The organism is Lacicoccus kunmingensis DSM 17847 (genome assembly GCF_059568765.1).
The window spans coordinates 1-57,671 of sequence record NZ_JCANUC010000013.1 but is presented as its reverse complement, the minus strand read 5'-3'; the positions used below and the strand labels follow the sequence as shown (position 1 = coordinate 57,671).

Genomic DNA, 57,671 nt, shown 5'->3' with positions numbered 1-57,671 from the left:
ATTCTATCAGGCAGTCGAAAAATCATGGGATGCCCACCTTACCGGTGGATCTCTTGATGACAAGGACATGGAGATAATCTCCACCCGGAGCAAAATCGTCGCTGACGCTGCAGTGAGCGGAGTCCAGAAACTTTACCGTTACCTAGGAATGGATATTGTCACAGAAAGTCATCCTCTGAACCGCATCTACCGTGACCTTATGACCGCATCACAGCACGGTCTGCTTGTGGATTCGGAAGGTGAATTAAGATCCGATAGAAGTTGACCGCCACAAAAAGTGCTCTGAAACATTAATGTTTCAGAGCACTTTCCTTTGCATCTCCCCCATCATTTCGTACTTTCCGCTTCTTCCACTCTCTCTTCATGTCTGCAGCAGCGGTACTATGAGAAATGTAATCAGTGACAATACAACGCCGAACCATTGGCTGAGTCGGATCATCTGGCGGTCTGCGAGACTTTTCGTTCCGAGCATCCTCTGAATGGCATACTAGTTGGTGCCCCCAGTAGAAGAGCTTCGAAAATATCATACCGATGAATCATTGAAGAACCGATGAATTTTGAAGATATTTCACTTCATATTTATCAGCAAGTTCTGCAATGAATTTCAGCAGCGCTTCAGATTCAACCTCCTGTGCCTTGAATTTTTCTTCCAGGTCCATGGCTGTTGTACGTTCTTTTTCTGTACACACTTTTTTAAAATATCCCCACATATGGTTGTATGTATTAATGATCGAACCTTTCGTGGGAGTGGTTTCCATTGCCTCGTCAATCAAGACAACCAACACCTCAATATCAGGGTTTCCTTTTAACTCTTTACGTATGCGCTCATAGTGTTTCTGGCTGTGCATCATCACTTTATACTTTTCCTGAGCCCATTTCTTTTCAATTTCATGTCTCTTACTCATATTATCACCTGCCATTGCTTCATGATTCCTGATTTGCTTAATCTTTTCAGGTGTAAGATGACCTCTCACACTGTTGATAAGACGGATTTCCTCTTCGAGATGATTGTGTGTTATATTTTTCCTGATTACCGGTTTTCAAACATTGGAATAGTGTTCCATCTGCTTGCAGAAATAAATTGAAAGCTTAATAAAATGTCTTATTAAAAAGCGGAAACAAAGCCTTATGCGTCACTTTGTTTCCGTAATTGATATTTTGTGTTTATTCAATTCGCACATTTTCTATTTCTTCATAGCCAATGATGTAGTTTCTCCCCTCTGAGGCCATCACGTTATACAGTACATAATTTTCATAAATACCATTCGTGTTCTCATGAGAGTAGGTACGGTATATATAAACGTTGGAGCTGCCGTCTGGATTTTGCTCTTCATAATCGATATGCACCGAGTAAGTCGTATGATTGGCGTATCGGCCGGATGCTTTGTTTGCAGTTAATAAGTTTTGGCCCGCTGAGCCTTCCCGGTAGAATTCAAGCGCCTCGTTGTTCTGATCGTTATAGTATCCAGGCAGGGCAAAAAGGTACTGCCGTACAAACTGCAGATGACTGTTTATTTCTTCCGGTGCTTCTTCAGAACGGGGGAGTACTGATATATCTATCGGTTTCGATTCTCCATATTCAGCTTCAAAAGAATACTTTACGGCACATGGCAGACAGTCGCTGACCGGTGACTGTGGCAGTGTGCCATCTTCGATAAGGTTTTGATAGGCCGTAAATTGATCTTCTGTTGAAACACCTTCACACTCTGTGAGTTCGGACATGATGCACTGTTCAGCAGCATTATAATTTTCGTTATTGCCGGCAGAATCCTCAGAGGTATCATTTTTTTGCTCATCTGTCGTTTCTTCAGAAGATGCTTCCTGTTCATTTCCTGCGTTTGAATCTTCTTCTGTAGGATTATCCTGTTCGCCTTCTTCACTCAGATTGTTTTCCTGGTCTTCGTCTGTTTCGTCGGTACCTTCTTCTTCGACCGATCCTGCCGGTTCATCGACTTCTTCTGTCGAAGCAGTTTCTTCGTTAATGGCATCTGTATTATCATCTGAACCGGATGATACGATAAAAAATACGGCACCTGAAATAAGCAGCAGTACAATAGGAATAACCACATATAATGCTTTCATGGGCAGTCCTCCTGAGAAATTCAATGTCACTTAATTATATAACATAATGGAGTAATTTTACATCGGTACATTGAATGAAAAACCTCGAAAACAATTAAGTTTTCGGGGTTTTAAGAGATTTTCATCATGACTGAATTTGATCTCGTTAATTTATGACGATAATGCTGAAGCACCGCCGTCAATTCTCTGGTAAGTTCCTGTGATGAAGGAAGCTTTGTCAGAGTTCAGGAAGATGACGAGGTCGGCAATTTCTTCAGGCTTTGCATATCTTGATAATGGAATGCCGTCAATGACCGCCTGTTTGGAAGCTGCTGCTTCTTCTTCAAACTAATTGCTCATATCAAATAAATACCCGGTTACATATGGTAAGAGGAAGTTTATTTTAATCTTTCTATGGAGTGTTTGGCAAGGTTTATGATGACCATATCGTCCATCGGTGGGTTATGGAGGCCGGCACGGACGTTTCTATAGTGTCTCTGCAGCTCATTGTCTGCATTTAAACTTTGCGCACCGACGACTCTCATGGACAGGTCGACAATTTCAACCGCCTTGTTCACGATGGATGTTTTAACTGCCCCTAGCTTTGCGCCCATTTTATTTCTTTCCCCGGGTGTGGAATCATCCCATTCCTTCGCTGCTGTATATAAAAAGGCGTCTGCTTCCATCACTGCCATTTCGATCCGCCCGAGTTTCTCCTGGACGTTCGGCAGTTCTGAAATCGTGCCTTTAATACTGTTTGGTGAATAAGTGCTGGCGAATTCCACTGCTGCCTCTTGAGCCGCTTTGGCAATGCCGAGGTAGCATGCAGGGATATGGAGCAGCCATCCGGATGGATCTTTTTTGCCCGGCGTTCTGAATGACACAAGGTCTTCCTCTTTTACACGGACATCTTCCATTATGAAGTCGTGGCTGCCGCTCGCTCTCATTGCGACAGAATTCCATGTCTCATCAACGCCCGCACCATCAAGATCAGTATCGACAATAAAATCCCCGACCTCGCCGGTTTCTTCAATCGTTGCGCTGACCGAGGCGTATTTTAAAATGGGGGAAAGTGTGGCAAATGTTTTTCTGCCGTTCAAAATCCATGAGGCTCCGTCTTTTACCGCAGTCGTTTCCGGCTTGCCGCCGCGTGTCGGGCTGCCTGTTGCCGGTTCTGTCGCAAGGTTATTGATTAATGATCCATTTTCAATCACATCAGCCGCCACTTTTTTATATTTTGCCGCGTCCCACGTGTGCTTTTCTCCGAGATCCATAATGATGCCCATATGCCAGCCGATTGACAGTGCAGTGGCACCATCATACTTCGCTATGGTTTCCTGGTGTTTCATAAGTTCAGAGAGACTGATGCCTGCGCCGCCGTATTCCTTCGGTATGGACAGGGCAGGATAGCCGATCTCTTTCAGCTTTTCAAAATTCTCAAATGGGAACGTGACATTTTCATCATGTTCCTGTGCTGTTTCCTTAAACTGTTTTGCGGTTTTTTTCATTAATGTGATGCGACCGCTGTAGTCCAGATTCTGTAATGTTTCCAATATAATATCCCTCTCTAAAATCTTATGCTGATCAGTTTTAATTTAATTATTCCACAGCGGCAGTGAATATTCAAAAGTAAGGGAAAACCCTATAATTGTGATTTTATTCACTAAATAGGTTCAAATCCCGCAGTATTATTGTATAATTTTGTTGAAAGGAAGTGTCTTATGCTTAAACATTTACTGCTCGTCCACGGTATGAGGCGGGGCAACTTAAACGAAAAACTGTCAGCTTTCATAGACGATTTGATGTCACCGCATGAAACAGGATTATCAACTGCATTTCTGGAAAGTGAGCAGCAGAATCCTTATATCGTGATTGAACGGCTGATCTCAGAAGGTGCGACGCATATTGTTATCACGCCGCTGCTGATATTATCGGCATCTCATATGAAAGAGGATGCAGCAGAAATCGTAGAGCATTTCAAATGGTCACATCCCCGGGTGCAGATCGAGGTGCGGCCGACACTCGCACATCATCCCCTCACTAAAGAGATTGTAAAAGCGCGCATCACTGCAGCAGGAAACCCGGACGAACCGGACACGGGCATCGTCGTCATCGCGCATGGGAATGCACGGTTCCCGGAAACCGATGAAGAACTGGAATCATTCACAAGGGCGATGGGTATGGATCGGGGCATCCATCCGATGATGCTTTACGGGAATTTGAGTTTTGAAGCGCTTCTGCCTGAAATTTCAAAAGGATATCGGCATCTGATTGTGGTCCCTTTATTTTTATATGACGGTTACCTTGTAAACAAGATGAAAGAGAGACTTCATGGAATGAATCTTGATTCTTCATATAAAGTGACACCGAGTCTTAATTTCGATCCGCTGTTGAAGCGGGTGGTCATGGATCATATGGCTGGAAGGGGCTGAGTGGTATGTATCCGGTCAATCTCAACTTGGAAAATAAAAAGGCCGTCATCATCGGCGGCGGTAAAATTGCACACAGGAAATTTCAAAAGCTGAAAGAGGAACCATGCCATATCACTGTCGTCAGTCCGGAATTCAAGTATGAATTTGAACGCGAAGGCAAAGCACTTTCCCTCATCAAAGATGTTTACAGGAAAAAGTATATTGAAAATGCGGACTTGATATTTTTAGCCACAGAAGATGCTCGTGTGAATGATCAGGCATGCAGAGATGCAGGTGACAATCAATGGGTGAACCATACAGGTGATAAAGCCCGTTCCGATTTCCACAATATGAAGAGTGTGTCATATGGTGATATCAATATCCACGTCTCAAGTGAAGGCAGGGACATAGAAAAAGTGAAGTATATAGCAACACAATTGAAGAAGTGTTTGAAGAATATGGAGGAGGAGACCAATGAGTAAAAAAAGACTTGTTTTGATCGGTAACGGCATGGCGGGCATACGCACCATCGAGGAGATTCTGGAACGTGAACCTGACATGTTCGATATCACGATCATCGGAAAGGAGCCGTATCCCAACTATAACCGGATCATGCTGTCGAATATACTGCAGAATAAAATGACCATGGATGAGACGATCATGAACCCGTATTCCTGGTATGAGGAAAACGGCATTACATTAATCACCGGGGAAAGGGTGGTGGCGGTCAACCGGTCGCAGAAGAACCTCACGACCGAGGCCGGCCGTGTCATCGAATATGACAAATGCATCATTGCGACCGGTTCGAATGCATTCCTGCTGCCAGTCGACGGCTCAAGGCTCGACGGAGTGATAGGCTGGCGGACGATTGAAGATACTGAACGCATGATCGAGATGGCGAAAACAAGGAAGAAAGCGGTCGTCATCGGCGGCGGCCTGCTGGGCCTGGAATGTGCAAGAGGACTGATGGACCAGGGAATGGAAGTGACGGTCCTCCATCTTGCAGAATGGCTGATGGAAATGCAGCTCGACCGAAAAGCCGGAGACCTGCTGCGGGAGGACCTGGAAGCACAGGGTATGCATTTTGAAATGCAGGCGAACACCCAGGAAATTCTCGGAGAGGCACATGTGGAAGGTGTCCGCCTGTCGGACGGACGCGTGCTGGAGGCGGAAATGGTCGTCATGGCAGTAGGTATCCGCCCGGTCACAAAAGGAGCGCGGGCGGCCGGGCTTGAAATCGGGCGCGGCATCATTGTGGATGATTATATGCAGACAAGCGATCCGGATATATACGCAGTCGGCGAGTGCTGTGAACATAACTCGAAAGTTTACGGCCTTGTCGCCCCGCTTTATGACCAGGGCATCGTGCTGGCTGATCATATCACAGGCCGGCCGACTGAGGGGTACAGCGGATCGACGACGTTCACTTCCTTGAAAGTCTCCGGGTGCGACCTGTTCAGTGCAGGCAAGATTTATGAAAGTGAAAATGTTAAAGGCATTGAAGTCTACAACAGTGTGGACCGTATATACAAGAAGGTGTTTGTGCAGGATGAGCATATCGTCGGCGCGGTCCTTTACGGCGATACCGAAGAAGGGAACCGTTTCTATAACATGATGAAGAAGGGCGATTCGATCGAGGAGTTCACCCTCGTGTCTCTCATGCATAAAGCGGGGGAAGTTGACGCGATCAGTGTGGAGACGATGGATGACGATGAAATCATCTGCGGATGTAACGGAATCTCCAAAGGCACCATCGTCGAAGCAGTCCACCGTGACGGTCTGACGAGTGTCGAAGAAGTATCCAAAGTCACGAAGGCCGGGAACTCATGCGGAAAATGTAAAGGACAGATCGGAGATCTGCTGGAGTACACACTGGGTGATAATTTCGTTGCCAATGCACCGACCGGCATCTGCGGCTGTACAGATCTTTCAAGAGATCAGATTGTGACGCAGATCCGCGCCAAAGGGCTGAAGACATCGAAAGAAGTGCGTCACGTATTGGACTTCAACGATAAAGGTGGCTGTCCGAAGTGCCGCCCGGCCATCAACTACTATTTGAATATGGTCTATCCGCATGACCATGAAGATGAGAAGGAATCACGATATGCGAATGAACGTTACCATGCAAATATCCAGAAGGACGGGACGTTTTCCGTCATTCCACAAATGCAGGGCGGGGTCACCAATGCAGAACAGCTGATGAAGCTTGGCGAAGTGGCGATCAAGTATGATGTGCCGCTCGTGAAGATCACAGGGGCGCAGCGGATCGGCTTATACGGTCTGAAAAAAGAGGAGCTGACCCAGGTCTGGAAAGATCTCGGCATGCGTTCGGCGTCCGCATACGGTAAGAAGACGAGATCCGTAAAAAGCTGTGTCGGCAAGGAATTCTGCCGCTTCGGCACACAGTACACCACGCAGCTCGGCATCCGTCTGGAGCAGACTTTCGAATATATCGATACACCGCATAAATTCAAGATGGGCGTCTCGGGTTGTCCGCGGAGCTGTGTGGAATCCGGAATCAAAGATTTCGGGGTCATCGGTGTTGAAAACGGCTTCGAGATTTTCATCGGCGGGAACGGTGGTACGGAAATCGTCGCGGCAGAGCTGCTGACGACTGTCGAAACAGAAGATGAAGTGATCAAATTATGCGGTGCGCTGATGCAGTATTACCGTGAAACCGGAATTTACACCGAGCGTACTGCGCCGTGGCTGAAACGTATGGGCTTTGAGAACGTAAAGGAAGTACTGCTTGATCCTGTAAGACAGCAGGCGCTGTTTGATAAAGTGATGGATGCAAAAAAAGCGGTTGAAAAAGATCCTTGGCAGGAAATCATTGAAAATGAAGAGAAGCAGAAAATATTTGAAGTGGAGAGGGTGTAGAATATGCCGGCAGCAGAAAAGATCAAAGTTGCAAATGTCAGTGACCTGGTGGCTTTGGTGGGTAAGAAAGTCATCGTCAAAGGTGAGGAGATCGGTTTATTTTTAACTGAAAATAATGAGATAAAAGCAGTGAACAATGTTTGTCCTCATAAAGGCGGACCACTTTCAGAGGGCACTGTCAGTGGGGATTTCATCTTCTGCCCGCTCCATGACACGAAAGTCGACTTGTGCACAGGTGAAACACCTGAAGAGGACTATGAATGTGTGCGGACTTACGAAGTCGAAGTGGTGGATGGAGAGGTGCACATATGCCTGTAGAATCCCGGGTATATCTTATTGGTGCCGGTCCCGGGCACCCGGGTCTTTTGACCAAAAGAGCTGAATATCTGATTCGGAAAGCAGATATAATATTGTATGACCATCTGGTGAATCCTTTCATATTGCAATACTCGAAGCCGGGTATTGAAATCATCGATGTAGGCAAGATTCCTTACACTAGACATATCAGACAGGAAGAGATCAATCGTCTGCTTGTTGAAAAAGCTGACGAACATCGGACGGTGGTAAGAATCAAAGGCGGGGACCCGGCCGTCTTCGGCCGTGTCCAGGAAGAAGTGGCAGTGCTGGAAGCAGCGGGCATCCACTGTGAAATCATCCCCGGCATCACATCGGCAAGCGCTGCCGCTGCCATGCTGGGCCTTGGGCTGACAAGCCGTGACGTCTCCATCAATGTCACTTTCACGACAGGTCATTTCAAAGAATCCGTGGACAGGGAGATCTGCCTGTCGGCACTGCTGGATGGCGGCACACTGGCCATCTACATGGGTGTGAAGCGTATGGGACATCTGATGGCACAGATCAGCAGCACGACGGATGTGGATTATCCGGTGGCGGTCCTATTCAATGCAACCCGTCATGACACTAAGCTCGTGTGCGGGAAGGTCTCGACCATCGTCGGTGAAGTCGGCGGGGAAAGAGGCGGCAGTCCGGCAATCATCATCGTCGGCGATATCGTAAATCTGATCAGCGTACAGGCGGTGTCGCGCCTGTCGCAACCGGGTAAACGTGTACTGATCAGAGGCGCCCGCGATGAGGCGTTGGGTGAGGCATATGACATCTATGAAGCGGGCGGCTGGTGCCTGATTGATGACCGTGACAGCGCCCATATGCATGAGAGCCAGCGTCTGTGGCTGGAGCAGTTGATTTCTGAGAATGAATTTGATGAAATATTGGAGTGTAGTAATACTTCCGTATATTGAAGGGTTCGATAATGAACCCTTCAATATTTTTCATTACAGGAGAGGTTCCGTATTCAAGGCCATTCATTGTTTCAATTTCCAAAACGTACTCGAAGCAATCGATTACTTCGTGGAATGTTTTGACGCAGAAGTGTATGCAGTGACGGAAGCAAGCCATGAAATGTTCGAAGATGCACCGGATGATCAGTGCGAATTGATTTCGTACTCTGCCTCTATGCCATATAATGAGCAGTAACATGATCTTAGGGGGCATTTGTGTGCAGAATGAATATTATTATGAAGTGAAGACACCGCAGGATTACGATGAAAATAAAAAATACCCGCTGTTGATTGCATTCCACGGCATCGGCCATCATGAAGAGTTTGCATGGATCAACTTTGACGGAGTGACGGATGAATTCATCGTGGTCGGTGTCCGCGGCAACCTGGAATTTAAAAATGGTTATGCTTATTACTTGCTTGAGGGATTCGGCAAGCCGGACATGGCGTCATTTGATGAATGCATTAAAAAAATGCCGGCGTTCGTGAAAGGAATCATCGAGAAGTATCCGGTGGACAAGGATCATGTATATCTCGGAGGATTCAGCCAGGGTGCAATTCTGTCCAATACACTTGCACTGCTGATGGGAGAGACCATCAGCGGCATCGTTTCCATGAACGGCTATGTACCTGAGTTTCTGGAAGAGAGATATGGTGTGAAAAGCGTGGAACATCTGGATGTGTTCCTGTCGGACGGTAAGGAAGATGAGATCTTCCCGCCGGAAATCGGACAGAAAAATGAAGCGTACTTTAGGGAAAAAGGTGCGGAAGTCTCTTATACCACATATGATACAGCGCATCAGATCGGCGAAGAGAACAAGAAAGAAGTCGCCCGCTGGCTGCTGGATCAAGTTTAGAACAAAACAAGCGATGAGGGTTGGTAAACTGCCTCATCGCTTGTTTTATATTCATTAATCCGCCTGCACGCCGCCATCTACATTATAGAGTGAGCCTGTAACGAATTTGGCATCATCGGAAGCCAGGAAAGCGACGATTTTTGCCACTTCCTCCGGTGTGCAGAAACGCCCGAAGGGAAGGCCTTGCTTGATGGGTTCACCCGATTTTTCCGGCTCGTCGGGCGACAGGTTGTTTTGGATATCCGACAGCATATCCGTATCGATCGCGGCAGGTGCGACTGCATTCACCCTGATATCGTCACCCGTCACTTCCGCGGCGGCTGTTTTGGTCAAGCCTGCGACCGCATGCTTCGATGCAATATAACCTGCCATTTCCGCTGAGCCGATATATGCGGCATTGGAGGCTGTATTGACGATGGAACCGTAGCCCTGCTGCACCCTCTGTCTGATGATGTATTTCATTCCTAAAAATACGCCGGTGGTCTTGATATTCATGATCATATCGAACTCTTTCTTATCCAGGTCTTTAATGTTCTTGAACGGTCCGTTGATGCCCGCATTGTTGAAGAATACATCGATGTTATCGAATTTCTCCACGGTTTCCTCTACATAATTTTTTACGCTTTCTTCATCAGTGACGTCCCCTTTGATGGTATGGAATTTATATGAGCCCAGATTTTCTGCAACCTGTTTCAACGCGTCTTCATTCAAGTCGACCAATACGACTGAAGCTCCATTGTCAAAAAATTCCTTGGCGCCTGCCTGACCGATGCCGCCGACATCGCCTGTAATCAACACTACTTTGTCTTCAAATGATTTACCTAAGATGTTGCCCCGTCTGTTTTATTGGTCTATAGTCCAACGATACAACTTGTCGAAATCGTTTTTAAATATTGTGTTTGAAGCGGTCATCGACTTGGGGACTGGCGGGCTCTTCATTCAAAGATCGTCTTGTAAAGGGTTTTAGTGATGCTCTCCACTTCCTCTATGTCAAGGTTAGCAAAGCCGAGCACATACTCCTTCCATGCATCATCGTCCGCCACGTAACCCGTCGAAAAGCGCCTGATGTCGTACAGTTCAAGAGAGGCTGCTTCGGCACGGGCCTTGATGTCGTCATATGACCGGTCCGTCTTGAATTTCGCGATGAAATGAAGCCCTGCCGGCACATCCACGATGTCGATCTTTTCCTTGAAATGCGCCCTCAATGCCTCGACCAGTATCATCCTGTTGTGCTCATAATGGCTGTTCATCCTTTTGACGTAACGGCTGTACTCACCGGATTCAATGAAGTATTTTAAAGTGTACAACTGGAGGCTGTCATTTCCCTGAAGCCAGTACTTGTACCGCTGCTTATACTTTTCTAGCAGCTTGATGGGGAGGATCATATAACTGATGCGGAAGCTCGGCAGAAGGGTTTTGGAGAATGTCCCCATGTAGATCACCTTCTGATTTTTGTCCAGGCTCTGCAGTGAAGGGATGCTGTCCGTGCAGTATTTGAATTCACTGTCGTAGTCATCTTCTATGATGTAACGCTCATCTTTTTCCGACACCCAGTTCAAAAGGTCAATCCTTTTGGAAATCGGCATGATGATGCCGAGCGGGAATTGATGGGAGGGTGTGAGGAACTGGATGGTCGTATTTGCCTCTTCCATCTCCCGTATATCCACCCCTTCGACATCGAGCGGGATATCGACTACATTGATGCCTTTGTCGTTCAACATGTCCCGGACCCTGGAGTAACCCGGGTTTTCAATGCCGACTTTGACGTCGGATTCGAAGAGATCGATGAGCTGGCTGATCAGCGGCTGGGTGCCGGTGCCGATGACGATCTGTTCAGCGAAGCAGTTGATGCCCCGGGTCACCGAAATCAGATTTTTGATGGCTTCACGGACTTCGAGCGGCCCCTGGGGATGGTTCAGCTGGGAAATGTCGAACTGATGATTTTGAATCACGTCCCTTTGAAAGCTCATCCATTTCTTATAGGGGAAGAAGCTGCTGTTCACGGTCATATGGGAGAGGGAATACTTATACCGTTCCAGGACTTTGCTCTCCTTTAATTCCCCGGGCAGTTCTTCCGGTAAGTGTGTCTCGGTATTATACTCATTGATCGCCTCTGTATAATAACCTTTCTTTTCAACGGCGTAGACATAACCTTCCGCAATCAGCTGGTCATATGCGGTGGCCACCGAATTTACACTGACGTTCAAATCTTTTGCGAATTCCCGCTTCGAAGGAAGTTTATATCCTTTGGGGATCTTGCCGGATATGATTATATCTTTCAGATTTTCATATATTTGACGGTATTTGAACCTCGAATTGCTTAAAGACAAGTTGATCTCCAACATACTGGGTGCTCCTTTCAATCTGGTGCCTATATTTTTATGAAATTGGTACTTTCAATTATATCAATTTTTGAAATAATGACTATACTCATATAATGAAAGGGGTTTCCATATCATGACAAGAACTGAGGTACTACAGAAGAAAAGAGAGAAATATGTATCAAGAAGCGTGAGCAACGGTAACTTGAGCATTGCGGATCACGCATACGGCGCGACGGTCACCGATCCGGAAGGGAAAGAGCTCATCGATTTCGCCGGTGCGATCGGCGTCCAGAATGTCGGCCATACACACCCGAAAGTGACGCAGGCGGTCAAGAATCAGGTCGACAGGTACCTGCACCCGGGCTTCAACTGCATCATGTATGACGGTTATATCGAGCTTGCCGAAAAGCTATGCCATCTCACCCCGGGCAGCTTTGATAAAAAAGCGATCTTCCTCAATTCCGGTGCGGAAGCGGTGGAAAATGCGGTCAAGATGTCCCGTAAATATACGGGCAGGAATGCGGTCGTCTCCTTCAAGCGCGGGTATCACGGGCGGACCAACCTGACGATGAGCATGACCAGCAAGGTGAAACCTTATAAGAACGGCTTCGGACCGTTTGCTTCGGATATTTATCCGGCACCGTTCCCATACCTGTACCGCAAGCACCCTGCGCTGACTGATGAAGAATACATCAATCAGTCCATCAAGGAGTTCAAGGACTTCTTCATAGAGACCGTGGCCCCTGAAAATGTGGCCTGCGTTGTCATGGAGCTGGTACAGGGTGAGGGCGGATTCATCATTCCCCCGAAACGCTTCGTTCAGGAAGTCGTTGAATTCTGCAGAACACACGGCATCATTTTCGTGGCGGATGAAATCCAGACAGGGTTCGGCCGTACAGGAAAATGGTTCGCGTCGGAGCACTTCGACATCGAGCCTGACCTGATGCTCGTATCGAAATCATTGGCGGCAGGCCTCCCGCTCAGCGGTGTGGTGGGCAGATCCGAAATACTGGATGCGGCAGAACCTGGAGAACTCGGCGGTACATTTGCCGGCAACCCGGTCGCCTGTGCTGCAGCGCTTGCAGTCATTGATGTGATCGAGGAAGAGGACCTCTGCAACAAAGCGGAGCGAATCGGACAGAAACTCGAGGATGTATTCAATATTTATAAAGATAAAAATGCATTCATCGGTGAATTCAGACGCCTCGGAGCGATGGTAGCGGTGGAAATCGTGAACGATGATGAAGAGAAATCGCCGGACAAAGCATTGACCGGTCAAATCACAAAATATGCCAACGATAATGGTCTGATCTTACTTTCCGCCGGCATTTACGGCAACGTCATCAGATTCCTCATACCGCTCGTCGTCACAGAGGAAGAGCTCAATAATGGGCTCGACATCTTGGATGCGGCCCTTGAAAAGGCTGGTGAGTAGAGATGACGCAGACTTTTGATGTGAGAAACCCGGCAACGGGGGAAGTCGTAGACACTCTGCCTGTCAACACGAAGGAAGAAGTGCAGGCGGCGATCGAAGCATGCCATGAAGGATTCAGGGAATGGCGTCAGACCGATGCTCATTACCGCTCCGGCATCATCAAGGAATGGTTCCGCCTGATCGAAGAAAATAAGGACGAGCTGGCCGAAATCATCACGAAGGAAAGCGGTAAGCCGCTCTTCGAGGCGCTCGGTGAAGTCGCCTACGCGAATGCCTACATCGAGTGGTATGCAGAAGAGGCCAAACGCATCTACGGCAGGACCGTCCCTGCAAATTCGCCGAATAAAAACATCATCATCAAAAAGCAGCCGGTCGGATTGGTTGCAGGCATCACGCCGTGGAATTTCCCAGCTGCGATGCTGACGAGGAAGGTGGCACCTGCACTTGCGGCGGGATGTTCCTTTATAATAAAACCTGCAGCGGAAACGCCGCTCACGACGATGAAGCTGGTGGAGCTCGCGTACGAAGCGGGTGTGCCGGAGTACGTCTTTAAAGCAGTGAACGGTTCCGGCAGTGAGATCGGGTCTTTATTCACGGACAGCCCGCTCGTCAGGAAAATCACATTCACAGGGTCGACACCGATCGGTAAATCACTGATCAAAAACAGTGCAGATACGGTGAAGCATGTCTCAATGGAGCTTGGCGGCCATGCGCCGATCATCGTCTGCGGTGATGCGGACATCGATATCGCTGTCGACCAGACAATCGCATCGAAGTTCAGGAATGCGGGGCAGACATGCATATGCGCGAACAGGTTGTTCGTTCATGAGTCAATCGTGGATGAATTCTCGCAGAAGCTGAGTGAGAAAGTTTCGGGACTGAAAGTGGGCAACGGTCTGGAGGCAGGGACCCAGGTCGGTCCGCTGATCAATAAGCAGGCGTATGAAAAGGTGAGCGGGCAGGCTGAGAATGCAGAAAGCCTTGGGGCTGAGATACTCTGCGGCGGCGAGGGTGCTGCGGATGATGAGAAGGGTACCTACTTCTTTAAGCCGACGGTCATCAAGAATGCAACCCAGGACATGGAGATCATGAGCGAGGAGACATTCGGCCCGCTGATTCCGATCCAGTCATTTAAAGAAGTTGATGAAGCGATTGAACTCGCGAACAGCCTGCCGTTTGGCCTGGCTGCATATTACTTCACAAATGATTACAAAGTGGGCTTATACTTGTCCGATCAGCTGGAATTCGGCGTCATCGGCTGGAACGACGGCGCACCGTCAGCTGCCCACGCACCGTTCGGCGGCCTGAAAGAGAGCGGCCTTGGCAAAGAAGGCGGCCCGGAAGGTTTAGAAGCCTATTTGGACACGAAATATTTATCGATTGGGAATTTGATTAATTAAATTTGCTATAGATGAAGGGAGATTAAAATTTGGAAACGCGTACATTATGGGAAGCAACCTCATCAAATAAAATTGATTATCCTCCATTACAAGGAGAGGTTCATACTGATGTTGCTATAATTGGTGCAGGTTTTACTGGAATCTCTACAAGTTATCATTTACAAGAAAAAGGTGTTAATACTGTAGTAGTAGAGGAAAAAACAGTTGGATTTGGAGCTAGTGGAAAAAACGGTGGGATGATGAATACTGGCTATAAATTATCTCCAAAAGATTTAATTAAAAAATTTGGTGTTGAAGAAGCCAAAAAATTAGATGATTATGCTTTGTTAGCTAACGAAACTGTTTTTGATATTGCAAAAAAACATAATATTGACTGTGACGTAAAGCAATGTGGCCACATAGGACTTTCAAGAAAAGCTAAGAAAATCTCTGATTTCAAAGAAACACAAGAAATTGTGAGTAAATATTTTCAACGTGATATACATGTACTACAAGGAGCGGAGATAGAGGAGGAATTAGCCTCAGAATTTTTCAAAGCAGCATATTTTGACCCACTGAGTTATCAATTCCATCCTCTTAACTATTTGAGAGGTTTAGCTCGAGTGTCAAATGGTATGGGGACAAAAATTTATGAGAATACTAAAGCCTTAAAAATTACTAAAACTAACGGGAAATTTAAACTAACTACATCTGAAGGCACGGTATATGCTGAAAATCTTATATACGGTACAGATGGTTATTCAAAAAATATTACGAAAGATCTGCACAAGGGGATTTTTCCTTTAGGAAGCTTTATCATCGCTACTGAGCAATTAAACGATGACGTTATTAATCAGTTAATACCTAATAATCGTAACCTATATGACACAATTAATTTAACAAATTACTTTAGAAGAACTTCTGATAATAGAATAATATTAGGTGGTTCTGGGATAAAGTATCCAGCTAAACTAAAATATAAACAAGAGTTGAAAATTCTGTTAAAAAGTATTTTCCCACAGTTAAAAGAAACAAGAATTGATTATTTTTGGGGAGGTTTAATAGGAGCAACAATAGATAAATTTCCAATTATCGGAAAAACATCTGAAGGTGCATATTATTCTGTAGGATATACAGGACACGGCGCTTCACAAAGTACACTGCATGGGAAATTGTTAGCACAAATAATAACTAAACAAGAAAGATTGAATCTGACTTTTGAAAATGTAAATCTAAAAACTATTCCATTTTATCAAAAAAAGGAATCTTTAGTATCTGCAGCAAATATGTATTTTAGAATTCAAGATAAGTTATAGGAGTAAATTAGGAGGGAATAAAATGGCTATAGGAGAATTGTTATTCTCAATTTCTTTTGGAGGAGCACTTATTGTAGTTGGTATCATATCAAAACTCATCTTAGACCGTATTTATACAAAATAAACACAAGGGGGAATTAAATGATTTATGCAATAGGTGCGCTCGTAGCATTCACGTTATTTATCATTGTGGGGTTGGTTGTTTCTACGAGAGTCAAAAATTTAGAAGATTACTATGTTTCAGGAAGAAATGCACCAACAATATTAATAGTAGGCTCTTTAGTTGCATCATATTTGAGTACAGTGGCGTTTATGGGTGATGTTGCATTCTCATATGAAGGATACGGCATTCCGATGCTTATCATGTCAACGTTCGTATTACCTGGTTATGTAATTGGTGTACTTTTTTTCGGAAGATTTTTACGAAGAAGCAGAGCACTGACTTTGCCAGAATACTTCGGTTCAAGGTTTAATTCCCGTGCGGTGAGGTTGATTGCTGCAGTTACTTTGATTATAGGGATTACTGCTTACTTGGTTGCCGTCACTCAAGGGGCTGGATTATTACTTGCAGAAATTACGGGTTTCAATTATATAGTATCTTTAATTATTGTTATATCGGTATTTACTATACTGACTTTTGCGGCTGGCGCAAAAGGTGTGCTGATTACTGAAACATTGATGTTCTTATTATTCACAGTGGCAACTTTTTTATCGATTCCGTATATTTTTAATACAGCTGGCGGTTATCCGGATGCAATCGTGGATTCTACCAATATAGAAAGTAAACCGGGTTTAATGTCCTGGCATGGCATCACAGGACCAGATGCCTATATGGGATCTCCCACTGAAGTATTATTGTGGTGTGTCATTATAGGCATAGTCTGGGGGTTGGTTATCTCAGTGAGCCCGTGGCAGAGCAGCCGTTATATGATGGTTAGGAATGAACACGTGGCCATCCGTTCAGGATTTATCTCTACAATAATACTTGCTTTAATATATCTGGTACTTCACTTTACAATAATGACTGTCAATGTCATAAATTCTGGGATTGACCCGACTGAAAGAGTATTTATATGGTCGGTGATAAATCTTGTTCCGACATGGATAGGTGTCCTGGCCATCAGTGGTATCTTGACAGCTGCCTTATCATCTGCATCCACATTTTTGCAGTTGATTGGCAACAGTTTTACGAAAGATATCTTCCGTACTGATAATATTTCAGAGAAGAAGTTGCTTCGTATCAGCCGATTGATGATATTGTTCGCAGCAGCAATTACACTGTTGTTTACTTTATGGCAGCCCCCAGCAATTTTTTGGATCTCAGTGTTTGCATCAACATTGTTTGCGGCAGCTTGGGGGCCGGTCGCATTTGCAAGTATATTATCGAAGAAAGTCACCAAAGCTGCGGCTTTCTATAGTATTTTATTTGGTACTTTAGGTGTTGTAATAACCGAATTAATAATACAATCCGGCATTGTTGAGCTGCCATCCTACTTAAATTCAGCCGTATTCGGTTTCATAGGGTCATTAGCTGCATTAATCATAGCTTCATTTCTGACTAGACCGACAAAAGAAGAAATCACATACAGAGAAAAACTGCTTGTTATGCCTGAAGAGGAGTACGATAAGAAAGAGGTTAAACTGACTAAAAAGTTTCCTGCGATATTAATTATTTCAGGTGTAGTTATCGTTATTGCCACATTTGTCATTTATTATATACCACTCTATGCATAAGATTTACTATGTTAAATTTCATGCAATAATTATGTCCTTCTCGATCTCTTAAAAAATACAGCTTTCCTCTCGGGGCTGTATTTTTTAAGTCTATAGGCTCCGCTAAAGATTTGAATATCCATATCATTGAGATTAATATTCAGAACGTCAGAACCAACCATACCGTTGGTCAAGCTGGTTAGATAGTTGAACGGTGATGCCCTCTGACTAATCCGTATAACTTTTGAAATAAACAGTCACCTTAAAAATTTCTTCGTTTTAGCTTGTCCAGCGATCTTATGAATTATAGAATTGCCATAAATATTATTTTATTAAATAATTGGGTGTTGTATTGATATTTTAAAGGGAGTTGGTCTTTAAGGCCTCAATCTTTCAAGGATTTAGAGTTAATATTAAAAAGGGATGATTCCATGAATTTCAGAATGGCAGCAATCGAAGATCTCAAAGACATCGTCGCACTGCTCGCTGATGATGAACTCGGGCATATGCGTGAATTGGTATCGGAGGCAGTGGGTGAAGAGTATATCCGGTCTTTCAAAGATATCGAAGCCCAGGCAGGCAACCAAATTTTGCTTGCGGTTGAAGATGAGAAGGTCACCGGATGCCTGCAGCTGACATTCATACCGACGCTTGCGCGCGGAGGTCAGAAGCATGCTCAGATTGAAGGCGTCAGGGTGCACAAATCACATCAAAGTAAAGGTGTAGGCCGTGCTCTATTTGAGGAGGCAATCCGGCTGTCAAAAGAAAATCAATGTGGCATCGTCCAGCTGACGACGGACAAAAGACGCACGGGAGCGCAGTCTTTCTATGAAAAACTGGGGTTCCAGGTTACCCACGAAGGTATGAAATTATTTTTATAAAAGATTATACGATATGATGCATTTTTCCAGCTCTTCCAAGTACAGTTTCGCCATTCGGCTGAGCTGTGCTTTTTTATTGACCAGCGTGCCGACCGTAATCTGATCTTCAACATCCAGTTTGACCGGAATGATATCCGTGCCGTTCAAATCCGCATTTAACACACCGGAGGAAATCGTATAGCCGTTCAGTCCGATCAGACAGTTGAACAGCGTCGCACGGTCACTTACCAGAATGTCTTTTGGACTGTCCAGCGTCCTCAAAATCTCTTCGGTAAAATAAAAGGAGTTGTTATGCCCCTGCTCATAGGCGAGTCTAGGGTAGGGCGTGAGATCTTCAAGTGTCACAAGATCCTTCTCTGCAAGGGGATTGTCCTTACTGATGAACACGTGTGGACTTGCTGTAAACAGCGGTTCAAAGATCAGTTGATTTTCCTTGATCAATTGGGAGAGCACTTTCGAATTGAAATTACTCATAAAAAGGACGCCGACTTCACTCGTCATATTTTTCACATCCTCTATAATTTCAAACGTCCGTGTTTCTCTTAAAGTAAACTGGTATTTATCCCCGCCGTATTTATCGATCATCTTCACCATCGCATCGACCGAAAAAGAATAGTGCTGTGTGGATACGGACAGTAATTGCTCCTGATAAGGTGAGTCAAGATATCGGCGCTCCATCAGATTGACCTGTTCGACGACCTGTCTCGCGTAACTTAAAAATTCCGCCCCGTCCGAGGATAGGATGATTCCCTTTGAAGATCTCGTGAAGATGACGATGCCCATCTCAGTTTCAAGCAGCTTGATCGACTTTGACAATGTCGGCTGTGAAATAAACAGATTTCTCGCAGCTTCATTGATGGACCCTGTATTCACGACTTCAATCAGGTATTTTAATTGTTGGATTGTCATAATGATTCACCCCGGTTTTTATTTTGTTCATTCTACCATATAGCTAAAAGTTATAACAAGCCATGAATATTAGCAGTTATGCTATTGCATTGTTCCTATGATAAGATGAATTTACATTAAAACATATAGGAGTGGTCGGATATGGCATTGAACCAACAAGTAAAAGTAAAAAGAGTCGCACCTTTCAAATTTGACAACGTAGGCAGTTTCCTGCGTCCGGCAAAATTAAAAGCAGCACGTGAGGCATTTGAAGAAGGCAGCATCACACAATCAGAACTTAAGAATGTTGAAGATATTACAATTGAAGACTTGATTGAAAAACAAAAAGAAATCGGCTTGGAAGCAATTACAGATGGAGAGTTCCGCCGCTCATGGTGGCATCTGGATTTTTTCTGGGGACTGGGCGGAGTAGAGAAAGAAGATGTGGATCAGGGCTATCAATTCGAACATGTTGAAACAAGAGCAGAAACTGCGAGGCTGACAGGGAAACTTTCCGGTGAGAACCACCCGTTCATTGAGCATTTCAAATATGTCCAGCAGTTTGCGGATGACGAGATTATCGCGAGACAGACAATCCCTGCACCTGCCCAATTTTTGGCAGAATTGACCCGCCCTGAAAATAAAGAAGCGACTGATTACCATTATCCAGATGAAACGGAGCTACTTAAAGATATCGCAGCAGCTTATCAGGCATTCATCAAAGAATTATACGAGGCAGGCTGCCGCAATCTTCAGCTGGATGACTGCACATGGGGTATGATCGTCGATGAAGATTTCTGGAAGACTTTGAATGAAGACTTCACTGTGGAAGATTTAAGCCGCAAATATGTGGAGCTGAATAATGAAGCAATTAAAGATCTTCCTGAGGATCTGGTGATTACAACGCATGTGTGCCGCGGGAATTATCGTTCAACATGGGCATCTTCAGGTGCATATGATACTGTTGCGGATGTTTTATTCGGAGAAGAAAATGTGGAAGCATACTACTTGGAGTTTGATACAGAACGTGCAGGCGGTTTTGAATCATTGTCGAAAGTGAGTGGAGACAAGCAGGTCGTACTTGGATTATTCTCATCCAAATTGCCTGAACTTGAAGACAAAGAACAAATCAAGGCACGAATAGAAGAAGCTGCGAAGTATATCAACAAAGACAGACTGTGTGTGAGTCCTCAATGTGGATTTGCTTCAACAGAAGAAGGCAACAATTTAACTGAAAAAGAACAGTGGAGGAAGCTGCGTCTAGTAAAAGAAGTTGCAGATGAAGTTTGGGGCTCGTAATGAAATTTATCCTCTGGAGTATATGAACTCCAGAGGATTTTTTAGTGGAATTATCTAATAAATTGAAATATTTATTGACTTTATTTTAAATCCTAGTAAAATTATATGATATAAAGCATACTAAGGAGGTAGGTATTTAAGATGAAGTATTTTTCAGCTATAGGGCCATTACTTTTATTAACATTAATACTCAGTGCCTGCGCAGATGACAGTGAAGTGGAAGAAGACGCAGAAGCAAGTGGTGAAACGGTGGAGAATGAGAAAAGATCCATCACTTTATCTCTGCCGTCAGATGCTGTGTCAGTCGACCCTCACGGCAGTAATGACACGCCATCGGAGAAGGTGAGATCACATATTTTCGAAGGATTGGTCAAGCAGGATGACAATCTTGAAATCATTCCATCACTTGCCACAGAATGGGAGCAAGTCGATGATTTGACCTGGCACTTCACTTTACGGGAGGACGTGACTTTCCATGATGGTGCTGAATTCAACGCCGACGTGGCCAAAGCGAATTTCGAACGTCTGCTCGACCCGGGACGTGCAGCCTCCCGCTCACACGTACTGGAGGCGATTGAAGAAGTGAATGTCATTGAAGATTACATAGTGGAAATAAAAACCGAGTATCCATTCCAGCCGCTCCTCAGTCATTTAAGTCATGGTGCCGGTGATATGATTTCACCCGAACAGATCAATGAAGATTATCAATTTGCTTTGGACGAAGCGGGAGCTGACATCACTTTGGAGGAGTACTATGAGATACGGTCGGCAGGCGGGGAAGAACATGAAGAAATTGCTGGAGAAATTTCTGAGTTTGCCGGTTCAATTGTTGAACAAAACCCGATAGGAACGGGATATCTTGAGTTTGATTCGCGCACGCCGGGTGAGAGTACATCTTTAACAGGCAATGAAGACTACTGGGGTGGCGATACGAATATTGATGAATTGACTTTAAGAGTTGTACCGGAAACCGGTTCGCGTATTGCTGAAATTGAAACGGGCGATACGGATGTTATCGGTGATGTGCCGCCGAGTGACACAGAGCGTCTCAAGTCGAATGGAGAGGTTGAACTTGTTGAAACGGAGACAGTGGCCCTTGAATACATTGGTATGAATACTGAAAGTGAGATTCTTCAGGACAAGAAAGTGCGTCAGGCGATCAGCCATGCATTCAATAAGGAAGAAGTTATCGAAGGTGTTTATGACGATGCAGGAATTGAAGCGGTGTCGCCGCTTGCACCAAATATATTTGGATTCAATGACTCACTGGAGCCGCTGGAATATGATCTTGAAAAAGCAGAACGTTTACTGGAAGAAGCGGGCTATGCAGATGGTTTCAGTCTGACCATGTATGTGAATGATGATAACCCGCAGCGTGTGGACACAGCAATATGGCTGCAGGAATCACTTCAGGACATCGGTGTTGATTTGGAAATTGTCCAGCTCGAATGGGGTTCCTTTCTAGATGCACTCGGAAATCAGGAGCATGATTTATATATCATGAGCTGGGGGAACTCTACCGGCGACCCGGATAACGGGATTAAACCAATCTTCCATTCCGACAGCAGCAACCCGGGAGCAAACTTCATGTACTTCAGCAACACAGAAGCCGATAGATTAATAGATGAAGGAAGGCAGGAAGCTGATGAAGAAAAGCGTCATGAATTATATGCCGGAGTCCAGGAAATCTTAGTTGAAGAAGCACCGGCAATCTTTATCCTTCACCCGACAGACTATAATGCACATTCAACAGGCGTAGCTGATATCGATATCAGCTCGTATGGAGAATTCGATTTTAAAAATGTGGAATAATTAATAAAACCCGGTTGCAGCAATGTCTGTAAACGGGTTTTATTATAAGTGACTGAGCAGTGTCGTTGCGATTGTAAAATATATTAAGAGCCCCATGATGTCATTGATCGTAGTGATGAACGGCCCGGAAGCGACAGCTGGGTCGATATTCAATTTCTTGATGACGACAGGTATGATTGCGCCGATCACCGCTGATAAGCTGAGTGTAATAATCAGGGTTGAACCGACGATGACAGCGAGCATGAGGTTCCCCGAAGGATACAGCAGTGGAATGATGATGAGCAGCATGACGGAACATGCCAGGCCGAGTAAAAAGCCGGTGCCCAGTTCTCTCCACAGCGTTTTAAGTATGGAACCAGGCCCGATGTTTCCAAGGGCGAGGTTGCGGACGGCGACAGTCAGGGCCTGCGTGCCTGTATTCCCGGCAGAATCCATGATCAGCGGGATGAAGGCGGACAGCAGGACGACCGCTTCCAGCGTGTTTTCGAAAGCGCCGATGATATTGGCTGTGATCATGCCGAAAAGCATCAATAGAATAATCCAGGGACCACGCTTTTTCGCAGATTGAAAGATGGTCAGGTTATGATTCATTGCGCCTCTTGTTGTACCCAGTTCACCGAAATCCTCCTCTGTTTCAATCTGGACGACATCGAGGACATCATCCACTGTGACGATACCGGCAAGGAGGCCGTGTTCAGTGATGACGGGTAATGCAATAAGGTCATATTTTTTAATTATTTCTGCGACTTCTTCCTGGTCTTCATCCACACTGGTCGTAATGAAATTCGTCTGCATGATGGATTCGACCGTTTCGCTGTCACGTGCAACAATCAAATCCCTCAATGATAAAACACCCTGCAGGCGGTGCTGATCGTCCACGACATATAAATAATATATCGTCTCTGCAGCCGGCGCTTCTTTTTGCAGGCGTTTCAAAATATCTTCAGCCTTATCCATACGGCTGACAGCGATATATTCTTTGGTCATGATCGTGCCGGCGCTGTCTTCTGCGTAGTTCAGCAGTTCTTCAACTTCCGCATTTTCTTCATCCGTCATCAATGATAAAATTCTGAGCCGGTAGGAATCATCCTGGATTTCCAGAAAATCTGCCACGTTATCCGCAAACATATAATCAAACATCTCTGCTATATAATGATCATCCAGCTCCTCAGACACTGCATTCTGGTGTTCTAAATCCAAAGCCTGGAAGACGCTTGAAAATTCTTTTGCAGATAAATATCCTTTGATCTGTTCGTGCTGCTGATGATCCAGGGCAGCAAAGATGGCGGCACGGTCCATTGGATGGATATTCAGAAAGATTTCCCTGAATGCCGTCTGATCATCCTTTGATAATGCCGCTCTGATTTCCTCGTGAAAACTCACTATACGCTCCATTAAAAGTCACCTTTCTCTAATCTTCCCATAGTCTGCTGCGGCCACTTACAGATGTTAAATAGACTCCCATAAATTATACCATTGTATCTTTTTCTGTCTCAATTTTGCTGTGTTCGTTTTCCAGTATAACTTTAAAGACGTCCAACGATCCGTTCGGGGATGCGGGAAGGAGCGTCATAAGGCGGATAACATAAATTTGGAATTTGCATAGAAAGCCCTTGGCGAAACACAGTTTCGTTAATATAGAATTATATTAAAACTTTAAACAAAAATAAGAAGAAACTCCAAATTACTAGAATTTTATGTAATAATTGCATCTATATAATTGTTCAAATTTTTAAAATATTGATGGGAGGTTTTATTTTGGGCAAAGACACAGCTAAAAGTAAGTTTGAAATGCCGCATATTTACGTCATTTTGTTCATTTTGATTACACTTGCCGCAATCGCGTCTTACATAGTACCGGCAGGGGAGTTCGCCCGGGAGGAAGTTGACGGCCGTTCTGTAATCATTCCTGGCACGTTCGAATTTATCGCACAGTCACCTGTGGGGATCTTGGAATTTATGACGGCGATTCCGCGTGGGGTTGAGCAGACGATCGCGATTATCTTCGGTATTATGGCGATCGGTGCGATGTTCAGGGTCATCGAGAAAACGGGTGTTATCGATTTAATCATCAACGTTTTAATTAAAGGGTTCGGCAACAAAGGTTTACTGATCATTCCGACGATTGTTGTACCTTTGGCAATTTTCGTTGCCTTGACAGGTAATATTGAATCATCGCTGATTTTCTTACCGGCGTTACTGCCTTTATTCTTAAGGCTCGGTTTTGACAGAATGGCTGCGACAGCCACAGTATTGATTGCGACCGTGGTCGGGTTCAGTGTTGCTTTGACTGCGCCTGCCAACTTAGGTACGGCACAGGCAATCGCGGAACTGCCGATGTTCTCAGGTATCGGCTACCGTGCAATCGTACTGACTGTAATGACGATTGTCGGTATAATCTTTGTATCGATGTATATTAAACGCGTACAAAAGGATCCATCCAAAACATTGATCACTGATGATGTGGATGATTCGGAGTTTACCGACAAAGGTGACGAAGAAATAAAAGTGACGACAAGAACGGTTGTTGCTACATGGGTATTTATTGCAGCACTGGGATTTATGTTATTCGGTATTTTCCAATATCAGTGGTACTTCATCGAGCTCGCAGGGTTCTATATACTGGCTGGTTTGATTACCGGTTTAATCGGTGGTCTCGGGCCTTCTAAAATTGCGGAAGCGATGAACGAAGGGGTCAAAAATATTCTTTTGGGTTCTCTTATCGTTGGTATTGCGCGTGCAATTTCCGTCATGCTTGAAGATGGTCTGATCATGGATACGGTAGTTAACGGGCTGAGCCTTGCGATTACTGCTATTCCGGAATCGATTGTTCCTGTCGCAATGATGATCATGCAGGGGCTGCTTAACTTCCTGATTCCTTCGGGAAGCGGACAGGCAGCAGCAACGATGCCTATCATGGTCGGTATTGTCGACCTGACAGAAATGACAAGACAGACTGCCGTACTTGCCTTCCAGTTTGGTGACGGGTTCTCCAACATTTTCTACCCGACATCCGGTTACTTCATGGCGGCACTTGCGATTGCCAAAATCAAGTATACAGACTGGCTCAAGTTCATCTGGCCGCTGCTTCTGTTATGGTATGGATTAGGTGCAGTATTCTTACTTATTGCATTCTTCATCGATTGGGGTCCATTCTAAAGTGTAAAATATGAAAGGGTGTATGCATATGAGATGTGGTACGAAATGCTTTATGGTGACGGTGGAAAAAGATAATGGTAAAAAGACTTATGAAGTTCCGGCTCGCAGCGCCATCGATGCCAGAAAAATAAGCCGCCGCCGTTATGGTGAAGATCTTATCATTCACTCTGTTCATAAAAAATAACTGATACAGGCAGTTCCTTATCTTAATGATGAGGCACTGTTTTTTATTGTTTAAATTTGTGTAATAGTAAACAAATATTTATAATTGAAATAGTAAGCGGTTTGATGTGTTTATTAAAAGGGGGAGTAAATATGATTGATGGTTTGCAAAGTGTCATGCTTTACGTTGACAATCAGGAACAATCCGTAGCTTTTTGGACAAAAGACTTGGGGTTTGTAATTAAATCAGAAGACATTATTTACGATGACTATAAATCAGTGGAAGTGGCGCCCAGTCTGGATTCACAGACGAGTATCGTGATTTTTGACAAGGCCTTCATAAGGGAGGCGAGTCCTGAAGTGAATCTCGGAACGCCGTCACTCATGTTCCAGGTGAAAAATCTGGATGAACTGTATGCTGATTTTAATAATAAAGGCATCAGGGTCGGAGATATCGTGGAGACGCCCGACGGCCGCGTGTTTAATTTTTCGGATGATGAAGATAATTATTTTGCTGTGAATGAAGTCAAATAGTATATGAATCTGAATTATTTTGAAAGGAGGGATACCGGTGGCGGATAATATGAAGACCGTCAATCCATTCATCATTACGGATAATGCGAAAAACCTGATGGATTTTATTGAAAAAGTTTTTGATGGCACGACAGATGAAAATGCATTGACGATGGACAAAGACGGTTTGATATTACATGCTGAAATGGAAATTGGTGATTCACTCATCATGCTGGTGGACCGGAAGCCGGACTGGCCGTTCACCCCTGCATTCATCCAGGTATATGTGGACAGTGTCGAAGAGACGCTTGCGAAGGCGAAGGACAACGGTGCGACAGTCATTACAGAGCCGACTGAATATATCGGAGTGAAGTTTTCGCGGATTTCGGACATGCATAAAAATATCTGGTGGGTTTATGAAATGATGGACGATTATGACTGGTCTCAGGATTTCAATATGGAAACCGGGGAAGTTCAGGAAAATGACAGAGCGGATTATATCAGAAATACCATTGTGGAAGCGATGAACAGGCTCTGACAACGTAAAAACAGCTGTGATTGGAATTTTTCTAATCACAGCTGTTTTTATTTACTTCAATTTATCCTTGTTCAATGACGTGCCGATTTCTCCGGTTTCCATTGCCTCGACGACTTTATCGCATGCTTTGACTCTGAGGTTTTTCAGCGCTTCATCGGAATAATAGGCGGAGTGCGGGGTAATCAGCACCTGATCTTTATTCAGCAGTGCATCACTGAAGTCAGGTGGTTCCTGTTCAAGCACATCGAGCGCAGCACCGCCGACTTTGCCGGATTCGACCGCCTGGACGAGATCGTCCTCTTTAATGATGCCGCCGCGGCATGTGTTGATGATGAATGTGCCGTCCTGCATGAGTTTCAGACTGTCTGCGTTAATGATATGCTTTGTCTCATCAGTCAACGGTACATGAAGACTCAAGTGGTCGGAACGCTGCATCAACGCTTCAAAGGACACGGATTCGACTCCGTACTCCTCAAATATTTCCCGGGGAATAAAGGCATCGTGGGCAATGATTTCTGCGCCGAACGGTTTCAGTTTTTCAGCAACTTTTTTGGCGATTCTGCCGAATCCGAGCAGGCCGACTGTCAGGCTGCTTATCGGTTTTATTCCTGTAACAGCAAATGAATCCCAGCTGCCATTTTTGACGACGGCACTGTAATCCGACAGTCTTCTCATACCATGGAGCATCATGGCGACTGTATGATCCGACACTTCCTCGATACAGTAATCCGGAATGTTTGAGACATGGATCCCTTTATTACTGGCGGCTTCCATATCGACATTTTGATACCCCATGCCCATGGCGATGATCGCCTTACAGTGATCGAGTGTGTCGATGAGCGCTTTATCGACGATGAAGCCGACCTGGAACATGACGACCGATGCAGAACCCGAATATTTTTTCGAGTCCGCATCAAAGTCTTTCAGCCTGGTGACGGCCACTTCATAACCTTCTTTGTTCAAACGTTCAATTTCATAATCATGCGTTTCCCAGACATCATTTAAAATCCAGATGAGTGGTTTAGTCATAACGGTCAACCTCCATTAATTGGTTACTCAAACAAACCGGGCAGGAACATCGAGATCGCAGGAATGAATGCGATGATCAACAGACATACGATCATGATCAGCACAAACGGCATGACGCCGGTTGCGACTTGTTCGAATTTGACTTTACCGACACTGGAGGCGACGAATAAGTTGACGCCGAGCGGCGGTGTAACAAAACCGATGGCAAGTGCCACGACGAGAATGACCCCGAAGTGAACCGGATCGATACCGACAGACGTGACGACCGGCAGCAGAATCGGTGTCAAAATGATCAATGCTGAAATGGTATCGATGAACATGCCGACGATCAGCAGCAGGATAATGATGATGATGAGTATGAATATCGGGTTCGATGTCAGCTGCATCAATCCATCGGCAATCGTATTCGGTATTTGCTCAAGCGTCATGAAGAACGCGAATGACACAGAGAAGCTGATGATGATCATCGTTGTTGCGTTGATGAGAATGGTCTCCATAAAGGCGTCGTACATTCCCTTCCAGTCGAGTTCTTTATGTATGAAGACACCGACTATGATCGCATATACGACGGCTGTCACTGCAGCCTCTGTCGGGGAGAAGACCCCGCCGTAAATTCCGCCGAGAATGATGACCGGGACGAATAAGGCCCATTTGGCATCCCATGACGCTTTTAAAACATCTTTGAAAACGAGTTTTTCTGCGCCTTCCTGAGGCTTATATCCACGCTTTTTAGAAATCAGGTAAGCGGTGATCAGTAACGCTGCACCGATTAAAATACCAGGCAGAATACCTGCCATGAACATTGCGCCGACGGACACACTGCCGACTGCACCATACACGACGAACGGAATGGACGGCGGAATGATGACCCCGATGGAACCGGCTGCGGCAGGAACACCTGCTGAGAATCCTTTATGGTATTTGTTGTCGATCATCGCCGGAATCATGAAGCTTCCGATGGCAGCAACTGTTGCCGGGCCGGAACCCGCGATGGCGGCAAAGAACATACAGGCAACAATCGTTACAAGAGACAGACCGCCCCTGATCCAGCCGACAAGTGCCGTCGCCATGGCGAGCAGACGTTTTGAAATCCCGCCTCTGCCCATAAGAATTCCGGCAAGTATGAAGAACGGAATCGCAAGCAGTGAGAATGAGTCAAGCGACGTAAATGCTTTTTGTGCAATCAGATTTATTGGAAGATCGGTTCCAAACCAGATGGCAACGATGGCCGCTGCTCCGAGAGAAATCGCAATCGGTACGCCGATCAGGAAGCACACTAACAGGACAGCAAATAATATGATGATTATATTCATAGCGGTGCCTCCTCTTTCTCTTTTTCTTCTTCTTTAATGTTCGAGTAATCTTTGCGGATGATTTCGAGCAGCTGCTGGATGAGGCGGATGGCCATGCTGAGCGCGCCCAGTGGCACCGCAATATAGACGACCCACATCGGAATCTGCGTTGCCGGTGATACCTGGCCGTACTGGAGCGTTGCGATGACCAGGTGGGTACCAAAAATCGCAACCAGTATAATGAGCAGAAACCATATTAACGTAGATGTGATATCCATGATTTTTCTTGTTGCACCGTTGAATAGATTTACAAAAGCGGTCACTTTTATATGTTCTCTCAGTTTTACCGCATAGCCGGCGCCTACCCATACCTGGAATATGTGGATGTATCTTGCGAATTCTTCCGTCCAGCTGGGTGCGCTCTGGAAAACGTAACGGCCGACGACCTGTCCGAATATGAGCAGGACCATCAGAACGAGTGTGGCAATCAGAAAACCTTCTTCAAATCTGTTAAAATATTTTTTCATATAGAGTCCCCTTATTTTGTGACATATCTATTGTGCTTCCTCAACAGCTTTATTCAGTTCATCGAAGAGTTCGGATCCGAGCATTTCTTCATATTTCTCGTAAACCGGTTCAGCTTTTTCACTGAACGCCTGTCTTTCTTCGTCGGTCAGATCATTGACCTGAAGGCCGGCATCGACCATTTCCTTCATGTACGTCTCATTTTGTTCCTGCGAAAGTATCCGTTGTGCATCTCTGTAATCTTCAGCGGCATCCATGACGATTTCCTGCAGATCCGGTTCAAGTGATTCATAAAAATCATTATTCATTAAGAGTGCGACCGGCATATATACGTGGGAAGTGAGTGATAGATAGTCCTGCACTTCATAAAGGTTGCTTGTATACATTAAAGCGATCGGTGATTCCATGGCGTCATAAGTACCCTGCTGCAATGTGGAGTACATTTCACCGAATGCAAATGGTGATGCATTGGCGCCGAATGAGTTGAACACATCGGTATGTACCGGACTTTCCAGTGTTCTCATCTTCTGGCCTTCTATGTCTTCCGGTGTATAGACCGGATGCTGATTATTCGTAATGTGGCGGAAGCCGTTCTCTCCGTAGACGAGTCCTTTAATATTGACATCTTCAAGTCCGTCGAGCAGGTTTTGTCCGAACGGTCCGTCAAGAACGGAATATGCTTCCTCCGTATCTTCAAACAAATAAGGCAGGTCTAAAATCATAAAGTCCTGGTCAAACCCTGAAACACTGGCAAGCGCTGGAATGGTCATTTCGACATTTCCGAGCTGTACTGCCTCAATCGCTTCTCTGTCAGATGGGAATAAAGACCCGGATGGATAGAGTTCAACATTAAGACGTCCGTCCGATTCTTCTTCGACCTGTTTTTTAAATTCTTCTGACATGATATGCGTCGACTGGGTCGGGTTCACCAGATGCGCAATCCGGATCGTCTTCTGTCCGGTCTGCTCATCTATATTGGGTCTGCCGCAGGCAGATAATATCAATACGGTGATCAGCACCAGAAAGCTTAAATTCCTCATATAAAAATAACTCCTCAATTTATGGCATCATGTATGCGGCTATTCAGCTGCTTCGATGGCTTCATCCAATTTTTCAAACAGTTCTGTTCCGAGCATCTCTTCATACTTGTCGAAGACAGGCTGTGCTTTGTCTCTGAACGCCTGCTTTTCCTCATCGGTCAGCTCATTGACCTGGAGACCGGCATCGAGCATTTCCTGCATATATTCTTCATTCTGTTCCTGTTCCAGTTGTCTCTGTTCGTCTTTGAACATCTCAGATGCATCCATAACTATTTTCTGATGCGCCTCACTGAGTGACTCATAAAAATCATTATTCATCAGTAGAGCTGTCGGCATATACACATGTGAAGTAAGTGACATATAATCCTGCACTTCATAAAGATTGCTCGTATAAAGAAGAGCAATGGGTGATTCCATGGCATCGTATGTGCCCTGCTGCAGCGTCGAGTACATTTCACCGAAAGCAAACGGTGACGCATTGGCGCCAAAGGCATTGAAAACATCCGTATGTACCGGACTTTCCAGAGTTCTCATTTTCTGTCCCTCTATGTCTTTTGGGGTATGGACCGGCTGCACATTATTGGTAATGTGGCGGAAGCCATTTTCCCCGTAGGCCAGCCCCTTGATATTGACATCGTCGAGTCCGTCGAGCAGATTCTGGCCGAACGGCCCGTCGAGCACGGAGTAGGCTTCTTCTTCGTCCTCAAACAAGTAGGGGAGGTCGAGAATCATGAAGTCTTGATGAAATCCTGAAACACTGGCAAGTGCAGGGAGGGTCATCTCGACATTACCCAGCTGCACTGCCTCGATCGCTTCCCTGTCAGACGGGAATAAAGAGCCTGAAGGATACAGCTCGACCTGCAGATCTCCGCCGGAATCCTCTTCCACCTGAGCTTTAAAATCCTCCAGTACCAAATGCGATGACTGGGTCGGATTCACAAGATAGGCAATCCGGATGGTTTTTTGTCCGGTCTCTTCATCCTCGTTCGGTCTGCCGCAGGCAGACAGTATCAACACGGTAATCAATAACAGGAAGGTAAAATTTCTCATAGGTAAAACACCCCTTTTATAAAAGCTTACTCTGTAAAGCTTTTGATCAACTTTCTTAAAACATCCGGTGTATAAATAAAGGCACTGTCTTTATGCAGTCTTTCCGTCATTTTATGTGCATCTTTGCCGTATGGCCCGACATTCAGAACCGGTGCTTTCAAATTCTGCATTTCCTTAAACGGGATGATGTAAGGTTCTCCCCAAACCGGCAGGTTTTCTCTGAATGACATCCAGCCGGCTTCGCTGCCGGTATAGTTTACGTAGCTTAAATCTGAGATGCCGTTGAAATAATGGACCTGTTTTGCATCGACATCATGCTCTGACTTAAAAATCTCCTGGACGTACTTTATTTTCTGTTTAAGTTCCGGATGATCCGATGCGTTGACGGCCGGATAATAGGACGGTGCCAAAAAGAGTACTGTCGCAGGTGCGAGTTCTTTTGCGGCATCCATCAGCCGGTCGGCAATCTTAATCGCTTTCTCCCGGATGTTCAATGTGCTGTCGTTGAATACACTGTCGGTAATCAGGTCGTAGCGGTCCTGGCCGTGCTTATTGATGACGTGCAGGGCGAGGTCGTGGAAAGTGATGGTGTTAATTTTATTCAGCGGTTCTGTATTCAGCCTTCTGCATAACTCGATGTAATCCGAATAGCATTCATCCATCGCCCGTTCTGCCACATTCCGGTAGATCTCCATCACTTCGCTCGGACTCCGTTCCAGGGTGAAGACGTTATAGAGTGCATATGAATGGTGCGACGTCTGTGTGGAATAATCCTGCTTCATATCGTTTTGCTGCAGGCAGACCGGAGGCGGCGTGCTTTCTCCGAATTTCTCTTCGTAAAAGTCAGCGTTGAATTCCATCTCTTTTGTTAAGTATGCGCTCATAAAATGACTGGTGAGGCCCTGAAGCGGTTCCCCCGCATGGGTGCCGACGCCGTAGAAAAGGGCGGAAGGCATGATTTTTCCGATGGAACCGGAGTAAATATAATAATTGGTATCCTGCGGACTCTGGCTGAATGACGGTTCGCTGTTCAAAATCAGTTTCAAATCCAGACCTTCCGAATCTTTCAGCTCTGATAAAAACTTAACGGCCGCCCGCATGCCGTCGGAATTCACTTCTTCGTCGGGCACAGTGACGAGGATGATGTTCAGCGGCCACTCTTCGGTACTCGCAAGCTCGAGCAGGCTCATATGGAGGGCGAGGCCCATCTTCATGTCCATGACGCCGCGTCCGAAAATGTAATCATCAGACTCGATGTCCGCTTTAATCGTGGCATTGAAACTATCTTTTCTTTCTGCGATGGCTTCCGTCAGCTTTTCAACGTCAAAAGCAATTTCTTCAAGGTCTCCGAACTCTTTAGTATGTACGACATCAAAGTGGCTGATCAGTACGACGGTGTCCTTTGTGTCATCTGCTTTATAATGGGCCGCCAGGGCATGACGGTCTTCTTCCGAATCGACGAAATGCAGCCTGTCCTGATGGGATTCGAAGTAGGGCAGTGCCATCAGTTTCTCTTTTATAAAATGTGGAAATCCAACTTCACCGGATGTACCTGATCTGCTGTCGAAACTGACCAGCTGGGTAATCAGCGCCTGTAATTCTTCCGGGCTCTGCCAGCTTGTGTTTGAAGTGTCATTCATAAGTATTCTCCTCATCGTCGTAAAATTTCAGGAATCTTTCTTCTATATTGTCCAGATGCCGGAGCAACGCTTCTTTCGCAAGCGAAAGGTCCTTCACTGACAGTGCCTCCACAATTTCTTTATGCTCTATGAAAGAGTCCTGGAGGCTGAATTCAATTGTGTTGGATAAAGTCAGAAAAGCTCTGTCCACCCCTCTGCTCAGCCGTTCGACCATTTCGTGAAACAGCCGGTTGTCGTTCGTTTCAGTAAGCAGCATATGGAATTCACTGTCGAGCTCGAGATAGAGCTGATGGTGGCCGTTGTTCACTGCCTGCGCCTGCCGGTTGATATTGTCATTTAACTTTCTTAAATTACCTTCATCCATTTTATGAATAATCCGTTCGAGATTTTCAATCTCTAGAATGCGCCGCATTTCCAGATGGTTGAGCGAATCTTCTTTGGAAAAACCGGAAACGACAGCGGGTTTTCCACTCCGGGTCCGGATCAATCCTTCATTCTCCAGTTTAGCGAGCGCATCCCGGAGCGGTGTGCGGCTGATACCGAGCTGTGCCGAAATTTTCTCTTCGGGCAGCGGATCGCCGACCTTTAGTTTTCCTGTCGCAATCTCTTCTTTTAAAATATGGAATGCCTGTTCACTTAGAGAGACTTTTGTCTGAATCGTTTTCATAGCTTCACCTTCTAAAACTTTTTATGAAAGGTCACTCACAAATCTTTCGATTCTTTTCAGCCCTTCATTGATATTTTCAATTGATGTGGCATAGGAAATTCTGATGAAACCTTCGCCGAAATCGGTAAAACCGCTGCCGGGTACAACCGCTACGTGTTCTTCTTCGAGTAATCTGTCAGCAAATTCAAAAGAGGTCATATTGAACTTTTCAATGGACGGAAATACATAAAAGGCACCTTGAGGCGTTTTTGTTTCAAGGCCGATCTGCGTCAGTCTCTCAACGATCAGATCGCGTCTCTCCCTGTATGTCGCAGCCATTTCAGCAGCCGAGTGGCGGCTGTTGTCGAGCGCATCAATGGCAGCATACTGGCTCGGCAGTGCGGCACAGATTGTATCGTACAGGTGCACTTTCAGGACGTGCGGCATAAATTCAGCCGGCCCCAGCACATAACCGAGTCTCCAGCCGGTCATCGAGTGGGATTTCGACAATCCGTGGATAAGGAACAGCCTGTCACGGAGTTCAGGGTACTGTGAAAATGAAATATGCTTCGCATCGTAAGTGATCTCGCTGTAAATTTCATCTGAAATAATAAAGATCTCATGGTTCGTAAGCTCTTTGACCAGCGGTGCCATTTCTTCTTCCGATAATACTTTCCCGGTCGGATTCGACGGGAAGTTGAGAAGGACCGCTTTCGTTTTATCAGTGATCATGCTTCTTAACTTTTCAGGATCCGGTACAAAATCCGTATCCGAAGTATCCATATAAGTCACGCTCGCGCCAAGCAGATTCACCAGCGGCTCATAAGCGGAGTAGCATGGTGCGGGAATGATGACTTCATCACCTTCAGTAAGAATGGTTTCAAAAACCGATCTCAACCCTTCGCTTGCCCCGGTCGTGATGACGATTTCATCTTCGGGATTATATATGACGTCATAAATATCCTTGAAGAAATTCGAGACGCTTTCCCGCAGCTCGAACAATCCTGCATTATGTGAATAACCCGTCTGATTATTTTCTATCGCTTTAATGGCTGCTTTTTTCACCGTCAATGGTGTCGGTAAGTCAGGCTCGCCGATAGTGAAATTGATGCCGTCACGTAAGGCAGAAACTCTGTTTGAGAACTGCCGCGTGCCTGGTATTTCGAGTTGTGTCACTCTTTGATTTATCTTGTCTAACATGTGCAATCACCTCTTGTATACTGTATACAAGAATAATAATACACCGGTGGAAGATTGTAAAGATTTAGATTGTTTTGACATTTTAAGGGTAAAGTATGAGTAATGCATATTATGTACGTTTAAAAGGGGTGAGCGGAAGTTGCCTGAAAATCTGGTGCTTTATCAGTCAAAGTATGGTGCGACTGCCCAATACGCAGCCTGGCTGGAAGAGATGGTCAGCTGTGACGTCAAAGAACTCAGCGAAAGTCTGCCCCGCAATTTAGAAGATTATAGAAACATTGTAGTTGCCGGCGGCATTTATAAAGGGGAGATTACCGGGCGTGAATTTCTGAAGCGTAATATGGCGGTGTTGAATGGGCATCGGGTGGCGGTGCTGGCTGTCGGGCTGGAAGAATTTTATAAAGGTATGACGGAAGCATTGTGGCTGTATCAGTTTAAGGAGTTTGAAATCGATGTGGAAGTATTTTATGCACGCGGAGAATACGACTATAAGAATATGACATTTTTCGACCGTATGACAATCAGAACAGGAAATGTCATTTTCAGAAGAAGAATCAAGAAAGGCAGCCGCGAGCGGATTAATATTTTAAAGGACAGAACGACGGCTTACGACTGGAAAAGTAAGAGCTGCCTTGAACCGCTCGTTGAGTGGATGGACTCGGGGTAGCGCAAGAAAACGGTAATGCATCTGACGACGCATTACCGTTTTCTTATTTGAAAATTTCATCGATTTTCTGAATATCTTCATCCTGCAGTTCAATATCCGCCGCGCGCATATTCTCTTTAATCTGAGAACCTTTTTTAGCACCGGGGATGATGACGCCGACAGACGGACGAGTGAGGTAGAACGCCAGTACAATCTGGGCGACTTCCTCGTTATATTTTTCAGCAATTGATTTCAGCTGATTCACTTTCGCCAGGTTTTCCTTAAATTCGTCTTCCTGGTAGAAAGGCAGTTTCGAACGCAAGTCATCAAACTTGGAATTTTCATCATAATATCCTGCCAGCAGCCCTGCAGCCAGCGGGAAAAATGGAATGAATGTGATGTTGTTTTCTGCACAGTAATCAAACATGCCATCTTCGGCTTCACGGTTCAGAAGATTATACTGATTTTGCACAACATCGACGTAGCCGTCTTTATTTGCCGTTTTCAGTTGATCGAGTGTCACGTTGGAGACCCCGATTGCTCTGATTTTCCCCTCATCTTTTGCTTCTTTTAAACCGGCAACAGCTTCATTCAATGGTGTTTTTTCTTCAGGATCCGGATAATGGATATAGAAGAGGTCAATATACTCCAGCTGCATGCGTTCCAGAGCCTCATCTATTTTCTGTTTGAGGAAATCAGGGTCGTTATCAATGACCTGCTCCCCATTTTCATCTTCACGGTGTGCCACCTTTGTCGCAATGGCCACCTTGGTTCTTTGATATTCTTTCAGCACTTCGCCGACCAGTTCCGGTCCGTACATTTGAGCAGTATCCAGCATAGTCACGCCGTTGTCCAGCGCATCACGGACTGTCTGTTTGCCTGCTTCTTCATCCACATTTTTATACAAGTTGTGACCACCTACGAAGTTTGTTCCAAGCGCAATAGGATGAACATAGATCCCCGATTTCCCTAATCCTGCTAGTTGTGCCAAGTAAATACCCCTTTCTAAACTCTGATATGTTCCTATTATAAGTGTTATCCCCATGTGATTAAAATATAATCCCTCATTTTTATTAAATTAATTGGGATATTATTCAGGGGAGGCGGGTTTGGTTGGTTCTCGCAACATGGCGTAAAAACGATGTCAGGAGATTAGGCGGGCATGATCGGTTATAGCATTTTATATGAAAGGAGGACGTATTTAAGGCGTTATAAACAATGCTGAAATTTCGATAAAACTCTGAAGTGACGCATTTTATCACACTAACGGGTACCGTTATAAGTTGAGGGGATTTCCCGGGAAATAAAAAGAGCCGGAAGTCCCGGCTCTTTGTTCACTTATTGACTTGAAGGGCTGTTGCAGGAGATTGTAAACGGCATAACGACATGTTCGCTCGTTTCTTGAACTTCGGTAAAGGTGGCTTCGAGTGCTGTGAAAATATCATTCACTTCCCCGTCAAGACGTGTGGCAAAAGGCGCTGTACTGACTTCGACTCCGAAATCAGGCAGTTTTTCAACTGCCTTTGTAATCTTCTCAATATAATTTTCTTCACCCAGTGGATATATTGAAAATCTGCAGCCGGCGTTTTGGGAAATCGCGTCGGAGGTTTCTTTATTCAGCTGAACTTTCTCATTATCATTGTTGTCGTCCCCGGTGTTGCATCCGCCAAGCACGATATTTCCGCTCATCTCCGTATGAATCCCTGTTTTTGCTGCATTCAAATAAATGGCTTTTACCACGTCGAAAACCTCAGCGATACTGCCTGTTGCTGCTGTGGCCACGTCATCGGTCTTCATCCAAACATTCGTCGTATCGACATTATCGAGTGCGCCTAAAATGACATCCGCAAAATCATCGTTCATGACACTTAAGTTGAACTGGATTCCTGCTTCTCTTAACTTTTCATCAGCCATTACTTTAAATCCCCCTGTCATTATTCTTATTTTCAGTGTATCGATGTAATGCCCGTGAGTAAAGTGAAGAGGGGCCATAAATATTGCTATTATTGTCATTTCAAGCGCTCTTGTATTATTTACTTTGAATTATTTTACCAATATACTTAAAGATAAATAATTACATTAAGTGAAAAGAGGCTTATGTAAGATGACATTTACTAAAAGCTTAAAATATATAATGCTTCTGGTTATTTTTACAGTGGCAGCGTGTGGAAACGATGAGAACACGGATGAGACATCAGAAAACACATCCGGAGACGCTGTTGAAGGGGCCATCACTGTTTCCGCCGCAGCGAGCCTTGTGGATGCGCTCGGAGAAGTCACGGAGCGTTTTAATGAAGAGTATCCCGATGTGCAGGTGGACTTTAACTTCGGCGGCTCGGGTGCATTGATGCAGCAGATTATACAGGGTGCGCCTGCAGACCTGTTCTTCTCCGCGAATGAAAGCCATTTTGAAGAAGTGGTGGACGAAGGCTATATAGAGGAAGAGAATACAGTGGATCTGCTGAGGAACGAAATCGTCCTTATTGTTCCTGAAGGCAGCCCCGTCACTTCTTTCGATGACCTGGAAAATGCAGAACGGATTGCAGTCGGTAACCCGGAATCTGTCCCTGCCGGGGAGTATAGTATGGAAGCTTTTGAAAATATGGATATAATGGAAGAGATTGAATCGCAGTTCATATTTGCAACGGATGTAAGGCAAGTATTAAACTATGTAGAAACTGAGAATGTCGATGCCGGTGTCGTATATCACACAGATGCATTGACCAGTGACGGCATTGAAGTCGTGGATACGGTACCTGAAGACAGCCATTCACCGGTCGTTTATCCGCTCGGCACTCTGAACGACACGGATAATCCTGAAGCGCAGCGCGCTTTCTACGAATTTGTACAAAGTGAGGAAGCAGGCGAGGTTTTCAATGAATATGGTTTTATTATCGAGTAACATTACAGCAACAGAGTTTCTGACGCCTGTTCTGCTCTCATTGAGAGTGGCGTTCATAGCATTAGTGATCGTCTTGATTGCCGGTGTCGTCATTGCGAGATTCATGGCACGAAACAATTTCCGGGGAAAACTGATTATCGAAACGGTCTTGATGCTCCCGCTCGTGCTGCCGCCGACGGTGGTCGGGTTTTTATTACTTGTATTGTTCGGCAACAACAGCGTTGTCGGTGATGTGGTCGCATGGATTTTCGGCGATACCATCATCTTCACATGGTATGCCGCTGTCGCAGCAAGTACGGTGGTCGCATTTCCGCTCATGTACCAGGCGGCGAAGAGCGGTTTTCTTAATGTAAATAAAGAGATTGAAGACGCTGCGAAAGTGGACGGCGCAAACAGATGGCAGATCTTCACAAAAATTACGCTGCCGCTGACAAAAACGGCTCTGATTACCGGGGCGCTGCTCAGCTTTGCCCGCGCGCTCGGCGAGTTCGGCGCAACCATCATCATCGCCGGCAATATCCCGGGCAGTACTCAGACACTGCCGACCGCAATCTACGTCGCGCTTCAGTCCGGCAATATGTCGCTGGCCTGGGCATGGGTGATCGTCATCGTCGTACTGTCGTTCTTCATGCTGATGTTCATCCGGGTAAAAGCGAACGAATCCTAAAATGTGTATATTGACAATGCCATTCAAATATTGTATGATATATCGTGCACATACACACAGGGCATATTACACGTAATGAACGGAATTATGGATTCGTAAGGCATTAAGAGCCGGCCACACACCGGACTCAGCCGATCAATCTATAATAAAAGGAGGATGTCTCACATGGCAGGTCCAAGAAGAGGCGGTCGTCGTCGTAAAAAGGTTTGTTATTTCACAGCAAACGGAATTACGCACATCGACTACAAAGATGTAGAACTTCTTAAAAAGTTCATTTCAGAGCGTGGTAAAATTCTTCCAAGACGTGTAACAGGTACTTCAGCGAAGTATCAGCGTCGTCTAACAGTGGCGATCAAACGTTCACGTCATATGGCATTATTACCATATGTCAAAGAAGAAGCATAATACATGGTATGCACCAAAACCCTTTAACCGCAATGGTTAGAGGGTTTTTATTTTATAATTCTACAATTTATTAACATTTTTAGGGCGACATATAGGGAGATAGGAAAGTTCTGTAGCGTTTATAGGAAAATATTGGTTATAATAAAGGTGATAGATTTAATTTTGGAGGGTACTATGGATATTCTTTCGTTTAAAAGTTTAATTTTTTATATGAAATTTAAAGGAATTAAGTTTGAGCACACTTCAGAAATTGATGCTATGAAAACATTAGAATTCAAGAACTATTATTTTAAAATAAGTAATTACAAAAATAATTTTTTTGTTCAAGAAGTAAAGTATCAAGGAACTGAATCGCATAGATATATCGGATTAGATTTTAAACACTTAGAAGATTTAGCAAGTTTAGACATGCAATTAAGATATATAATATTGAAAATGTGTTTAGATATTGAACATAGTATCAAACTAATGATAATGAAAAAAGTTACAATTGATGATAATGAAGATGGGAGATCTATAATTAATGATTTTTTTGATTATGTAAGGATGGAAACATCTATAAATGATCCGTATAAAAAAATGCTTAAATACGTGGAGAAGGATAGTTTTTTATCTTCCGAATACAAAAAATATAAAGATAATACTCCTATTTGGTTCTTCGTTGAGCATATCCAATTTGGCGACTTATGTTGGTTTGTTGAGTTTTTATATACTAAAAAAAATTATAAAGAATTCGAAGACTTAAATTCAGTTATAAAGTTGGTTAAGAATATTAGAAATAAAGCGGCGCATAATAGTCCTATTTTGAATACGATTGTAGTTAAAAATCAAATGGGAGGGGGAGATAAGAACAAAAGGATAGTTGAATTCGCCAAAAAACATGGTGTGAAGAAGAATACTATAAAAAATAGGTTAACTAATTATAACACTCATGACTTGTTGGCCATGTTTTATGTGTATAAAAAAGTTGTAACAAGTGATGGAATGAAACGACACAGAATACAGGAACTATTCACTTTCATGAATAGAGTGCAAAGAGAAGCATACATTTATGATGATCGATTTAAATCAGTTTATAAATTATTTCGTAAAATACTTGATAATTTTTAAAATCTAATATATTCTTAAATCAAGGAAATAAACATTTTATGTTTGTAGCCCCTGCATCGAAAGATGTAGGGGCGAGTTTTTTTAATTAGTGTAGTATTGCGATTTATTATCTATTAGAAAAAATATAGTAAGCAAATAACCCCCGAAAGGCTCAGGCCTCCCGGGGTTATTTTTTATAGTTTTTGACAGAACAGGTGATACGAACACTTCTAGAAATGGAGTTTTGTGCCACTCGAACCCAATTATCGACACGAACACGCCAAAAAATCGGCTGTTGTACCATTTACGCCCAATTATTGACACGAAAACATGAAAACACCATGTTTCGTGTCATTTGCAAACTGACTGACCAGCCCGCTCAATCATTTATTCCGTCGAAGAATCGTCATCGCCTTCTTCTTCACTGATATCTTCGCCTTTGTCTTCTTGTTCTACTTCACTGTTCGGATCATCGGGCTCTGTCACATCAGTTTCATCACTTTCTCCGCATACGCCGAGTAGGAGTATTGTCGATAATGCGCCTGCTGCCAATCGCTTCTTCATTGTCATTGAAATCACTCCTATATAAATACATACATATAATTCACCCTTTATAGGATAACTTCACACTATCCAGTTTCAAGTTTTAAAATCTTAAACCTGAGTATGAAATTCATTGATTAAAACCCCGCACTAGAGTAAATTGTAATTATACATATAGTGTAACTGCTAAACTAGATTCAACAGTTTTCCACAATTAAGATTGGTTCTTACGCAATCGTGGTGAAAAGGTATACATGGAGTTAAAACGAAAATTTTATACTTTTAAAACTGATATAAGACCCTGTTTTTTAATACGGAAAAACTGGCTCTGCCATACATGATGCGTTTAGTCGTTTTCAAACGATTGACATGGCCTTCGGTAATACCATTGCTCCAATCTTCTTGAACACTTAATTTAACAGCTTCCAAATCTTGTTTGAGTCCGTTTATAAAGGATGTGACATGGGGAAAGCAAGATTCGCTATATTGGGCGATCCAACGCTCCAGAGATCCAGTGCGCTTTTCTGAGAATAAATGATGGAAAGAATAAACGAGTGCATCTATATCTATTAATTCCGGATATGCTTCTAATAGTTTAGGGTGCAATTTATGGAGCTGCTCAGCATGGTTATCTTTTTCAAAATCCCAAATGATCTTAATGATTTTTTGTCGGAAGTGATAGGCTGGCGGTTCAAGATTTCTTACGTTTCTCCGTGTTTCCGCAATCAACCCATTCAAAGTGGAGAGCGATCCTGTATAACCGTTTAACCGGCAAACTGCTTCAATTTGATGCGTGGATTGTTTTTTTAAGACCAAGGCGTGAATCAATGGATGATATTTTTGATAAGGCGATGCGCGCTTATTGGACGGTTTTCCTGCTTGTTTCAAGTCTTTATAGACTGTGCTGCGAGAAATCTGACACTTTTCCCCAATGGTTTTTATAGTATAACCTTGGTCATACAAACGCTGAACGTGTTGAATTCTTTCCCATCTCTTTTCCTCATTTTGTATTCGACGTGCTTCCACCTTGTGCGCCGGCACTCTTGGCACATCATCCATAGAGACTGGCTGTGCCACATGAGGCGGCTGCCATTTGACGGGAACAACACCAGAAATTGTTTTCTTTACTGCTTCAAAAAGGTGATGAAGGATATGCCACCGGTCTCCCACTTGAATGATAGACGGAGACGCTTCTGTCACCGCCTTTGCATACGTTTTAGATCCATCACGGGTGATCAGTGTGATATTTGAATGGGACTTCAACCACTCTGTCACATCTTCCTGCTTGCGTGTTTCTAAAAGATCGATGGGCTTTTTAGTGATTAAATCTACAAAGATGGTGCCATAAGTCATCCTTTTTTTGAAGGCAAAATCATCAATACCGACGAAAGGGAGACGTTTCGATTTCAAATGAAACAGCCTTAATTCTGCGCAGTAATGTATCGTGGCTCACAGGAATTTGAAGTGCGCTGCAGACTTTTTCGGCAGTCAGACAATTGGTTGAGAAAGAATTTTCTCCATCACCTTTTCCAATCGGTCTGTTTTTCTTTTATAGGGCTGAAGCCATGACAGACGTTCAGCAAAAATCGCTTTTGGACACGCTGCATAATCACAAAACCATTTATGAGTGAGAATTTGAAAATGAACGTAGTGGTCAGAAATCGGTAAGTCATCCACATTCCTACAGTATCGACTATGCTTACGAGTGGCGTGTTTTTGACAAGCGGGGCATTGGGCTGTCGTTGAATCCATCTGGATGATAAAAAAGAGTTCGTTTTCCGTTTGCTTCTGGTAAATAATATGTGCATTCTTATCCAAGTAGGATATTGGATCAAAGATAGGCGTACTCATTTTCATCAACTCCTCGGTATTTTAGTACACTATACCCAAAAAAGTCGAATTTCTAATCACCACAATTGCGTAAGAACCAATCTTATTTGTGATAAAGTGTTGAGTCCTACTTGACGGTTACATATAGCTTTATCTCAATCGAAGGGGATGGATAAAGGTGCTGGGAAAATATAAAAGTTTCAGGAAAAAGCGCAGAATTAAAAAGGTGAAAGATGCGAACGGGGAGCCATTTAAAAAAATTCATTTCTGGCAGTATTTACATCGGACGGTATTTCATAAACGAATTGGCGGGGATTTATACTCTGTGGATGTGGATTTATACGGCAAGGAGCTGATGGGTCCTGAGAGCGCCTTGTATAAAAATGGTGTACGTATTAAAGAATCCACCGTGCCTTCGGTCTATGAAGTGCCTGGCGGGTTCATTGAAGTTGAAACGACGACTTACGGGGTGAAGAAAATCAACTATGTCACCGACACTGATGAAGTGCAGCTAATACCGGACCGGCATTCACTTGAAGGTAAGCGGGCAAGCTTCGATTCAAAATTTCCGTCAGCGAGTAAACGGGTCGGCTACATTGCGATTGTCATTCTCATCATCGGCCTAATCATTGCGATACCTGCAGTGATAGAATTGATTACAGGCTTGGATCTGGTTGCTGATAACGTCGGGACTTTCACCAGTCCATTCCAGTTCCCGGCCTGGCTCAATGGGACGCTCCTGATACTCGGCCTCACTGCAGCAACCGAGCGGGCACTGTCTCTTAAAAACCACTGGCTGATCAATATGGAAACAAATACATTCGACGTCTAGAACGATGTTAAGAAACATCCGGTTCAGGGAAGAGTCATCTAAAACAGTGAAGGTGATAGAGTGCACTTCAAATTATTCAAAACATATGCCAGAGCGTATCAAAAAACGATGAAGCATCTGTCAAAAGTACTGAACTGGACGCCGCCGCTCCTTCTGCGCGGAGAGGGGATACTTAAAATACTTCCGGACACTTTAAAAGCTAAAAATTATAATAAAGTGCTCATTATCACAGATGAGGGGATTCGGAAGACCGGGCTGCTCGATTATTTACTGGCCGGGCTGAACACCCGCGGCATCGAGTACTTTATTTATGATAAAACAGTGCTGAACCCGACGGATGTGAATATATCAGAAGCGGCTGATCTTTATAATAAAAACCGATGTGACGCGATGATCGGCTTCGGCGGCGGTTCTCCGATCGATTGTGCGAAAGGGGCCTCCGTGGCGGTCGGCACAGGGACCAAAAACATTAAAAAGTACCTGGGGCTGATGAAAGTCCGTAAAAGACTCCCTCCGGTCATCGCAGTGCCGACCACTGCAGGGACGGGAAGCGAAGGGACGGTCGCAACAGTGATCACCGACAGTGAGAACCGGATGAAATATGCGGTGTCGGATACGGTGCTGCGTCCGGAAATCGCTGTGCTTGATGCATCTCTTACGATCGGTCTGCCGGACAAAATCACAGCACATACCGGAATGGACGCACTCAGCCATATTGTCGAGTCCTATACGAATTTAAGCAATACGGCAGAAACGAGGAATATGGCGGAAACAGCAGTCGGGCTGATCTACAAAAATTTGAAGAAAGCTTACTATGACGGTGAGGATATTACCGCGAGAAAGCACATGCAGTATGCGGCATATCTTGCAGGGCGCGCATTCACCCACGGATATGTCGGTAATATCCACGCAATGGCCCATCAGATCGGCGCCAGATACCCTGTGACGCACGGAGAGGCCAATGCGATCATCATGCCTTATATAATGGAAGAATACGGCGAGGCCGTCCACACTGACCTCGCACAGCTGTCTGACTGTGCAGGCGTTACGGCCTCCGGTGATACGAACAGCGACAAGACACGGAAATTCATCCAGAGCATTCGTGATTTAAATGCATCACTCGGTATAGGCGACCGGCTTCCTGATATTGAAGAAGCGGACATTGAAGAGATGGCGGAGTACGCATTCGATGAGGCGAATCCGGATTACCCGGTGCCGGTCATTTTCCCCAGGGAAAAGTTCAAAGAAATGTACATGAAAGTTAAATATGGAGAGAATAAAAGACCTTAGTCTGTTTGAACTAAGGTCTCTCTCATACTAAAATTCAACTTTGACGGATCCAAGGTTTTCGAAATGGGCTTCGACATCCATCGCTTTCGTCAGGGAGCCTGCCAAAAGCACTTCGCCTTTTTTCAGTTTGATATTGTAGCCATGCAGCGCTTTCGCAAGTCAGACCACTGCTTCCAGCGGATTCCCGAGCACGGCACTGCCGTCCCCTTCATCAATACTGATGCCGTTTTTGAATATTTCCATCCGCTCGGCCGGTAAATCAATCTCAGAGAGTTTCAACTGCTTGTCTCCAAGGATGGCGCCGGCAGAAGAACCGTTGTCTGATATCGTGGCTTCAAGTTTGATCTTCCAGTCGCATATCCGGCTGTCGATCAGCTCCGCTGCCGGCAGGACGTAATCGATATAGTCCGCGACATTATCCGAAGTGAGATTGTCAGCATTGATATCTTCTTTCAGGACAAACGCGATCTCAAACTCGATTCTCGGTTTGATGAACTTTTCCGTAATATGATTTATAATTTATTTTTTAATTTAGTAATTACCATATCGGATGGCCGTCCTGGCCGACAATTGTCTTACCGTAGCCAACCATCGCATCTTCATAAAGATGAGTAGGGTGGCATGTTATCTATGACTACTTCCGGAAGTCTCCGGTCTTCATCTGCTTGTAATGCATACTTTTCAGCGAGCTCTCCAATTTCTTTTGCTCTTTTAAGTAGTTCTTCACGACTGACTGCTTGTGGTGTTTCTTGTTTTGTAGCTTGTTTAGTCATGTAAATCCCCCTCTAATTTGTAAGCGCTATCACCTGATAGGTTATTAGAAGTATAGAGTACGATTTTAGTTAAATATAGATATGAATCATACGAATACTGCAAATATTTTGACATATTTAATACTAAACCGCTTACAAAATAAAAACCGTCCGGCTGCTGGAACGGCTCCAGCGCTGGACGGAGTGTGCTTATTGTAGTGTGCTTATTCTGATACTATTTTATTTCTCTGCTCTCCTAAATCCACGGTACCGTCAGGGCTTTTGATGGAAGCGCGGACGATATCGCCGTCTTTCAGGTAATTTTCGTTGTCTGCCTGAGCTTCGACAAATCCTTTTACTTTATCGCTCAATGAAGAAGTGATCTTCGTCGCTGCTTCAATCTGTTCTTTCGTCAGGTGCATTGCGACGCCTCCCGGTGTACCTGTAAGGAGGACATCACCCGGAGAGAAATCCATCACTTCCGAAAGTTCGCTCAGTGTTTCTTCCGGCTTGAAGAGCAGCTGATTCGTATTTGCAGACTGACGGAGCGCGTCATTGACCCAAAGGTTCAGGTCCAGATCATGGACGGCTGAGAATTCATCATCTTCGGGAATATACAGATAAGGACCGGCGGGTGCAAAAGTGCGGTAGCTTTTACCGCGCAGCCATTGGCCTTCCGGAAGCTGCACATCACGGGCTGAAATATCATTCATGATGACGAATCCGGCCACATACTGATGAAGGTTTTCTTCTGTCACAGCAACGGGCTCATTGATTTCATTTTGATCACGAGACCGAGTTCGATTTCGTAATCCAGCAGCTTGACGCCTTTCGGACGAACAACGTCTGCATCATATGCGCACAGTGAACTTTCAGCTTTGCCGAAGATCAGGTTGAATTCCGGACGTTCTGCCGTCATGCCGGATTCCTGGCGGTGGGAGGAGTAATTCGCACCTTGGCATGTAATAGTGGAAGGTTTCGTCACCGGGCTTGCCAGTTGAACGTCATCCAGATTGTATGATTTCGCATCCTTACTTTTCAGAACAGCCATTGCCTGTCCGGGACCGTCTTTTAAAAATTCGGCCAAAGTTGAAGCATCATTATCGATATCAAATACTTTTTCTTCAGACAGGACACCCCACCCTGCGTTGTCATTTTTAATATATCTTACGATTTGTAAACCCATTATCATGTCCCCTTTGCATATAAATTAACTCAAATTAAACTATTGAAAGGGGTTTGTGTCAACTGAATGATTTTATGGAAAAGCGCTTAAAAGTAAATAAAAAATATTATTCTATTTCTTTTTAAACGGGGACGTTATATGAAGGAAGTGTTTTTGAAAAGGACTGTAATACGCGTTTTCCGGGATTATAAAGAATATTAATGTTGACAAACGACTGCACCTTTTTTACACTGTACTTATAAATGTTAACATTTCAGAAAATTAGGTGAGAAGATAAAATGCAATACTCGACAACTGACATTGCAGATATTTTAAGAAAGGATATCATTCTCGGCAATTACAAAAGCGGAGATGGTCTGGGCGAAGTGGCGCTGTCAAAGCAGTTTAACGTCAGCCGCGGTCCTGTCCGCGATGCACTGGCGATGCTCAGTGCCGAACGGATGATTGAGAAAAGGTCCAACGGCAGATCCGTCGTCATCGAATATGACATCAAAGAGATCAAAGATTTATATGAAGTCCGGATTTTATTGGAAACGCATGCACTGCAGCAGTTGGACATGGAACTTTATCAGAAACATAAAGGGCTGCTTCATGATTATTTACAGATGATGAAGGAAGCGGATGCGTTTGAGGAAAGGGATATAGAAACCGACTTGTCATTCCATTATCTTCTTGTGAAGATGTCCGGCAACGAGACATTGATGCATCTTTGGAATGTTCAGCGGAATATATTCCGGACGCTCGTGGATATTACGAGTGAGGTCACTTTAAGCAATCAGGATGAAATCATCGACCAGCATATCAGGCTGGTGGAAGCATTGGAAGTCCAGAACATAGATAGTGCGCGGCGTATACTGACGGCGCATTTAAATGACGCATGTGAGTATTGCTGCAAGGGAAAATCTTTATTATAGGGGATGAAATTATAATGGCTAAAGTAAAATGTGCAATTATTGGTTCAGGTAATATCGGCAGTGACTTGATGATGAAGCTGCTGGATAACGAAGTATTGGAAGTCACGGCATTGATCGGTATCGATGCTGAATCCGAAGGGTTGAAAAGAGCGGAGACACTCGGTGTCAAAGCAATTTCGAACGGTATTGACGGTCTGGTGGAAAACCCGGAGCTTGCAGATATCGTATATGAAGCGACTTCAGCGAAAGCGCATATTCACAACGCTAAAATCTTAAAAGATCTCGGCAAAAAAGCAATCGATTTAACACCGGCGGCAGTCGGTCCGTTCCTTGTACCGTCAGTGAATTTGAAAGAAGAGGAAGTACCTCATCTGGATAACGTCAACATGGTAACGTGCGGCGGCCAGGCGACGATTCCAATTGTTAAAGCAGTATCCGATGTTCTGAAAGTGGATTATGCAGAAATCGTGGCTTCCATTTCAAGTATGAGTGCAGGTCCGGGAACGAGACAGAATATCGATGAGTTTACGGTGACGACAGCGAATGCGATTAAAGAAGTCGGCGGCGCTGAAAAATCAAAAGCGATCATCACATTGAACCCTGCCGATCCGCCGATCCTGATGAGAAACACGATTCATATCCAGACAGCGGAATCTGCAGAAGCTAAAAAAGATGAAATTCTCAAATCCCTGGATGCGATGGTGGAAAATGTTCAGTCTTATGTACCGGGTTACCGCTATAAAGCAGAACCGGTCGTCAAAGATGATATTGTGACGGTATCTGTCGAAGTGGAAGGTAACGGGGACTTCCTGCCGAAGTATGCAGGCAACCTGGATATCATTACATCAGCAGCAGTGAAAACAGGCGAAATGATTGCGAAGAACATGCTTGAGAAGGAGAGAGTATAATGGCTAAAAAAGTGATAATCAACGATGTGACATTGCGAGACGGCATGCATGCCATCCGTCACCAGTATTCCAAGGAGCAGATTGCTGAACTTGCACGCGTCATTGACGATTCCGGGGCGGACATCATCGAGGCGACGCACGGCGATGGTCTCGGCGGCAGCTCAATCCAATACGGTTTTTCAAAAGAAAGTGAAGAAACGATCATCAGAACAACGGTTGAAAACGTAAAAAATGCCAAAGTCGCAGTATTATTGCTGCCGGGTATCGGTGTCATCGATCACCTTGAACAGGCACATGACTGGGGTGCAAAAGTGGCACGTGTCGCGACGCACTGTACAGAAGCGGACGTGTCGGAACAGCATATCGCTAAAGCGGCCAGTCTCGGCATGGATACCGTCGGATTCCTGATGATGTCACACCGTACATCTCCTGAAAACCTGCTTGAGGAAGCGAAAAAGATGGAATCATACGGCGCACAGACGGTATATGCAGTGGACTCTGCGGGTGCACTGACTATGGACGGCGTCAAAGAAAGGATTTCATTGCTCAGAAACAACTTGAGCAGCAGTACTGAAGTCGGCTTCCACGGGCATAACAACTTGTCGCTTGCAGTGGCGAACTCGGTTGTGGCGATTGAAGAGGGCGCAGGCCGCATCGACTCAAGTCTTGCAGGCATGGGTGCAGGCGCAGGGAACACCGCTACTGAACAGCTGGTGGCGGTACTTGACCGTATCGGAGTGGCGCACAACCTTGACCTGTACAAAACGATGGATGCTGCAGAAAATCTGATGAAACCGATGATGGAACGTCCGGTACAGATCGACCGTCTGTCACTCACTTTAGGTTACACAGGCGTATACTCAAGTTTCCTGTTGTTCGCAGAGCGTGCGGGTAAAGAATACGGTGTAGACCCTCGTGATATTTTGACGCGCGTAGCGGAAATGGGTGCGGTCGGCGGCCAGGAAGACTGGATTGTCGGTGTTGCACAGGAACTCGCAAAAAGTAAGTAATCGTTAGATAAAAATCATGATAGAGTATGGACCTGCCGGGTTCATACTCCATTTTTTTATGAAAAATCCCCCTTGATCGTTATCAAGAGGGAAGTGATTCAATATTATATATTGAAATTTCTTCTGTCCGGTTCATTTTTCGTACCGTCATTTTTCTTGCTGTAATACTGCTGATCCATTGCAGCTTTCTTTTTCTCGATGTCATCATCGTCATCCGTATCCACAGGGTCACGGTTTTCATTGTCATCATAACCGTAATGGGACACATCGACTCTGTCGTCCGCCACGTTGATTCTGTCTTCTGCCTTGTCTGCATTATCTCCGTAGTCTTCTGCCCGCATCGTCCCCTCGAAGTCTTTATCCTCAGGGTCTGCAGGGGCTTCTGCGCCATATTCCACATTCGGTTCAGTGTCAACGATGCGGCCGCTCTGTTCTATATTCTCTTCTGCGTTACCTAAGTCACGGTCTTCAGCTCTCATTGTGCCTTCGAATTCTTTATTTTCAGGGTCTGTTTCTTCATCAGTACCGTATTCCATGTTCGGTTCTGCATCGACGATGCGGCCGCTCTGTTCATCATTACTATCAAGCTCGCTGATGCTGTCGACTTCACGGGCCTCATAATTTCTGTCGAGCTCTGCACGGGCTGAACCTTCATCGTCCGGGTTCTCAGCAAGGTGTGCCACACCCGGGTTGTCCTCTTCACCGACCCCTTGCTTTTCGTGCGGTTTACCGCCGACATTATTGTCGTTGCTGTCATAACGGGACGTTTCCTCTTCGTCACTGCCCATCTTCTCCGATTCACCTAAAGCGACCTCATTGACGTGAAGCAGAATATCTCCCGCCTGCAGCGAAGTGATATAGTCTTCTTTTTCAGAGTCATTTAAATCAAGGTCCGCCAGTGCACGTTCTTCAGGTTCCTCTGAAGTGAAAAGAGAGACAAACTTGTCCCACGGGGACCCATCCGCATTTTTAAAGTTCACGCCTGTGTAGTTTAGGGAAGTGCCTTCTAAAGACTCTTTTGAAAATACTGTAATGTCGTTGTCATGTACGCCATCCGCTCTCAGGCGCTCAATTCTTCCGACTAATTCCTGTTCACTTTTAAAGCTTTCAAACTGTCCCATAGTAACCCTCCAGATAAATATTATTCAATATCCATATACTTCTTGTTACTAAAAAGATACCCCTTCAAAATAATAATAAACAGACGCGGAAATTTATATTGACACGGATGATAATCATAATATGATTGAATTATTACTTTTAGGGGGTAACGTGTTGACAACGATAGGGGACAGAATCAGACGGGAAAGAAAAAGACAGGGGTATTCACAAAAAGCGCTGTGCAAAGATATCTGCTCACAGCCGACTTTATCAAGGATGGAAAACAATAAGCTGGATATATCATTTTTAACTGTGAATCAGATTTTGGGGCGGCTGAATTTATCGGTCAATGATCTGCTTGCACAGGAGGAAGATATTCAGGAGAATATCTTCTTTGACAGGCTGGACGAGGCAAGGGAAGCACGGCAATACATAGTTACAGAAAAAATCATCGCAAGTTTTAATCGTGTGACAGAAGAACCGTCTTCGAAAGTCAAAATGTATATAAAATGGCATCAGAGCCTGGCAGCTTTCAGCAGAGAAGATTATGACACCGCATCATCACTTTTGAATCATGCGATATATATCGCTGAAAAATTCAACTACACCGACTTCATTCCGCAGCTGTATATGGCTAAAGGAAATACGGAACACCAACTTGGGGCAAGGCCATTAAAGTATTATGCATATGCCGAAGAGTTGTGCCATGAGCTGGAAGTGCCGAATTTTAAACTGGAAATGAAAATACTCTATAATCTGATCGTCTCCTGCAGCATGGAAAATCAATATCACCAGGTCATTTTGAAATGCAAAAAAGCGATGAAAATATTGAGCGTGAACGCGTCTGCCTATTTGATGTGCGAAATTTATTATTTATGGATGAAAGCGCTGATTGCGTTGGTTGAGATGGATGAATATGAACAGTTGAAAGTCAGTACCCGTATTATTTTCGACCATGCGAATAGACTGGATATGTTGGACAAATTAGAAAACTATTCACATATGAATATTTAAATAAACTCTATTTCCTTATATGTATTTCTCATTTATTATTGAGATAAATTTCCATATTTAAGTGGGAATTACATTTACGAAGGGGGTTCGTTTATTATGAATAAGCTTTTAACAAAATGGGGGCAAAGGAAACAGGGGAGAAGCGGGACGATTGACGACTGCGGAAAACCGGACGGTGTCTATTGATGACTATGGACAATAAACCGCCGCTCAGCCGCAAAGAAGAACGTCTGCTTGTATACCTTCTGCTCATGGAAAGACGTGACCGCTACAAAAAGGGCAGTGAAAACTACATGAACTACGACTACTATATCGACATTGTCATCAATGGGATTGAAAGTAAATACGATGAAATATTCGAACATATCCATCATATGGACAATGGTATTTCAAAAGAAGTGAGTGAGGAGGTCGAGATCATCCTCAGAATGTACCACTGCATCGAGACCTCTTTTGAATTTTTGACATTTGATGATCAGCAGTCTTTAAGGAAGAAATATATCATTGATTTCGGGGGTTTCAGAAGCGATCTTGAAGAAGAACACAATTATTTGAGTTATTACAGATTTCTTAAAAAGCATCAACAGAATAAATTGCCGAAAGTCATTGAAAATCCGGCGCTCAATATAGAGATATACCGCCGCATGCTGATCAAATTCAAAGATTTTGATATTCCGAAAATAGGCATACCGACTTATATCACAAAACAACAGCTGATTGAATTATTTTCAGTGCAGGACAGAAAATCATCTTAAAAAGATACATAAAAAAGAAATGAGTGACCGTGCACCCGGTTGTGCATGGTCACTCATCATTTAATATATTTCAGCATCCGATGTGTCATCCGTTTCTTTCTCTCTTATATATTTTTCCTCATCAGAATAGTACAGGAAAAATTCACCATCTTTAATTTTTCTTAAGTAATCTTCTGCAGTCTCATCTCTCAGGTCGATGTTATAAATGTAATTGCTTGCCGGCTCATTTGAATTAAATAATGATTTCAAGCTCTCTGACTGTTCATAGTATGGATGGAAGTTGATACCGGTATATTTTACCCACTGCATTTCATCAGGATCCGAGTCTGCATCTGCCAGTAAATGAAAGTCTTCTTCGAAGTAGCCGTCTCTTTTCAATTTCTCAATTTCTTTCAGTACTTCATCACGATCAGAAAAGAATTCATAGTAGTTCATAGATTTTGCCCCCGATAATTGATGTGTTATTTATATTTACCCCCGCTGTTCAGCTTTTACTCATTATATTACAGATATTTATCCAGTAATCATGTACAATTGAGTTGTATATTATCGTTCACTTTGTTATGATATTATAATTATTTATTTCATATAATCACAGTAATATGGATTGTGAGTTTCTATGGTTTTCCATAAAAAAACCTACTATGAGATAGCAATTAATCGAATACTTTAATTGTTCTTCGTCATGTTCATTTATTGGAAGTTATCAACAATAATACAGGAGGCAATAAGATGTGGGAAAGTAAGTTTGAAAAAGAAGGTTTAACGTTTGATGATGTATTATTACAGCCGGCGCATTCGGAAGTATTACCGAAGGATGTGGATCTGTCCGTCCAGCTGTCATCCGATATCAAGTTGAATATTCCGGTGCTGAGTGCGGGAATGGATACGGTGACGGAATCGGCGATGGCAATCGCAATTGCACGTCAGGGCGGCCTCGGCGTCATTCATAAAAATATGTCAATCGAAGCCCAGTCAGAAGAAGTGGAAAAAGTGAAGCGGTCGGAAAATGGTGTCATCAAACATCCATTCTTCCTGACAAAAGAAGAAGAAGTCTATGCAGCGGAACATCTGATGGCGAAATACCGCATATCAGGCGTACCGATTGTCAGCAATCCGGAAGAGAAGAAGCTGATCGGTATCATTACGAACCGTGACCTGCGTTTTATAGAAGATTATTCGACGACGATTGATGATGTAATGACAAAAGATAACCTTATTACAGGCACTGTGGGTACGACGCTTGAAGAGGCGAGCAGAATTTTACAGAAACACCGTATAGAAAAACTGCCGCTTGTTGATGACAATAATATTCTGCAGGGTCTGATCACGATCAAAGATATCGAGAAAGTGATCGAATTCCCTGATTCCGCAAAAGATGAGCAGGGGCGCCTGCTCGTTGCTGCGGCAATCGGAATCGCAAAAGAGACGGAAAAGCGTGCCGAAGAACTTGTTAAAGCAGGGGCGGATGCACTTGTCATCGATACGGCACACGGTCACTCTCAGGGCGTACTTGAGGCGATTGAAGACATTCGCGACAAGTATCCGAATATCACACTCATTGCAGGTAATGTGGCGACTTCAGAAGGTACTGCCGCATTGTTCGATGCAGGGGTGGATGTTGTCAAAGTCGGTATCGGACCGGGCTCAATCTGTACGACGCGTGTCGTTACAGGGGTCGGGGTGCCTCAGATTACAGCGGTATATGACGCTGCGACGGAAGCGCGCAGACGCGGCAAGGCAATCATCGCAGACGGCGGCATCAAATTATCAGGTGACATTACGAAAGCACTGGCTGCCGGCGGAAATGCAATCATGCTTGGAAGCCTGCTTGCAGGTACGACGGAATCACCTGGCGATGTTGAAATGTTCCAGGGCCGACGCTATAAGACATACCGCGGCATGGGCTCGATGGGCGCAATGGACCAGGGATCAAAAGATCGTTATTTCCAAGAAGACAAAGAGTCGAAAAAGTATGTGCCGGAAGGTATTGAAGGCCGTACCGAGTACAAAGGACCGCTTGCAGATACAATCTATCAGCTGATGGGCGGCCTGAAATCAGGTATGGGCTACACAGGCAGCAGAAATCTGGAAGCTTTACGCGAAGATTCCAAATTTATCAGAATCACCGGTGCAAGTTTAGTGGAGAGTCATCCGCATAACATTCAGATCACAAAAGAATCACCGAACTATACTACTTGATAGGAGATTTTTATAAATGGAGATGGCTAAAGAACAAGAACTCATTATGGTAATCGACTTCGGCAGTCAGTTCAATCAGCTGATCACCCGGAGAATACGTGATCTCGGTGTGTACAGTGAACTGCACAATCCGAGCGTTACAATAGAAGAAATAAAAGAACTGGGTCCAAAAGGCATCATCCTCTCAGGCGGACCGAAGAGTGTTTATAAAGAGGATGCCTACAGAGTAGACCCTGAAATTTTCAACCTGGGCATCCCGGTGCTCGGCATCTGTTACGGCATGCAGCTGATGGTGCATACACTCGGCGGCGAAGTCATTTCTGCACCGGGCAGGGAATACGGTACGACTGACCTCGTACTGGATCCTTCCGTTGATATCTTTAAAGGGCTGAAAGAGAATGAACGTATGCTGATGAGCCACAGTGACAAAGTCACAGAAATTCCGGAAGGTTTCAAAAAGATCGCCCATACTGAAAACTGTGAGTTCGCAGCAATCAGACATGAAGAAAAACCTTTCTACGGTGTGCAGTTCCATCCCGAATCCAAGCACTCCGTAAAAGGCGATGCATTCCTGACAAACTTCATCAGAGATATTTCAGGATGCACAGGCGAGTGGACGATGGAAAACTTCATCGACATCGAAGTGGAGAAAATCCGCGAACAGGTAGGTGACCGTAAAGTCTTATGTGCAATGAGCGGCGGCGTGGACTCTTCAGTCACTGCAGTTCTTCTGCACAAGGCGATCGGCGACCAGCTGACATGCATATTCGTCGACCACGGTCTGCTCCGTAAAGGCGAAGGCGATATGGTCATGGAACAATTTGGTGAAGGATTCAATATGAACATCATCAAAATTGATGCCAAAGATCGTTTCTTAAATAAATTAAAAGGCGTGTCAGACCCTGAACAGAAACGTAAAATTATCGGTAATGAGTTCATCTATGTATTCGATGATGAAGCGGGCAAGCTGAAAGACGTGGACTTCCTCGCACAGGGGACACTGTACACCGATATTATCGAGTCGGGTACCGAAACAGCGACAACGATCAAATCCCACCATAACGTGGGCGGACTGCCGGAAGACATGGAGTTCGAACTCATCGAGCCGCTGAACACTTTATTCAAAGATGAAGTGAGAGAACTCGGCGTTGAACTCGGCATCGCCGAACACCTCGTTTGGAGACAGCCATTCCCGGGACCGGGACTCGGCATCAGAGTACTGGGTGAAATTACTGAGGAAAAACTTGAAATCGTGAGAGAATCAGACTGGATCTTAAGAGATGAAATCCATAAAGCAGGACTCGAAAGAGACATCTGGCAGTACTTTACCGTACTTCCAGACATCAGATCCGTCGGCGTCATGGGCGATTACCGGACGTATGACTATACCATCGGCATCAGAGCCGTGACAAGCGTCGACGGCATGACCAGTGAATTCGCGAGAATCGACTGGGAAGTGCTGAACAAGATTTCAAAGCGGATTGTGAACGAGTCGAAGCATGTTAACAGAGTGGTTTATGATATTACGAATAAACCACCTGCGACGATTGAGTGGGAATAACGATATGTAATACTAAAACCCTTTAACTGCAATGGTTAAAGGGTTTATTTTTTGGTTTTAATTTTATAAAAGGGCAATTTGAGGGCAAAATGTAGAAAGTGAGACTTAGTTATATAATCATTCATTCTTTAAATAATGAAGTTTAAGTTCTTTAGGGGGACGAGGGGCTCTAATCCTTCGAAACATTGTTGGAGATATATACAATAAAAATAACAATGCTAGAAATCTCAATACTAAAGTATATATATCTTGGAAATCATTTATCTGATTTAAATTTATTCCTTCTAGAATTAACCCAGATGCGAGTAATACTAACGTGCAATAACTAATTAAGTTTGTACTTAAATTTAAATTAGAAGTGATACCTCTAGATTTGATTACATTAGGTAGCTTTAAACCTGAATTATTCATAGAAAATCATTAACAGGCAATTAATGCCGGTTTCACTGGCTTTTCAAGGGAATGGCCATTCACTTGGAAAGTGAAAAAAGAACCCAATTCTGATAAGGTTAAAGCACTACCAAATAACCATCAGAAAGGGTTCTTATAATGGCTACTTTACCGCAAATCTCACTGGATTTCAATCGCAAGATCAAACTTTCAAACGACGGCGGTGCACTGTCATCGGATACGGGCAGTTTCCTCTTCCGGGAATTCGATGAAACAATCGGATTCTCAAAGACGATTAACCAACGTCTGCACTTGAAAGACGACCG

General features: G+C 44.4%; 61 protein-coding genes and 1 riboswitch (1 of these 62 running past the window's edge). Of the genes, 35 read left to right on the top strand and 26 right to left on the bottom strand.

The genetic code is table 11. The annotated features are described in order from the left end of the window. Window positions 1-265, top strand: the 3' portion of a protein-coding gene (locus tag BO48_RS12020) for an acyl-CoA dehydrogenase family protein (protein WP_496367691.1). It extends 824 nt beyond the left edge of the window; 265 of the gene's 1,089 nt are visible here — the last part of the coding sequence; its start codon lies beyond the left edge, outside the window; the stop codon is at window positions 263-265. A gap of 271 nt (window positions 266-536) precedes the next feature. Here the strand turns inward: BO48_RS12020 and BO48_RS12015 are convergent, their stop codons facing one another. From BO48_RS12015 to BO48_RS12005, 3 genes are all read right to left on the bottom strand, one after another. After that, on the bottom strand, window positions 537-905 hold the full coding sequence (locus tag BO48_RS12015) for a YbgA family protein (RefSeq protein WP_496367690.1): 369 nt from the start codon (window positions 903-905) through the stop codon (window positions 537-539). Between the two features lie 259 nt (window positions 906-1,164). Continuing rightward, the gene (locus BO48_RS12010) at window positions 1,165-2,082 is read right to left on the bottom strand and encodes a hypothetical protein (protein WP_496367689.1); all 918 of its coding nucleotides are present in this window, start codon (window positions 2,080-2,082) and stop codon (window positions 1,165-1,167) included. Between the two features lie 150 nt (window positions 2,083-2,232). Beyond that, window positions 2,233-2,331, bottom strand: a complete 99-nt coding sequence (locus tag BO48_RS12005; protein WP_496367721.1) for a hypothetical protein — start codon at window positions 2,329-2,331, stop codon at window positions 2,233-2,235. Here BO48_RS12005 and BO48_RS12000 point away from each other — a divergent pair. Next, the gene (locus BO48_RS12000) at window positions 2,285-2,413 is read left to right on the top strand and encodes a hypothetical protein (RefSeq protein WP_496367688.1); all 129 of its coding nucleotides are present in this window, start codon (window positions 2,285-2,287) and stop codon (window positions 2,411-2,413) included. The two genes, BO48_RS12005 and BO48_RS12000, sit on opposite strands and share 47 nt — an antisense overlap. 46 nt (window positions 2,414-2,459) lie before the next feature. Here the strand turns inward: BO48_RS12000 and BO48_RS11995 are convergent, their stop codons facing one another. Then, window positions 2,460-3,614 carry an acyl-CoA dehydrogenase family protein gene (locus tag BO48_RS11995; protein WP_496367687.1) on the bottom strand — a complete coding sequence of 385 codons (1,155 nt, stop codon included), beginning with the start codon at window positions 3,612-3,614 and terminating at the stop codon, window positions 2,460-2,462. 168 nt (window positions 3,615-3,782) lie between these two features. On the opposite strand from BO48_RS11995, the gene BO48_RS11990 reads away from it, so the two are divergent. From BO48_RS11990 to BO48_RS11960, 7 genes are read left to right on the top strand one after another with little or no spacing between them, the layout of a single operon-like run. Further along, window positions 3,783-4,493: a sirohydrochlorin chelatase gene (locus tag BO48_RS11990; RefSeq protein WP_052255183.1), complete on the top strand. Its 711-nt coding sequence runs from the start codon at window positions 3,783-3,785 to the stop codon at window positions 4,491-4,493. Between the two features lie 5 nt (window positions 4,494-4,498). Next, window positions 4,499-4,954 carry a precorrin-2 dehydrogenase/sirohydrochlorin ferrochelatase family protein gene (locus BO48_RS11985; RefSeq protein WP_496367686.1) on the top strand — a complete coding sequence of 152 codons (456 nt, stop codon included), beginning with the start codon at window positions 4,499-4,501 and terminating at the stop codon, window positions 4,952-4,954. After that, complete coding sequence (gene nirB / locus BO48_RS11980) at window positions 4,947-7,352, top strand: nitrite reductase large subunit NirB (protein ID WP_052255182.1); 2,406 nt, start codon at window positions 4,947-4,949, stop codon at window positions 7,350-7,352. The genes BO48_RS11985 and nirB overlap by 8 nt, the downstream gene beginning before the upstream one ends. Window positions 7,353-7,355: 3 nt before the next feature. Next, window positions 7,356-7,670: a nitrite reductase (NAD(P)H) small subunit gene (locus tag BO48_RS11975; RefSeq protein WP_052255181.1), complete on the top strand. Its 315-nt coding sequence runs from the start codon at window positions 7,356-7,358 to the stop codon at window positions 7,668-7,670. After that, window positions 7,661-8,611: a uroporphyrinogen-III C-methyltransferase gene (cobA, locus tag BO48_RS11970; RefSeq protein WP_496367685.1), complete on the top strand. Its 951-nt coding sequence runs from the start codon at window positions 7,661-7,663 to the stop codon at window positions 8,609-8,611. The genes BO48_RS11975 and cobA overlap by 10 nt, the downstream gene beginning before the upstream one ends. Continuing rightward, a complete protein-coding gene (locus BO48_RS11965) occupies window positions 8,574-8,846 on the top strand; it encodes a hypothetical protein (protein ID WP_496367684.1) in 273 nt (90 codons plus the stop codon). The genes cobA and BO48_RS11965 overlap by 38 nt, the downstream gene beginning before the upstream one ends. Before the next feature lie 22 nt (window positions 8,847-8,868). Further along, entirely contained in the window at window positions 8,869-9,507 is a 639-nt protein-coding gene (locus BO48_RS11960) for an alpha/beta hydrolase (RefSeq protein WP_496367683.1), read from the top strand. Between the two features lie 54 nt (window positions 9,508-9,561). Here the strand turns inward: BO48_RS11960 and BO48_RS11955 are convergent, their stop codons facing one another. Beyond that, on the bottom strand, window positions 9,562-10,335 hold the full coding sequence (locus tag BO48_RS11955) for an SDR family NAD(P)-dependent oxidoreductase (RefSeq protein WP_496367720.1): 774 nt from the start codon (window positions 10,333-10,335) through the stop codon (window positions 9,562-9,564). A gap of 107 nt (window positions 10,336-10,442) precedes the next feature. Beyond that, window positions 10,443-11,852 carry a MocR-like transcriptional regulator GabR gene (gabR, locus tag BO48_RS11950; RefSeq protein ID WP_496367682.1) on the bottom strand — a complete coding sequence of 470 codons (1,410 nt, stop codon included), beginning with the start codon at window positions 11,850-11,852 and terminating at the stop codon, window positions 10,443-10,445. A 112-nt stretch (window positions 11,853-11,964) separates the two neighbouring features. Between gabR and gabT the strand changes: the two genes are divergently transcribed. The 5 genes from gabT to BO48_RS11925 all read left to right on the top strand — a co-directional run bounded on the left by gabT (window position 11,965) and on the right by BO48_RS11925 (window position 18,555). Further along, the gene (gene gabT / locus BO48_RS11945) at window positions 11,965-13,266 is read left to right on the top strand and encodes a 4-aminobutyrate--2-oxoglutarate transaminase (protein WP_496367681.1); all 1,302 of its coding nucleotides are present in this window, start codon (window positions 11,965-11,967) and stop codon (window positions 13,264-13,266) included. A gap of 2 nt (window positions 13,267-13,268) precedes the next feature. After that, window positions 13,269-14,666: an NAD-dependent succinate-semialdehyde dehydrogenase gene (locus BO48_RS11940; RefSeq protein WP_496367680.1), complete on the top strand. Its 1,398-nt coding sequence runs from the start codon at window positions 13,269-13,271 to the stop codon at window positions 14,664-14,666. Between the two features lie 29 nt (window positions 14,667-14,695). Beyond that, window positions 14,696-15,961 carry an NAD(P)/FAD-dependent oxidoreductase gene (locus BO48_RS11935; RefSeq protein ID WP_496367679.1) on the top strand — a complete coding sequence of 422 codons (1,266 nt, stop codon included), beginning with the start codon at window positions 14,696-14,698 and terminating at the stop codon, window positions 15,959-15,961. A 141-nt stretch (window positions 15,962-16,102) separates the two neighbouring features. Further along, window positions 16,103-17,695, top strand: a complete 1,593-nt coding sequence (locus tag BO48_RS11930; protein ID WP_496367678.1) for a sodium:solute symporter family protein — start codon at window positions 16,103-16,105, stop codon at window positions 17,693-17,695. A 410-nt stretch (window positions 17,696-18,105) separates the two neighbouring features. Further along, on the top strand, window positions 18,106-18,555 hold the full coding sequence (locus BO48_RS11925) for a GNAT family N-acetyltransferase (RefSeq protein WP_496367677.1): 450 nt from the start codon (window positions 18,106-18,108) through the stop codon (window positions 18,553-18,555). Here the strand turns inward: BO48_RS11925 and BO48_RS11920 are convergent. Beyond that, window positions 18,550-19,464 (bottom strand): LysR family transcriptional regulator, encoded by a 915-nt coding sequence (locus BO48_RS11920; protein ID WP_052255161.1) that lies wholly within the window; start codon window positions 19,462-19,464, stop codon window positions 18,550-18,552. The two genes, BO48_RS11925 and BO48_RS11920, sit on opposite strands and share 6 nt — an antisense overlap. Before the next feature lie 141 nt (window positions 19,465-19,605). Here BO48_RS11920 and BO48_RS11915 point away from each other — a divergent pair, with 141 nt between their 5' ends. Both BO48_RS11915 and BO48_RS11910 read left to right on the top strand, forming a co-directional pair. Next, a complete protein-coding gene (locus tag BO48_RS11915; protein WP_496367676.1) occupies window positions 19,606-20,742 on the top strand; it encodes a 5-methyltetrahydropteroyltriglutamate--homocysteine S-methyltransferase in 1,137 nt (378 codons plus the stop codon). Between the two features lie 141 nt (window positions 20,743-20,883). Next, the gene (locus BO48_RS11910; protein ID WP_496367675.1) at window positions 20,884-22,554 is read left to right on the top strand and encodes a glutathione ABC transporter substrate-binding protein; all 1,671 of its coding nucleotides are present in this window, start codon (window positions 20,884-20,886) and stop codon (window positions 22,552-22,554) included. A gap of 42 nt (window positions 22,555-22,596) precedes the next feature. Here the strand turns inward: BO48_RS11910 and mgtE are convergent, their stop codons facing one another. Beyond that, window positions 22,597-23,949 (bottom strand): magnesium transporter, encoded by a 1,353-nt coding sequence (gene mgtE / locus BO48_RS11905; protein ID WP_496367674.1) that lies wholly within the window; start codon window positions 23,947-23,949, stop codon window positions 22,597-22,599. 363 nt (window positions 23,950-24,312) lie between these two features. Between mgtE and BO48_RS11900 the strand changes: the two genes are divergently transcribed. The 4 genes from BO48_RS11900 to BO48_RS11885 all read left to right on the top strand — a co-directional run bounded on the left by BO48_RS11900 (window position 24,313) and on the right by BO48_RS11885 (window position 26,926). Continuing rightward, window positions 24,313-25,713, top strand: a complete 1,401-nt coding sequence (locus tag BO48_RS11900; RefSeq protein ID WP_496367673.1) for a YfcC family protein — start codon at window positions 24,313-24,315, stop codon at window positions 25,711-25,713. Window positions 25,714-25,741: 28 nt separating this feature from the next. Beyond that, window positions 25,742-25,897 (top strand): hypothetical protein, encoded by a 156-nt coding sequence (locus tag BO48_RS11895; RefSeq protein ID WP_496367672.1) that lies wholly within the window; start codon window positions 25,742-25,744, stop codon window positions 25,895-25,897. A gap of 131 nt (window positions 25,898-26,028) precedes the next feature. Then, a complete protein-coding gene (locus BO48_RS11890; protein WP_496367671.1) occupies window positions 26,029-26,409 on the top strand; it encodes a VOC family protein in 381 nt (126 codons plus the stop codon). 37 nt (window positions 26,410-26,446) lie between these two features. Then, complete coding sequence (locus tag BO48_RS11885) at window positions 26,447-26,926, top strand: VOC family protein (RefSeq protein WP_496367670.1); 480 nt, start codon at window positions 26,447-26,449, stop codon at window positions 26,924-26,926. Between the two features lie 51 nt (window positions 26,927-26,977). On the opposite strand, the gene BO48_RS11880 is transcribed toward BO48_RS11885, so the two are convergent. The 8 genes from BO48_RS11880 to BO48_RS11845 are packed head-to-tail and all read right to left on the bottom strand — an operon-like array spanning window position 26,978 to window position 35,348. Then, window positions 26,978-27,955, bottom strand: a complete 978-nt coding sequence (locus BO48_RS11880; protein ID WP_496367669.1) for a C-terminal binding protein — start codon at window positions 27,953-27,955, stop codon at window positions 26,978-26,980. Between the two features lie 23 nt (window positions 27,956-27,978). Next, on the bottom strand, window positions 27,979-29,268 hold the full coding sequence (locus BO48_RS11875; protein ID WP_092986696.1) for a TRAP transporter large permease: 1,290 nt from the start codon (window positions 29,266-29,268) through the stop codon (window positions 27,979-27,981). After that, window positions 29,265-29,774, bottom strand: coding sequence for a TRAP transporter small permease (locus tag BO48_RS11870; protein WP_496367668.1), 510 nt, complete (start codon window positions 29,772-29,774; stop codon window positions 29,265-29,267). The genes BO48_RS11875 and BO48_RS11870 overlap by 4 nt, the downstream gene beginning before the upstream one ends. A 27-nt stretch (window positions 29,775-29,801) precedes the next feature. Next, window positions 29,802-30,812: a DctP family TRAP transporter solute-binding subunit gene (locus tag BO48_RS11865; protein WP_496367667.1), complete on the bottom strand. Its 1,011-nt coding sequence runs from the start codon at window positions 30,810-30,812 to the stop codon at window positions 29,802-29,804. Window positions 30,813-30,851: 39 nt separating this feature from the next. Continuing rightward, window positions 30,852-31,862, bottom strand: a complete 1,011-nt coding sequence (locus BO48_RS11860; RefSeq protein WP_496367666.1) for a DctP family TRAP transporter solute-binding subunit — start codon at window positions 31,860-31,862, stop codon at window positions 30,852-30,854. A 26-nt stretch (window positions 31,863-31,888) separates the two neighbouring features. Further along, window positions 31,889-33,502: a M20/M25/M40 family metallo-hydrolase gene (locus BO48_RS11855; RefSeq protein WP_496367665.1), complete on the bottom strand. Its 1,614-nt coding sequence runs from the start codon at window positions 33,500-33,502 to the stop codon at window positions 31,889-31,891. After that, a complete protein-coding gene (locus BO48_RS11850; RefSeq protein ID WP_496367664.1) occupies window positions 33,495-34,169 on the bottom strand; it encodes a GntR family transcriptional regulator in 675 nt (224 codons plus the stop codon). Before BO48_RS11850 ends, BO48_RS11855 begins: the two co-directional genes overlap by 8 nt. Before the next feature lie 21 nt (window positions 34,170-34,190). After that, the gene (locus BO48_RS11845; protein WP_496367663.1) at window positions 34,191-35,348 is read right to left on the bottom strand and encodes a pyridoxal phosphate-dependent aminotransferase; all 1,158 of its coding nucleotides are present in this window, start codon (window positions 35,346-35,348) and stop codon (window positions 34,191-34,193) included. A 139-nt stretch (window positions 35,349-35,487) separates the two neighbouring features. Between BO48_RS11845 and BO48_RS11840 the strand changes: the two genes are divergently transcribed. After that, window positions 35,488-36,015, top strand: coding sequence for a flavodoxin domain-containing protein (locus BO48_RS11840; protein WP_496367662.1), 528 nt, complete (start codon window positions 35,488-35,490; stop codon window positions 36,013-36,015). Window positions 36,016-36,058: 43 nt separating this feature from the next. Here the strand turns inward: BO48_RS11840 and BO48_RS11835 are convergent, their stop codons facing one another. Both BO48_RS11835 and BO48_RS11830 read right to left on the bottom strand, forming a co-directional pair. After that, window positions 36,059-36,985: an aldo/keto reductase gene (locus tag BO48_RS11835; RefSeq protein ID WP_496367661.1), complete on the bottom strand. Its 927-nt coding sequence runs from the start codon at window positions 36,983-36,985 to the stop codon at window positions 36,059-36,061. A 347-nt stretch (window positions 36,986-37,332) separates the two neighbouring features. Further along, the gene (locus tag BO48_RS11830) at window positions 37,333-37,908 is read right to left on the bottom strand and encodes a YkoF family thiamine/hydroxymethylpyrimidine-binding protein (protein WP_496367660.1); all 576 of its coding nucleotides are present in this window, start codon (window positions 37,906-37,908) and stop codon (window positions 37,333-37,335) included. A gap of 190 nt (window positions 37,909-38,098) precedes the next feature. On the opposite strand from BO48_RS11830, the gene modA reads away from it, so the two are divergent. The 4 genes from modA (at window position 38,099) to BO48_RS11810 (ending at window position 41,078) form a co-directional block, all read left to right on the top strand. After that, entirely contained in the window at window positions 38,099-38,896 is a 798-nt protein-coding gene (gene modA / locus BO48_RS11825; protein ID WP_496367659.1) for a molybdate ABC transporter substrate-binding protein, read from the top strand. Beyond that, entirely contained in the window at window positions 38,877-39,563 is a 687-nt protein-coding gene (modB, locus tag BO48_RS11820; protein ID WP_496367719.1) for a molybdate ABC transporter permease subunit, read from the top strand. Before modA ends, modB begins: the two co-directional genes overlap by 20 nt. A 165-nt stretch (window positions 39,564-39,728) precedes the next feature. Next, window positions 39,729-39,968, top strand: coding sequence for a 30S ribosomal protein S18 (gene rpsR / locus BO48_RS11815; RefSeq protein WP_052255138.1), 240 nt, complete (start codon window positions 39,729-39,731; stop codon window positions 39,966-39,968). Window positions 39,969-40,142: 174 nt separating this feature from the next. Beyond that, entirely contained in the window at window positions 40,143-41,078 is a 936-nt protein-coding gene (locus BO48_RS11810) for an Abi family protein (protein WP_496367658.1), read from the top strand. Between the two features lie 366 nt (window positions 41,079-41,444). Here the strand turns inward: BO48_RS11810 and BO48_RS11805 are convergent, their stop codons facing one another. The 3 genes from BO48_RS11805 to BO48_RS11795 all read right to left on the bottom strand — a co-directional run bounded on the left by BO48_RS11805 (window position 41,445) and on the right by BO48_RS11795 (window position 43,451). Then, on the bottom strand, window positions 41,445-41,627 hold the full coding sequence (locus BO48_RS11805; protein WP_496367657.1) for a hypothetical protein: 183 nt from the start codon (window positions 41,625-41,627) through the stop codon (window positions 41,445-41,447). Between the two features lie 255 nt (window positions 41,628-41,882). Then, the gene (locus tag BO48_RS11800; RefSeq protein WP_496367656.1) at window positions 41,883-43,010 is read right to left on the bottom strand and encodes an ISL3 family transposase; all 1,128 of its coding nucleotides are present in this window, start codon (window positions 43,008-43,010) and stop codon (window positions 41,883-41,885) included. Between the two features lie 78 nt (window positions 43,011-43,088). Next, window positions 43,089-43,451, bottom strand: coding sequence for a transposase family protein (locus tag BO48_RS11795; protein WP_496367655.1), 363 nt, complete (start codon window positions 43,449-43,451; stop codon window positions 43,089-43,091). Window positions 43,452-43,608: 157 nt separating this feature from the next. On the opposite strand from BO48_RS11795, the gene BO48_RS11790 reads away from it, so the two are divergent. Next, window positions 43,609-44,262, top strand: a complete 654-nt coding sequence (locus BO48_RS11790; RefSeq protein WP_496367654.1) for a hypothetical protein — start codon at window positions 43,609-43,611, stop codon at window positions 44,260-44,262. A gap of 60 nt (window positions 44,263-44,322) precedes the next feature. Then, entirely contained in the window at window positions 44,323-45,552 is a 1,230-nt protein-coding gene (locus BO48_RS11785; RefSeq protein ID WP_496367653.1) for an iron-containing alcohol dehydrogenase, read from the top strand. Window positions 45,553-46,151: 599 nt separating this feature from the next. Here BO48_RS11785 and BO48_RS11780 read toward each other — a convergent pair. The 3 genes from BO48_RS11780 to BO48_RS11770 all read right to left on the bottom strand — a co-directional run bounded on the left by BO48_RS11780 (window position 46,152) and on the right by BO48_RS11770 (window position 47,490). Then, window positions 46,152-46,325: a hypothetical protein gene (locus tag BO48_RS11780; protein WP_496367652.1), complete on the bottom strand. Its 174-nt coding sequence runs from the start codon at window positions 46,323-46,325 to the stop codon at window positions 46,152-46,154. A gap of 203 nt (window positions 46,326-46,528) precedes the next feature. Continuing rightward, window positions 46,529-47,062, bottom strand: coding sequence for a fumarylacetoacetate hydrolase family protein (locus tag BO48_RS11775; protein ID WP_496367651.1), 534 nt, complete (start codon window positions 47,060-47,062; stop codon window positions 46,529-46,531). Further along, window positions 47,059-47,490: a fumarylacetoacetate hydrolase family protein gene (locus BO48_RS11770; RefSeq protein ID WP_496367650.1), complete on the bottom strand. Its 432-nt coding sequence runs from the start codon at window positions 47,488-47,490 to the stop codon at window positions 47,059-47,061. Before BO48_RS11770 ends, BO48_RS11775 begins: the two co-directional genes overlap by 4 nt. Window positions 47,491-47,768: 278 nt before the next feature. On the opposite strand from BO48_RS11770, the gene BO48_RS11765 reads away from it, so the two are divergent. The 3 genes from BO48_RS11765 to dmpG are packed head-to-tail and all read left to right on the top strand — an operon-like array spanning window position 47,769 to window position 50,322. Beyond that, window positions 47,769-48,404, top strand: a complete 636-nt coding sequence (locus BO48_RS11765) for a GntR family transcriptional regulator (RefSeq protein ID WP_496367649.1) — start codon at window positions 47,769-47,771, stop codon at window positions 48,402-48,404. A 14-nt stretch (window positions 48,405-48,418) separates the two neighbouring features. Further along, entirely contained in the window at window positions 48,419-49,312 is an 894-nt protein-coding gene (locus BO48_RS11760) for an acetaldehyde dehydrogenase (acetylating) (protein ID WP_496367648.1), read from the top strand. Then, on the top strand, window positions 49,312-50,322 hold the full coding sequence (gene dmpG / locus BO48_RS11755) for a 4-hydroxy-2-oxovalerate aldolase (RefSeq protein WP_496367647.1): 1,011 nt from the start codon (window positions 49,312-49,314) through the stop codon (window positions 50,320-50,322). The genes BO48_RS11760 and dmpG overlap by 1 nt, the downstream gene beginning before the upstream one ends. A gap of 104 nt (window positions 50,323-50,426) precedes the next feature. On the opposite strand, the gene BO48_RS11750 is transcribed toward dmpG, so the two are convergent. Next, window positions 50,427-51,443 (bottom strand): general stress protein, encoded by a 1,017-nt coding sequence (locus BO48_RS11750; protein ID WP_496367646.1) that lies wholly within the window; start codon window positions 51,441-51,443, stop codon window positions 50,427-50,429. 121 nt (window positions 51,444-51,564) lie between these two features. On the opposite strand from BO48_RS11750, the gene BO48_RS11745 reads away from it, so the two are divergent. Both BO48_RS11745 and BO48_RS11740 read left to right on the top strand, forming a co-directional pair. Then, on the top strand, window positions 51,565-52,437 hold the full coding sequence (locus BO48_RS11745) for a helix-turn-helix domain-containing protein (RefSeq protein ID WP_496367645.1): 873 nt from the start codon (window positions 51,565-51,567) through the stop codon (window positions 52,435-52,437). A 185-nt stretch (window positions 52,438-52,622) separates the two neighbouring features. Next, entirely contained in the window at window positions 52,623-53,192 is a 570-nt protein-coding gene (locus tag BO48_RS11740) for a YfbU family protein (protein WP_496367644.1), read from the top strand. Window positions 53,193-53,252: 60 nt separating this feature from the next. Here BO48_RS11740 and BO48_RS11735 read toward each other — a convergent pair whose 3' ends face one another. Continuing rightward, window positions 53,253-53,627 carry a hypothetical protein gene (locus BO48_RS11735; RefSeq protein ID WP_496367643.1) on the bottom strand — a complete coding sequence of 125 codons (375 nt, stop codon included), beginning with the start codon at window positions 53,625-53,627 and terminating at the stop codon, window positions 53,253-53,255. Window positions 53,628-53,756: 129 nt separating this feature from the next. Beyond that, a riboswitch (purine riboswitch) is annotated at window positions 53,757-53,857 on the top strand. Between the two features lie 67 nt (window positions 53,858-53,924). Between BO48_RS11735 and guaB the strand changes: the two genes are divergently transcribed. The 3 genes from guaB to BO48_RS11720 all read left to right on the top strand — a co-directional run. After that, a complete protein-coding gene (guaB, locus tag BO48_RS11730) occupies window positions 53,925-55,394 on the top strand; it encodes an IMP dehydrogenase (protein WP_496367642.1) in 1,470 nt (489 codons plus the stop codon). A 16-nt stretch (window positions 55,395-55,410) separates the two neighbouring features. Continuing rightward, the gene (gene guaA, locus BO48_RS11725; RefSeq protein ID WP_496367641.1) at window positions 55,411-56,955 is read left to right on the top strand and encodes a glutamine-hydrolyzing GMP synthase; all 1,545 of its coding nucleotides are present in this window, start codon (window positions 55,411-55,413) and stop codon (window positions 56,953-56,955) included. Between the two features lie 549 nt (window positions 56,956-57,504). Further along, a partial coding sequence (locus tag BO48_RS11720; protein ID WP_496367718.1) for a transposase occupies window positions 57,505-57,671 on the top strand: 167 nt, incomplete at its 3' end.

Excerpts from the sequence above, each read along its gene's own strand:
- BO48_RS12015 (WP_496367690.1), bottom strand. The coding sequence starts at position 905 with ATGAGTAAGAGACATGAAATTGAAAAGAAATGGGCTCAGGAAAAGTAT.
- BO48_RS12010 (WP_496367689.1), bottom strand. The coding sequence starts at position 2,082 with ATGAAAGCATTATATGTGGTTATTCCTATTGTACTGCTGCTTATTTCA.
- BO48_RS12000 (WP_496367688.1), top strand. The coding sequence starts at position 2,285 with ATGAAGGAAGCTTTGTCAGAGTTCAGGAAGATGACGAGGTCGGCAATT.
- BO48_RS11990 (WP_052255183.1), top strand. The coding sequence starts at position 3,783 with ATGCTTAAACATTTACTGCTCGTCCACGGTATGAGGCGGGGCAACTTA.
- BO48_RS11985 (WP_496367686.1), top strand. The coding sequence starts at position 4,499 with ATGTATCCGGTCAATCTCAACTTGGAAAATAAAAAGGCCGTCATCATC.
- nirB (WP_052255182.1), top strand. The coding sequence starts at position 4,947 with ATGAGTAAAAAAAGACTTGTTTTGATCGGTAACGGCATGGCGGGCATA.
- BO48_RS11975 (WP_052255181.1), top strand. The coding sequence starts at position 7,356 with ATGCCGGCAGCAGAAAAGATCAAAGTTGCAAATGTCAGTGACCTGGTG.
- cobA (WP_496367685.1), top strand. The coding sequence starts at position 7,661 with ATGCCTGTAGAATCCCGGGTATATCTTATTGGTGCCGGTCCCGGGCAC.
- BO48_RS11965 (WP_496367684.1), top strand. The coding sequence starts at position 8,574 with ATGAAATATTGGAGTGTAGTAATACTTCCGTATATTGAAGGGTTCGAT.
- gabR (WP_496367682.1), bottom strand. The coding sequence starts at position 11,852 with ATGTTGGAGATCAACTTGTCTTTAAGCAATTCGAGGTTCAAATACCGT.
- gabT (WP_496367681.1), top strand. The coding sequence starts at position 11,965 with ATGACAAGAACTGAGGTACTACAGAAGAAAAGAGAGAAATATGTATCA.
- BO48_RS11940 (WP_496367680.1), top strand. The coding sequence starts at position 13,269 with ATGACGCAGACTTTTGATGTGAGAAACCCGGCAACGGGGGAAGTCGTA.
- BO48_RS11930 (WP_496367678.1), top strand. The coding sequence starts at position 16,103 with ATGATTTATGCAATAGGTGCGCTCGTAGCATTCACGTTATTTATCATT.
- BO48_RS11925 (WP_496367677.1), top strand. The coding sequence starts at position 18,106 with ATGAATTTCAGAATGGCAGCAATCGAAGATCTCAAAGACATCGTCGCA.
- BO48_RS11920 (WP_052255161.1), bottom strand. The coding sequence starts at position 19,464 with ATGACAATCCAACAATTAAAATACCTGATTGAAGTCGTGAATACAGGG.
- BO48_RS11915 (WP_496367676.1), top strand. The coding sequence starts at position 19,606 with ATGGCATTGAACCAACAAGTAAAAGTAAAAAGAGTCGCACCTTTCAAA.
- BO48_RS11910 (WP_496367675.1), top strand. The coding sequence starts at position 20,884 with ATGAAGTATTTTTCAGCTATAGGGCCATTACTTTTATTAACATTAATA.
- mgtE (WP_496367674.1), bottom strand. The coding sequence starts at position 23,949 with ATGGAGCGTATAGTGAGTTTTCACGAGGAAATCAGAGCGGCATTATCA.
- BO48_RS11895 (WP_496367672.1), top strand. The coding sequence starts at position 25,742 with ATGAGATGTGGTACGAAATGCTTTATGGTGACGGTGGAAAAAGATAAT.
- BO48_RS11890 (WP_496367671.1), top strand. The coding sequence starts at position 26,029 with ATGATTGATGGTTTGCAAAGTGTCATGCTTTACGTTGACAATCAGGAA.
- BO48_RS11880 (WP_496367669.1), bottom strand. The coding sequence starts at position 27,955 with ATGACTAAACCACTCATCTGGATTTTAAATGATGTCTGGGAAACGCAT.
- BO48_RS11875 (WP_092986696.1), bottom strand. The coding sequence starts at position 29,268 with ATGAATATAATCATCATATTATTTGCTGTCCTGTTAGTGTGCTTCCTG.
- BO48_RS11870 (WP_496367668.1), bottom strand. The coding sequence starts at position 29,774 with ATGAAAAAATATTTTAACAGATTTGAAGAAGGTTTTCTGATTGCCACA.
- BO48_RS11865 (WP_496367667.1), bottom strand. The coding sequence starts at position 30,812 with ATGAGGAATTTAAGCTTTCTGGTGCTGATCACCGTATTGATATTATCT.
- BO48_RS11860 (WP_496367666.1), bottom strand. The coding sequence starts at position 31,862 with ATGAGAAATTTTACCTTCCTGTTATTGATTACCGTGTTGATACTGTCT.
- BO48_RS11855 (WP_496367665.1), bottom strand. The coding sequence starts at position 33,502 with ATGAATGACACTTCAAACACAAGCTGGCAGAGCCCGGAAGAATTACAG.
- BO48_RS11850 (WP_496367664.1), bottom strand. The coding sequence starts at position 34,169 with ATGAAAACGATTCAGACAAAAGTCTCTCTAAGTGAACAGGCATTCCAT.
- BO48_RS11845 (WP_496367663.1), bottom strand. The coding sequence starts at position 35,348 with ATGTTAGACAAGATAAATCAAAGAGTGACACAACTCGAAATACCAGGC.
- BO48_RS11830 (WP_496367660.1), bottom strand. The coding sequence starts at position 37,908 with ATGGCTGATGAAAAGTTAAGAGAAGCAGGAATCCAGTTCAACTTAAGT.
- modA (WP_496367659.1), top strand. The coding sequence starts at position 38,099 with ATGACATTTACTAAAAGCTTAAAATATATAATGCTTCTGGTTATTTTT.
- modB (WP_496367719.1), top strand. The coding sequence starts at position 38,877 with ATGGTTTTATTATCGAGTAACATTACAGCAACAGAGTTTCTGACGCCT.
- rpsR (WP_052255138.1), top strand. The coding sequence starts at position 39,729 with ATGGCAGGTCCAAGAAGAGGCGGTCGTCGTCGTAAAAAGGTTTGTTAT.
- BO48_RS11810 (WP_496367658.1), top strand. The coding sequence starts at position 40,143 with ATGGATATTCTTTCGTTTAAAAGTTTAATTTTTTATATGAAATTTAAA.
- BO48_RS11805 (WP_496367657.1), bottom strand. The coding sequence starts at position 41,627 with ATGACAATGAAGAAGCGATTGGCAGCAGGCGCATTATCGACAATACTC.
- BO48_RS11795 (WP_496367655.1), bottom strand. The coding sequence starts at position 43,451 with ATGAGTACGCCTATCTTTGATCCAATATCCTACTTGGATAAGAATGCA.
- BO48_RS11780 (WP_496367652.1), bottom strand. The coding sequence starts at position 46,325 with ATGACTAAACAAGCTACAAAACAAGAAACACCACAAGCAGTCAGTCGT.
- BO48_RS11770 (WP_496367650.1), bottom strand. The coding sequence starts at position 47,490 with ATGGGTTTACAAATCGTAAGATATATTAAAAATGACAACGCAGGGTGG.
- BO48_RS11765 (WP_496367649.1), top strand. The coding sequence starts at position 47,769 with ATGCAATACTCGACAACTGACATTGCAGATATTTTAAGAAAGGATATC.
- BO48_RS11760 (WP_496367648.1), top strand. The coding sequence starts at position 48,419 with ATGGCTAAAGTAAAATGTGCAATTATTGGTTCAGGTAATATCGGCAGT.
- dmpG (WP_496367647.1), top strand. The coding sequence starts at position 49,312 with ATGGCTAAAAAAGTGATAATCAACGATGTGACATTGCGAGACGGCATG.
- BO48_RS11750 (WP_496367646.1), bottom strand. The coding sequence starts at position 51,443 with ATGGGACAGTTTGAAAGCTTTAAAAGTGAACAGGAATTAGTCGGAAGA.
- BO48_RS11745 (WP_496367645.1), top strand. The coding sequence starts at position 51,565 with ATGATTGAATTATTACTTTTAGGGGGTAACGTGTTGACAACGATAGGG.
- BO48_RS11740 (WP_496367644.1), top strand. The coding sequence starts at position 52,623 with ATGACTATGGACAATAAACCGCCGCTCAGCCGCAAAGAAGAACGTCTG.
- BO48_RS11735 (WP_496367643.1), bottom strand. The coding sequence starts at position 53,627 with ATGAACTACTATGAATTCTTTTCTGATCGTGATGAAGTACTGAAAGAA.
- guaB (WP_496367642.1), top strand. The coding sequence starts at position 53,925 with ATGTGGGAAAGTAAGTTTGAAAAAGAAGGTTTAACGTTTGATGATGTA.
- guaA (WP_496367641.1), top strand. The coding sequence starts at position 55,411 with ATGGAGATGGCTAAAGAACAAGAACTCATTATGGTAATCGACTTCGGC.